Annotated in this window: 59 protein-coding genes (2 of these 59 cut by a window edge); 32 read left to right on the plus strand and 27 right to left on the minus strand. The window is 57.0% G+C overall.

Annotated features, from left to right (window positions below; translation table 11 throughout):
• The 8 genes in view from ACN0WX_RS10960 to ACN0WX_RS10995 are tightly spaced (at most 31 nt apart) and all read right to left on the minus strand, a layout consistent with a single transcriptional unit that may run on beyond the window.
• Positions 1 to 463 carry the beginning of a sulfotransferase family protein gene (locus ACN0WX_RS10960; RefSeq protein ID WP_417622347.1) on the minus strand. The gene continues 722 nt to the left of window position 1, outside the view, so 463 of the gene's 1,185 nt are visible here — the first part of the coding sequence; it begins with the start codon at positions 461 to 463; the stop codon falls past the left edge of the window.
• Positions 460 to 1,263 (minus strand): SDR family NAD(P)-dependent oxidoreductase, encoded by an 804-nt coding sequence (locus ACN0WX_RS10965; protein WP_417622348.1) that lies wholly within the window; start codon positions 1,261 to 1,263, stop codon positions 460 to 462. Before ACN0WX_RS10965 ends, ACN0WX_RS10960 begins: the two co-directional genes overlap by 4 nt.
• A gap of 5 nt (positions 1,264 to 1,268) precedes the next feature.
• Complete coding sequence (locus tag ACN0WX_RS10970; RefSeq protein ID WP_417622349.1) at positions 1,269 to 2,093, minus strand: SDR family NAD(P)-dependent oxidoreductase; 825 nt, start codon at positions 2,091 to 2,093, stop codon at positions 1,269 to 1,271.
• 2 nt (positions 2,094 to 2,095) lie between these two features.
• On the minus strand, positions 2,096 to 2,482 hold the full coding sequence (locus ACN0WX_RS10975) for a carboxymuconolactone decarboxylase family protein (RefSeq protein WP_417622350.1): 387 nt from the start codon (positions 2,480 to 2,482) through the stop codon (positions 2,096 to 2,098).
• Positions 2,483 to 2,508: 26 nt separating this feature from the next.
• Positions 2,509 to 3,366 (minus strand): NAD(P)-dependent oxidoreductase, encoded by an 858-nt coding sequence (locus tag ACN0WX_RS10980; RefSeq protein ID WP_417622351.1) that lies wholly within the window; start codon positions 3,364 to 3,366, stop codon positions 2,509 to 2,511.
• Between the two features lie 31 nt (positions 3,367 to 3,397).
• Positions 3,398 to 4,156, minus strand: a complete 759-nt coding sequence (locus ACN0WX_RS10985; RefSeq protein WP_417622352.1) for a tyrosine-protein phosphatase — start codon at positions 4,154 to 4,156, stop codon at positions 3,398 to 3,400.
• Positions 4,157 to 4,660, minus strand: a complete 504-nt coding sequence (locus ACN0WX_RS10990; RefSeq protein ID WP_417622353.1) for a VOC family protein — start codon at positions 4,658 to 4,660, stop codon at positions 4,157 to 4,159.
• Between the two features lie 11 nt (positions 4,661 to 4,671).
• Positions 4,672 to 5,451, minus strand: coding sequence for an SDR family NAD(P)-dependent oxidoreductase (locus tag ACN0WX_RS10995; RefSeq protein WP_417622354.1), 780 nt, complete (start codon positions 5,449 to 5,451; stop codon positions 4,672 to 4,674).
• A 145-nt stretch (positions 5,452 to 5,596) separates the two neighbouring features.
• Between ACN0WX_RS10995 and ACN0WX_RS11000 the strand changes: the two genes are divergently transcribed.
• Genes ACN0WX_RS11000 through ACN0WX_RS11015 form a run of 4 tightly spaced genes read left to right on the plus strand, consistent with a single transcriptional unit; the run spans position 5,597 to position 8,609 of the window.
• A complete protein-coding gene (locus tag ACN0WX_RS11000; protein WP_417622355.1) occupies positions 5,597 to 6,868 on the plus strand; it encodes a sulfotransferase family protein in 1,272 nt (423 codons plus the stop codon).
• Between the two features lie 18 nt (positions 6,869 to 6,886).
• The gene (locus tag ACN0WX_RS11005; RefSeq protein ID WP_417622356.1) at positions 6,887 to 7,204 is read left to right on the plus strand and encodes a 2Fe-2S iron-sulfur cluster-binding protein; all 318 of its coding nucleotides are present in this window, start codon (positions 6,887 to 6,889) and stop codon (positions 7,202 to 7,204) included.
• Positions 7,205 to 7,206: 2 nt separating this feature from the next.
• Positions 7,207 to 7,587, plus strand: coding sequence for a limonene-1,2-epoxide hydrolase family protein (locus tag ACN0WX_RS11010; RefSeq protein ID WP_417622357.1), 381 nt, complete (start codon positions 7,207 to 7,209; stop codon positions 7,585 to 7,587).
• Positions 7,584 to 8,609: an LLM class flavin-dependent oxidoreductase gene (locus ACN0WX_RS11015; protein WP_417622358.1), complete on the plus strand. Its 1,026-nt coding sequence runs from the start codon at positions 7,584 to 7,586 to the stop codon at positions 8,607 to 8,609. The genes ACN0WX_RS11010 and ACN0WX_RS11015 overlap by 4 nt, the downstream gene beginning before the upstream one ends.
• Positions 8,610 to 8,669: 60 nt before the next feature.
• Here the strand turns inward: ACN0WX_RS11015 and ACN0WX_RS11020 are convergent, their stop codons facing one another.
• A complete protein-coding gene (locus ACN0WX_RS11020; protein WP_417622359.1) occupies positions 8,670 to 9,374 on the minus strand; it encodes a TetR/AcrR family transcriptional regulator in 705 nt (234 codons plus the stop codon).
• Between the two features lie 77 nt (positions 9,375 to 9,451).
• Here ACN0WX_RS11020 and ACN0WX_RS11025 point away from each other — a divergent pair, with 77 nt between their 5' ends.
• The 3 genes from ACN0WX_RS11025 to ACN0WX_RS11035 are packed head-to-tail and all read left to right on the plus strand — an operon-like array spanning position 9,452 to position 12,526.
• Positions 9,452 to 10,375 (plus strand): Rieske 2Fe-2S domain-containing protein, encoded by a 924-nt coding sequence (locus tag ACN0WX_RS11025; protein WP_417622360.1) that lies wholly within the window; start codon positions 9,452 to 9,454, stop codon positions 10,373 to 10,375.
• Positions 10,376 to 10,406: 31 nt separating this feature from the next.
• Positions 10,407 to 11,471 (plus strand): oxygenase, encoded by a 1,065-nt coding sequence (locus ACN0WX_RS11030; RefSeq protein ID WP_417622361.1) that lies wholly within the window; start codon positions 10,407 to 10,409, stop codon positions 11,469 to 11,471.
• Positions 11,468 to 12,526: an LLM class flavin-dependent oxidoreductase gene (locus ACN0WX_RS11035; RefSeq protein WP_417622362.1), complete on the plus strand. Its 1,059-nt coding sequence runs from the start codon at positions 11,468 to 11,470 to the stop codon at positions 12,524 to 12,526. The genes ACN0WX_RS11030 and ACN0WX_RS11035 overlap by 4 nt, the downstream gene beginning before the upstream one ends.
• 78 nt (positions 12,527 to 12,604) lie before the next feature.
• Here the strand turns inward: ACN0WX_RS11035 and ACN0WX_RS11040 are convergent, their stop codons facing one another.
• Genes ACN0WX_RS11040 through ACN0WX_RS11055 form a run of 4 tightly spaced genes read right to left on the minus strand, consistent with a single transcriptional unit; the run spans position 12,605 to position 15,944 of the window.
• The gene (locus tag ACN0WX_RS11040) at positions 12,605 to 13,462 is read right to left on the minus strand and encodes an SDR family NAD(P)-dependent oxidoreductase (RefSeq protein WP_417622363.1); all 858 of its coding nucleotides are present in this window, start codon (positions 13,460 to 13,462) and stop codon (positions 12,605 to 12,607) included.
• Positions 13,463 to 13,473: 11 nt separating this feature from the next.
• Complete coding sequence (locus tag ACN0WX_RS11045; RefSeq protein WP_417622364.1) at positions 13,474 to 15,120, minus strand: FAD-dependent oxidoreductase; 1,647 nt, start codon at positions 15,118 to 15,120, stop codon at positions 13,474 to 13,476.
• A gap of 11 nt (positions 15,121 to 15,131) precedes the next feature.
• Entirely contained in the window at positions 15,132 to 15,554 is a 423-nt protein-coding gene (locus ACN0WX_RS11050) for a limonene-1,2-epoxide hydrolase family protein (RefSeq protein WP_417622365.1), read from the minus strand.
• 3 nt (positions 15,555 to 15,557) lie between these two features.
• Entirely contained in the window at positions 15,558 to 15,944 is a 387-nt protein-coding gene (locus ACN0WX_RS11055; protein WP_417622366.1) for a nuclear transport factor 2 family protein, read from the minus strand.
• Between the two features lie 128 nt (positions 15,945 to 16,072).
• Here ACN0WX_RS11055 and ACN0WX_RS11060 point away from each other — a divergent pair, with 128 nt between their 5' ends.
• The 3 genes from ACN0WX_RS11060 to ACN0WX_RS11070 are packed head-to-tail and all read left to right on the plus strand — an operon-like array spanning position 16,073 to position 19,312.
• On the plus strand, positions 16,073 to 17,371 hold the full coding sequence (locus ACN0WX_RS11060; RefSeq protein ID WP_417622367.1) for a spinster family MFS transporter: 1,299 nt from the start codon (positions 16,073 to 16,075) through the stop codon (positions 17,369 to 17,371).
• Positions 17,343 to 18,494 carry an oxidoreductase family protein gene (locus tag ACN0WX_RS11065; RefSeq protein ID WP_417622368.1) on the plus strand — a complete coding sequence of 384 codons (1,152 nt, stop codon included), beginning with the start codon at positions 17,343 to 17,345 and terminating at the stop codon, positions 18,492 to 18,494. Before ACN0WX_RS11060 ends, ACN0WX_RS11065 begins: the two co-directional genes overlap by 29 nt.
• Entirely contained in the window at positions 18,491 to 19,312 is an 822-nt protein-coding gene (locus ACN0WX_RS11070) for an SDR family NAD(P)-dependent oxidoreductase (protein WP_417622369.1), read from the plus strand. Before ACN0WX_RS11065 ends, ACN0WX_RS11070 begins: the two co-directional genes overlap by 4 nt.
• A gap of 37 nt (positions 19,313 to 19,349) precedes the next feature.
• On the opposite strand, the gene ACN0WX_RS11075 is transcribed toward ACN0WX_RS11070, so the two are convergent.
• The 9 genes from ACN0WX_RS11075 to ACN0WX_RS11115 form a co-directional block, all read right to left on the minus strand.
• Positions 19,350 to 20,270, minus strand: coding sequence for a TIGR03619 family F420-dependent LLM class oxidoreductase (locus ACN0WX_RS11075; RefSeq protein WP_417622370.1), 921 nt, complete (start codon positions 20,268 to 20,270; stop codon positions 19,350 to 19,352).
• Positions 20,271 to 20,352: 82 nt separating this feature from the next.
• Positions 20,353 to 20,916 carry a 2-phospho-L-lactate guanylyltransferase gene (cofC, locus tag ACN0WX_RS11080; protein ID WP_417622371.1) on the minus strand — a complete coding sequence of 188 codons (564 nt, stop codon included), beginning with the start codon at positions 20,914 to 20,916 and terminating at the stop codon, positions 20,353 to 20,355.
• The gene (cofD, locus tag ACN0WX_RS11085) at positions 20,913 to 21,839 is read right to left on the minus strand and encodes a 2-phospho-L-lactate transferase (protein WP_417622372.1); all 927 of its coding nucleotides are present in this window, start codon (positions 21,837 to 21,839) and stop codon (positions 20,913 to 20,915) included. The genes cofC and cofD overlap by 4 nt, the downstream gene beginning before the upstream one ends.
• Positions 21,836 to 22,591 carry a coenzyme F420-0:L-glutamate ligase gene (cofE, locus tag ACN0WX_RS11090; RefSeq protein ID WP_417622373.1) on the minus strand — a complete coding sequence of 252 codons (756 nt, stop codon included), beginning with the start codon at positions 22,589 to 22,591 and terminating at the stop codon, positions 21,836 to 21,838. Before cofE ends, cofD begins: the two co-directional genes overlap by 4 nt.
• A gap of 7 nt (positions 22,592 to 22,598) precedes the next feature.
• Entirely contained in the window at positions 22,599 to 23,249 is a 651-nt protein-coding gene (gene npdG / locus ACN0WX_RS11095) for an NADPH-dependent F420 reductase (RefSeq protein ID WP_417622374.1), read from the minus strand.
• A 9-nt stretch (positions 23,250 to 23,258) separates the two neighbouring features.
• Complete coding sequence (gene cofH, locus ACN0WX_RS11100; RefSeq protein ID WP_417622375.1) at positions 23,259 to 25,577, minus strand: 5-amino-6-(D-ribitylamino)uracil--L-tyrosine 4-hydroxyphenyl transferase CofH; 2,319 nt, start codon at positions 25,575 to 25,577, stop codon at positions 23,259 to 23,261.
• Positions 25,578 to 25,589: 12 nt separating this feature from the next.
• On the minus strand, positions 25,590 to 26,591 hold the full coding sequence (locus ACN0WX_RS11105) for an LLM class flavin-dependent oxidoreductase (protein ID WP_417622376.1): 1,002 nt from the start codon (positions 26,589 to 26,591) through the stop codon (positions 25,590 to 25,592).
• Positions 26,592 to 26,745: 154 nt separating this feature from the next.
• Positions 26,746 to 27,675 carry a 3-keto-5-aminohexanoate cleavage protein gene (locus ACN0WX_RS11110; RefSeq protein ID WP_417622377.1) on the minus strand — a complete coding sequence of 310 codons (930 nt, stop codon included), beginning with the start codon at positions 27,673 to 27,675 and terminating at the stop codon, positions 26,746 to 26,748.
• A gap of 92 nt (positions 27,676 to 27,767) precedes the next feature.
• A complete protein-coding gene (locus ACN0WX_RS11115; protein ID WP_417622378.1) occupies positions 27,768 to 30,458 on the minus strand; it encodes a LuxR C-terminal-related transcriptional regulator in 2,691 nt (896 codons plus the stop codon).
• Positions 30,459 to 30,644: 186 nt separating this feature from the next.
• Here ACN0WX_RS11115 and ACN0WX_RS11120 point away from each other — a divergent pair, with 186 nt between their 5' ends.
• The 15 genes from ACN0WX_RS11120 (at position 30,645) to ACN0WX_RS11190 (ending at position 43,746) form a co-directional block, all read left to right on the plus strand.
• Positions 30,645 to 31,808, plus strand: a complete 1,164-nt coding sequence (locus tag ACN0WX_RS11120) for an acyl-CoA dehydrogenase family protein (protein ID WP_417622379.1) — start codon at positions 30,645 to 30,647, stop codon at positions 31,806 to 31,808.
• Between the two features lie 20 nt (positions 31,809 to 31,828).
• On the plus strand, positions 31,829 to 32,830 hold the full coding sequence (locus ACN0WX_RS11125; RefSeq protein WP_417622380.1) for a quinone oxidoreductase family protein: 1,002 nt from the start codon (positions 31,829 to 31,831) through the stop codon (positions 32,828 to 32,830).
• Positions 32,827 to 33,609 (plus strand): SDR family oxidoreductase, encoded by a 783-nt coding sequence (locus ACN0WX_RS11130; protein WP_417622381.1) that lies wholly within the window; start codon positions 32,827 to 32,829, stop codon positions 33,607 to 33,609. Before ACN0WX_RS11125 ends, ACN0WX_RS11130 begins: the two co-directional genes overlap by 4 nt.
• 116 nt (positions 33,610 to 33,725) lie before the next feature.
• Entirely contained in the window at positions 33,726 to 35,396 is a 1,671-nt protein-coding gene (locus ACN0WX_RS11135) for a class I adenylate-forming enzyme family protein (RefSeq protein ID WP_417622382.1), read from the plus strand.
• A 10-nt stretch (positions 35,397 to 35,406) separates the two neighbouring features.
• Positions 35,407 to 36,189 carry an SDR family NAD(P)-dependent oxidoreductase gene (locus ACN0WX_RS11140; RefSeq protein ID WP_417622383.1) on the plus strand — a complete coding sequence of 261 codons (783 nt, stop codon included), beginning with the start codon at positions 35,407 to 35,409 and terminating at the stop codon, positions 36,187 to 36,189.
• Positions 36,190 to 36,209: 20 nt separating this feature from the next.
• Positions 36,210 to 37,049 (plus strand): fumarylacetoacetate hydrolase family protein, encoded by an 840-nt coding sequence (locus ACN0WX_RS11145; protein ID WP_417622384.1) that lies wholly within the window; start codon positions 36,210 to 36,212, stop codon positions 37,047 to 37,049.
• 39 nt (positions 37,050 to 37,088) lie between these two features.
• A complete protein-coding gene (locus ACN0WX_RS11150; RefSeq protein ID WP_417622385.1) occupies positions 37,089 to 38,030 on the plus strand; it encodes a VOC family protein in 942 nt (313 codons plus the stop codon).
• Positions 38,030 to 38,755, plus strand: a complete 726-nt coding sequence (locus ACN0WX_RS11155) for an alpha/beta fold hydrolase (RefSeq protein WP_417622386.1) — start codon at positions 38,030 to 38,032, stop codon at positions 38,753 to 38,755. The genes ACN0WX_RS11150 and ACN0WX_RS11155 overlap by 1 nt, the downstream gene beginning before the upstream one ends.
• A complete protein-coding gene (locus ACN0WX_RS11160; protein WP_417622387.1) occupies positions 38,755 to 39,519 on the plus strand; it encodes an SDR family oxidoreductase in 765 nt (254 codons plus the stop codon). The genes ACN0WX_RS11155 and ACN0WX_RS11160 overlap by 1 nt, the downstream gene beginning before the upstream one ends.
• Before the next feature lie 51 nt (positions 39,520 to 39,570).
• Positions 39,571 to 40,734, plus strand: a complete 1,164-nt coding sequence (locus ACN0WX_RS11165; RefSeq protein ID WP_417622388.1) for an acyl-CoA dehydrogenase family protein — start codon at positions 39,571 to 39,573, stop codon at positions 40,732 to 40,734.
• Positions 40,734 to 41,192 carry a hypothetical protein gene (locus ACN0WX_RS11170; protein ID WP_417622389.1) on the plus strand — a complete coding sequence of 153 codons (459 nt, stop codon included), beginning with the start codon at positions 40,734 to 40,736 and terminating at the stop codon, positions 41,190 to 41,192. Before ACN0WX_RS11165 ends, ACN0WX_RS11170 begins: the two co-directional genes overlap by 1 nt.
• Positions 41,189 to 41,578 (plus strand): MaoC family dehydratase, encoded by a 390-nt coding sequence (locus ACN0WX_RS11175; RefSeq protein WP_417622390.1) that lies wholly within the window; start codon positions 41,189 to 41,191, stop codon positions 41,576 to 41,578. Before ACN0WX_RS11170 ends, ACN0WX_RS11175 begins: the two co-directional genes overlap by 4 nt.
• 17 nt (positions 41,579 to 41,595) lie before the next feature.
• Positions 41,596 to 42,147 (plus strand): VOC family protein, encoded by a 552-nt coding sequence (locus ACN0WX_RS11180; protein WP_417622391.1) that lies wholly within the window; start codon positions 41,596 to 41,598, stop codon positions 42,145 to 42,147.
• A 1-nt stretch (position 42,148) separates the two neighbouring features.
• The gene (locus tag ACN0WX_RS11185; protein ID WP_417622392.1) at positions 42,149 to 42,997 is read left to right on the plus strand and encodes an alpha/beta fold hydrolase; all 849 of its coding nucleotides are present in this window, start codon (positions 42,149 to 42,151) and stop codon (positions 42,995 to 42,997) included.
• On the plus strand, positions 42,994 to 43,746 hold the full coding sequence (locus ACN0WX_RS11190; protein ID WP_417622393.1) for an SDR family NAD(P)-dependent oxidoreductase: 753 nt from the start codon (positions 42,994 to 42,996) through the stop codon (positions 43,744 to 43,746). Before ACN0WX_RS11185 ends, ACN0WX_RS11190 begins: the two co-directional genes overlap by 4 nt.
• A 56-nt stretch (positions 43,747 to 43,802) precedes the next feature.
• Here ACN0WX_RS11190 and ACN0WX_RS11195 read toward each other — a convergent pair whose 3' ends face one another.
• A complete protein-coding gene (locus tag ACN0WX_RS11195) occupies positions 43,803 to 44,333 on the minus strand; it encodes an ester cyclase (RefSeq protein WP_417622394.1) in 531 nt (176 codons plus the stop codon).
• A gap of 218 nt (positions 44,334 to 44,551) precedes the next feature.
• On the opposite strand from ACN0WX_RS11195, the gene ACN0WX_RS11200 reads away from it, so the two are divergent.
• From ACN0WX_RS11200 to ACN0WX_RS11220, 5 genes are read left to right on the plus strand one after another with little or no spacing between them, the layout of a single operon-like run.
• Positions 44,552 to 44,986: a nuclear transport factor 2 family protein gene (locus ACN0WX_RS11200; protein WP_417622395.1), complete on the plus strand. Its 435-nt coding sequence runs from the start codon at positions 44,552 to 44,554 to the stop codon at positions 44,984 to 44,986.
• Positions 44,983 to 45,759, plus strand: coding sequence for a hypothetical protein (locus ACN0WX_RS11205; protein ID WP_417622396.1), 777 nt, complete (start codon positions 44,983 to 44,985; stop codon positions 45,757 to 45,759). Before ACN0WX_RS11200 ends, ACN0WX_RS11205 begins: the two co-directional genes overlap by 4 nt.
• Before the next feature lie 27 nt (positions 45,760 to 45,786).
• Positions 45,787 to 48,135, plus strand: coding sequence for a membrane-bound PQQ-dependent dehydrogenase, glucose/quinate/shikimate family (locus ACN0WX_RS11210; protein WP_417622397.1), 2,349 nt, complete (start codon positions 45,787 to 45,789; stop codon positions 48,133 to 48,135).
• 12 nt (positions 48,136 to 48,147) lie between these two features.
• The gene (locus tag ACN0WX_RS11215) at positions 48,148 to 48,990 is read left to right on the plus strand and encodes an SDR family NAD(P)-dependent oxidoreductase (RefSeq protein WP_417622398.1); all 843 of its coding nucleotides are present in this window, start codon (positions 48,148 to 48,150) and stop codon (positions 48,988 to 48,990) included.
• Positions 48,987 to 49,766, plus strand: coding sequence for a hypothetical protein (locus tag ACN0WX_RS11220; protein WP_417622399.1), 780 nt, complete (start codon positions 48,987 to 48,989; stop codon positions 49,764 to 49,766). Before ACN0WX_RS11215 ends, ACN0WX_RS11220 begins: the two co-directional genes overlap by 4 nt.
• Before the next feature lie 18 nt (positions 49,767 to 49,784).
• Here ACN0WX_RS11220 and ACN0WX_RS11225 read toward each other — a convergent pair whose 3' ends face one another.
• Complete coding sequence (locus tag ACN0WX_RS11225) at positions 49,785 to 50,543, minus strand: SDR family NAD(P)-dependent oxidoreductase (RefSeq protein WP_417622400.1); 759 nt, start codon at positions 50,541 to 50,543, stop codon at positions 49,785 to 49,787.
• A 66-nt stretch (positions 50,544 to 50,609) separates the two neighbouring features.
• A complete protein-coding gene (locus ACN0WX_RS11230) occupies positions 50,610 to 51,824 on the minus strand; it encodes a cytochrome P450 (RefSeq protein ID WP_417622401.1) in 1,215 nt (404 codons plus the stop codon).
• Positions 51,825 to 51,966: 142 nt separating this feature from the next.
• Between ACN0WX_RS11230 and ACN0WX_RS11235 the strand changes: the two genes are divergently transcribed.
• Positions 51,967 to 52,338 (plus strand): winged helix-turn-helix transcriptional regulator, encoded by a 372-nt coding sequence (locus tag ACN0WX_RS11235; protein WP_417622402.1) that lies wholly within the window; start codon positions 51,967 to 51,969, stop codon positions 52,336 to 52,338.
• Between the two features lie 9 nt (positions 52,339 to 52,347).
• On the opposite strand, the gene ACN0WX_RS11240 is transcribed toward ACN0WX_RS11235, so the two are convergent.
• Positions 52,348 to 53,511, minus strand: coding sequence for a DUF1214 domain-containing protein (locus tag ACN0WX_RS11240; RefSeq protein ID WP_417622403.1), 1,164 nt, complete (start codon positions 53,509 to 53,511; stop codon positions 52,348 to 52,350).
• A complete protein-coding gene (locus ACN0WX_RS11245; RefSeq protein ID WP_417622404.1) occupies positions 53,508 to 54,650 on the minus strand; it encodes a sulfotransferase family protein in 1,143 nt (380 codons plus the stop codon). Before ACN0WX_RS11245 ends, ACN0WX_RS11240 begins: the two co-directional genes overlap by 4 nt.
• Positions 54,651 to 54,798: 148 nt before the next feature.
• Here ACN0WX_RS11245 and ACN0WX_RS11250 point away from each other — a divergent pair, with 148 nt between their 5' ends.
• Positions 54,799 to 56,113 carry the 5' portion of a GMC family oxidoreductase gene (locus ACN0WX_RS11250; RefSeq protein WP_417622405.1) on the plus strand. It continues 290 nt past the right edge of the window, so the window shows 1,315 of its 1,605 coding nt (coding positions 1-1,315); it begins with the start codon at positions 54,799 to 54,801; the stop codon falls past the right edge of the window.

Raw genomic sequence — 56,113 nt, forward strand, 5'->3', positions numbered from 1 at the left:
TGTCCAGCAATTGCGGGGCATGTTCCAGCCAATTGTCATACATGGCGGTGACTTGGGCAATACGCGGGTCACTGTCGAAACTTGCTGCTTCCGGCGGGGGCCATGGGATATACCATTCCCACTCACGCGGTGCGCGGGCCTCCGGATCGAGGCAGAGCAGATCATAGCAGATCGTGGTGCCGGTGCGCGGCAAGCCGATCACGATTAGCGGCTCGCCAATATCCTGCTCGGCAATTTCAGGGTGCTGCTTGTCATCGTCAACAAAGTGCAGGCGCGTTGAAAGCTGGCCAACAATATTGTGGGTAGCGAGATGCCGCAACTGGTCATTCGGCTGCATCGCCTCTACCGATGCGACAAGCCGTTCAAAACCTTCGCGCCATCCCGTGTCCGGTCCGAAATCATCTAGGCTGGTTGCCTCGCGTGCTGCCGTTTCCAATCCTGCGACGGTCAGCGGCTCGCTCATGACAGATGCTCCTCCATCAATGCCAGCAAATCGGCATAGTGCGGCTGGTGCGAAAGCCCTCCGCCGGAAATCGAGATATTCTCGCCCGTAATATAGCGGCTTTCATCCGATGCCAGAAAAGCCACCAAAGCCGCAATATCATCCGGTGTACCGAACTCGGGCGTCAATATATGGCGCTGGATGATTTCCTTCAGACCCGGCGCCGTGGCCTCCAGCGCTTCGGTCAGAACCACCCCCGGGGCAACCGAATTGCAGCGAATATTCTGCTTGCCATATTGGGTGGCAATATATTTGGACAGAGTGATGATGCCACCCTTGGAAGTGCCGTAGGCAATGCGAGCCAAATCACCCGCTGTCCCGCTATTCGATGCGGTATTGATGATCGCCCCGCCACCGCGGGCAATCATATGCGGAATGGCATATTTGCAGCCCAGCAAGTAGCCGCGCAGGTTTATGTCAATAATCTCGTCCCAGATTTCGATCGGGATGTCGACCGCCGTGCTGTCCAGCGGGTGCTTGGCAGGGTCGGTCATGGCTGCGTTATTGTGCAATATGTCCAGCCCGCCGAAATGGGCAACCGTCGCCGCTATCATTGCTTCTATCGAAGCCGGATCTCCTGCATCAAACTGCACTGCCAATGCGGCGTCACCCAGCGGTTCGGCAGCGGCGCGGGCACTGTCTTCGAACAGATCGGCAATTGCGACCTTTGCCCCTTCGGCAACAAACCGGTGCGCGACGGCGGAACCTATGCCGCCGCCGCCGCCGGTGACAATCGCGATCTTTCCGTCCAGCCTGTTCATCGCCATTATCCTCCGGTAAAACTCTTGTTGAATTCGACAAAGCCGACAAGCCGGTCCTTGCGGTCCGCCTGCACCTGCGGCTGCTTTTCCTGGCCCGGACCGTCCGGCACGATCTGAAGGGGTTCGCCCGCCAGCAAGCCGGCCAGCGCATTGTGGGTGACATCAGCCGGGTCATAGACATCGGACACATCAAAGCCTTCCGGTACGGTACGCAACAGCATCGGTGTGCGCATGATCGGTGCGGCTATCGCAATCACATCAATCCCGCGTTCATGATATTCGGCCCACAAGGATTCCGCGAAATTAATTTCGAACGCCTTGGTGGCAGAATACATGGCAAGATTGGGTTGACCGCCCAGCCCCGCGCCCGATGCCATAACGACGATCCCGCCCTTCCCTCGCGCGAGAAACGCCTTGCCGAAACCATTGGAAGCGTCGATCAGCGTGGAGATGTTCATCCGTACCAATCGGTGGGCAGGATCGGTGCTGTCTTCAAAAAAATTGGCAAAACCGTCGGCACCCGCATTGGATATATACAGTCCCACATCAAGCCCATCTGCTGCTTCGACGATACGCAAACCAGCGCCTTGCTCGGTCAGGTCTTGCGCTATGGCGCGATATTCTATGCCGTGAGTGGCCTTGAGTTTTTCCCCCAATGCCTTCAGCGCCGGGAGGCGGCGGGAGACGAGGACCAGATTGATCCCCATCGCAGCCAATTCACGGGCATAGCATTCGCCGGTGCCTTCCGAAGCGCCTGCAATCACGGCCCACGGCCCATATCTGGCTGCAAAAACCTCGCTATCGAGTGGTTGCCTGACGAGCTCGCGCACCCCTATTCTGCCTTCTTCATTTCGGCTACGCGCGCTTTCGCGGCCTCGATACCGCGAAATACCGCAGTTGTGTTGCCGGCGCCGGCATAGAAAAGCAAAAAGAGTGGAATTTGTTCCAGCTGTTCGTCGGTGAATTCCTCGTTCACCAGTGCGCCGGTCATCTGAATCTCGACCAGATCCTGCCGTCCCAGCATCGCGGTTGCACCCAGCACCATCAGCCGCTTTTCTCGAATGGAAAAGGCTTCGTTGCCCCACGTATTGGCAAACTGATTGCCGACAATTTCCTGATTAAAGGGTGTTTCCTTGTACGGCTTGACCATTTCAGAAGTGCCCGGTCCGTAAACCGCATCGAATACGTCCAGTCCTTTTTTCCACTGTTCGTCGTTCATCATTCAGTCCTTTATATATAAAATTACTAAAGCGGCTGTCCCATTGGATATTCCAGGCCCGATGTGGACAGCGCATTGTCACGGATCATTTCAACCATTGGCAAGCGAGCGCCGAATTTCGCGGCCTCCTCGATGGCCACTTCCAGGTCCTTGACCATCAAGTTCATGAAATAATTGCGGATGCCGGTTTCCTGCTCATTGCCTTCCGCATCGGGTCGCAAGGCCATTGCAAGTGCGCCTTCCAGCCCTCCTCCCGCATTGGGATCGCCAGCCAATGCCATCTGCAACTGCTCAAGATCGACACCGTAATTGCGGGCGATAACCGCGCCTTCATATCCCGCTCTGATACAACCGAAATAAGTCGTATTGCGGGCAATCTTGGCTGCCATGCCCGTGCCCGGGCCACCCATATGGATCACCGAACCGGCAAATCCGTCAAAAATTGGCTTTGCCGCCGCCAAGTCGGCTTCGCTGCCACCCGCCAGACAGATCAGTCCATTCTCGGCTGATTTCGGGCCGTTGGTGACACCGCAATCAATCAATGTCACACCGGCATCGGCGCATAATTTTTGCGCAGTGGCAAGATCTGTCATCGAAATGGTCGACAACAGGATCACCGTCTGTCCGGGCTTGTCCGCTGCCAGCACGCCCTCCGGCCCGGACAGCACTGCAATCGTCTGCTCGCCGTTCAGAACGGCTATCAACACGCAATCGGATGCCTTGGCCAATTCGCGCGGATTGGCCGATACCGCAGGCCCGCCCGGTATCTGTTCAGCCGCCTCGGGGCGTACATCATATACGGCCGCCAGTTGGCCAGAGCGCTGCAGGCATTGCGCAACACCGCCGCCAATTCCGCCCAGTCCGATCACACCACCTGTTTTCATTATAAAAATCCCTTCGTTAACTTTATCAATTTCATTCGACCAGCATGTCACCAATGGCCTCGCGCATATTTCTGTCCATACCAGCATCCGCAAAATAGTTGTCCAGACCGTTCCATCGTTTGTCGACCTCGGACCAGGCGGCTTCCAGATATTCGGCGCGTACGCCGACGAGCGCATCGATTTGGCCCGGGCTCGGCAGGAAGCCATAACTGTTGATGAAACCGGCTTCGATAGTGCCAGCCCGCACCATATTTTCGCCGAACACACTTGATTTCAGGTAATCCTGCAAAATATGCTCGCGGGACACCCCCACGGATTCCAGAAGAAAAGCAACAGCAACCCCGGTGCGGTCTTTGCCGGCCGTGCAGTTGATCAAAGCCGGCACATGATCGGCAACCAGCGCTTCCGCAATCACTGGCCAATGAGGGGCAAGCGACCCGGGAATGGATCGATAGGCATCCTTCATCGTCTCGATGGCGATCGCGGGATCGGTTCCCTGGTTTAATCGCTCTCGTCCTTCGTCGCCAAAAACGCGCAGGTCCGCGTCCACTTCCAGGCCGAGCCATCGGCAAGTTGGCTGATGCCACTGGTGAGGCACTTCTTCCCGCTCTTGCCCGGAACGAAGATCAATGATGGTCCGGATTTGAAATGACCGCAATTCCTCGATCTGCGTCGGGGTGAAATTACGCGGTCCTTCGCTGCGGAACAGTTTCCCGGCAGCTGTCACCCCTTGACTGGTCGGGAGGCCGCCCAGATCGCGAAAATTCAGATGGGTGATCGACTCAGGCATTTAACTGTCCGGATATACGGGAATGGCATCTGACATTTGCGCGTAAAATCCCGCATCAAACCAGACATGTTCGATATAGTGGCCCAGGGTGGCCCGCTCGTCGGTATAGGCAAAGCGCATAAGGTCGGCCATGCCGCCACGATAGACAACCGGATGTTTCTCCGGGTCAATCGAAGCCAGATGCGCTTCGAAATTGGCCAGCGGCCCCGATATCCGAAGACAGGCATGATGGAAACACATTGCAAAGCTGCCGTCCTTCGGCAGAGGATCGCTGTACATGGCATTCCCGTCGAGGGGTTCGATCAATTCTATCTCGGTCCCGCCGACATTGGCCAGCGCAATTTTGAGTCGATAGGGATGCGAGGCTTCAAGACCTGGCCCATCATTGGTAAAGACATGGAAAGACGGCACGTCAAACCGGTCCCGCCAGATGGCAAGCGCCTGATCGAGGTCATTGGTTACATAAGCGTTCTGGCTATGCCGGGCATTCATATGTGGAAACACCGCCTCTCCTCCTAGTTGCTGCTGATCTTGCCACCGTCGATGATCAACGTGTCGCCGGTGTGGTAGCGGGATAGATCGCTTGCGAGATAAATGGCAGCCCCCCAGAGGTCGTCCGGATTTCCTGCCCGCCCAAGCGGTGCTTTAGCGGCGACCGAGTCCACGATTAACTTGCCGACCTCCGGGTCAGCCATCGTCATTTCGGTGATGATGAAACCCGGCGCAATCACGTTGCAGCGGATGCCATGGGGACCGAGCTCGGCGGCAATCCCCTTTGCCAGAGCGGCGAGCGCTCCTTTGGCGGCGCCATAATGAGTCATGGTCGGTACGCCCTGAAAAATTGACCCGCTGCCGCAAACGATCATCGAGCCACCTGCTCCTCGTTCAACCATATGTCTGGCAACTTCACGAAGGGTGAAGACCACGCCGTGCTGGTTGACATTGATCAGATTGTGATAGGTTTCGGGGTCCATTTCAATAAACGGTTTTTGGGAAGCGATCCCGGCATTGGCCACGACCGTATCAATCTTGCCCATGACGGAAATCGCAGAAGCAACCCCTGCAACAATGGTAGCTTCATCCGTCACATCCACAGTGTCTGTATGAACCTTCACGCCCAGAGATTTCAGTTTTTCCGCTGCCTGCTCATTGGCATCGGTCCGCCGACCCCAGAGAATGAGATCGCTGCCTGCCCGCGCCAAGCCTTCGGCGAATCCGAAGCCAAGCCCCGAATTGGCTCCTGTTACCAGCGCCACCTTGCCGGACAAATCAAACAGGTTTTCAGGCCTGGTCACGTTACAATCTTCTCCATGGATATTTTTTCGATCTTCTAGCTACGCCCTTCAAAGAGCTGCCCCCCATATCTTTCGGTAGGGCAAGGTTTGAAATTCTGCTCTTCTAGACACAGTGAGAGAAACAGGCGAAAATGGAGCCAGACCAATGGTGCGTTCCGCGACCAAAGGGCAAATATTCGAAATTGACGATATGCTCGCGCCGATATTGACCGAGCAGCAGAGTGCCGCGCTCGAGGGCGCTGCGATGGCAAGCTTCGACTTTTCCTCGGACGCGATACTGGCCGCGGCAGCGGGACAAACAGGTCTGAGCGACTTCGGCGCAATGGATTTTGTCGAACGGCTCGACCTGTGGTGCGAGTGCGTTCGCGAAGACAAATTCCTGTCACCGGTCAGTCACGCCGCATTGTGGACCATGTTCGTGCGTTATGCCGCAGACCGGCTGAGGGTCGAAGATATCTGCAAGCGCCATCCGGAAATCCTCGCCATTGAAATTGATCGTCCGATTATCGTTGCCGGGCCACCGCGGTCGGGCACCACGCATCTGCTGGGGTTGCTCTCCGCTGACACGAGGCTGCGATCCCTCCCCTGGTGGGAGGCGACAGCCCCGGTTCCGACCGAAGCCGATACACCCACGGCGGACGATCCCAACCCTCGCTGGACAAGGGCGCAAGCGGGCTGGGAACAGCAGGATGCGCTGATGCCCCTGTTCAAATATATGCACGAATTTTCGCCTGATCATATCAGCGAAGATATCGAACTTCAGGCGCTCGATTTCTCATCCTATCTGCTCGAATGGATGGCGCTGGTTCCCAAATGGCGCGACTATTATCTCAGTCATGATCAATCTGGCACCTACGCCTATCTGAAAAAAGGATTGCAGGTCCTGACCTTCCTGAAAGGGCCAAACCGCTGGGTCATCAAATGCCCGCAGCACATGGAACAGCTACCAGTTTTGCGTAAGAGCTTCCCCGATGCGACCTATGTCATCACGCACCGCGATCCCGTCGGCTCAATCCGGTCAACGCTTTCCATGTGGCTATATGCCTCGCGCATCCTTCGCACCAAGAGTAACCCCGAAGAGCCGAAAGGATATTGGATCGAGCGTTACAAGACCATGTTGGAGCGCTGCGTTCGCGATCATGACTGCCTGCCGGCAGAACAGACGGTGGACGTCTATTTCCACCAATGGATCAAAGATCCTGACAGCATATTGCACGAGATTTACGCGAAAGCCGGACTGCCGCTCGATTCGGATGTTTTGGCGACCATGCACCAATATCATGCGGACAATGACCCCGGCGTGAAGGGTCGGGTGATGTTCAATCTGGAGCGCGATTTTGGATTGACCGCCGACGATATTCGCAAGGATTTCGAATTTTACTTCGACCGTTTCCCGGTCGAAAAAGAAGTCAAATGAAAGATAATGGAGTGAAAAATGCCAACAATTAATGTGATTGACCGTTCTGGAACCAGTAAAGCTGTCGAGGCCGCCGAGGGCGTATCGCTGATGGAAGTCATTCGTGATGAAGGATTTGACGAATTGCTTGCCCTCTGCGGCGGCTGCTGTTCCTGTGCGACCTGTCATGTTCATGTCGATCCTGCCTTTGCCGGCAAGCTGCCGGAAATGACCGAAGACGAGAGCGATCTGCTCGATGGTTCGGATCATCGGGACGCAAATTCGCGTTTGTCCTGCCAGATTGAAATGACGGCAGACCTCGATGGCATTACCGTGACCATTGCCGAAGAAGATTGATCGTGCGCGATCCGCTTGCCGAAGTTCTCTCCTTTTTTGACGAATGGAAGCCGACGCTGGCCGATATGCTCTCGTCCATGGAAAAGCGTTTTACCGACCAAACCGTCTGGGAAAATGTCGGCATGTCCAAAACCACCGGTTTTGCGGAGGCTAAAATGTTCATGGACGAGTTCGCAAAATTGCTCCCGATTGAAAGCGGCGAAGTGATTGTCCATCACGCCTCTGCCCGCGACAATGTCGTGCTTACCGAACGCACCGACAATTTTTACGACAGGGACGGCAAGCAGATTGTTTCGATCAAGCTCATGGGCGTGTTCGAAATGGACGGTTCAAAAATCATCGCATGGCGTGATTATTTTGATACCGCCAAAGGCTTCGGATGATCGCGGCGGACAAGCCGATCTGGGCCGAACTGCCGGTACTGCCTGCCGAGGAACTCGTACCACTGGTCCAGAGTCTTGAAGCCGCTGGCGTGGAAGGCGTCTGGGCACCGCAGATATTCGGCGCGCCCTTTACCACATTGGCTGCTGCGGCAGCGGTCACCAAAAGAATCAAGCTGGGCACCGGTATTGCGCTGGCCTTTTCACGCAGCCCGCTCGAGACGGCATGCAGCGCGATCGATCTCGATCATATCAGTGACGGGCGAACGGTGCTCGGACTCGGCTCCAGCGCCCAAAGCCAGATCGAAGGCAGTTTCGGCATGACCTATGGCAAGCCGTTAGCCCATATGAGAGAAGTTGTCGGGCAAGTGCGGGCGGTGATAGCCAATGGCCATAGTGGCGAACTGGGGCGGCTCGAAGGTGAGTATACAACGCTTGATCTATCCCACTTCCGCCTGGTCCGCCCGGCGCGGCGATCCGCTATCCCGATCTATCTGCCCGCCATATTTGAAAAAGCGTGCGAACAGGCGGGCATGATCGCCGACGGCTTGCTTGGCCATCCGCTCTGGACCACCGACTGGGTCCGCAACACAGTCCGCCCGCATCTGCAGCTCGGCCTTGACGCAGCAGGACGGCAACGGTCGGAACTGGATCTCAACCTGATGATGTTCACGGTCATCAATGACAACCGCGCGGAGGCAATAGACGATGCGCGCGCCAATATCGCTTTCTATACCCAGTCCCCCCAATATCTTCGCTATTTCGAAGCCATTGGATTTGGAAAGGAAGCCAGGGCGATACAGGCCGGTTTCGCAGTTCAGGACTATACCGCGATGGCCAAATCCTGTCCCGACGAAATGGTCACCGCGATTACAATATTGGGTTCCGCCGACGATGTCCGGGCCCAGGTTGCCGAGCGCACCGAATTCGCCGATTCATTCACCCCGGTTGTGCCGCAATTCGGTATCGAACCGGACAAGGCCGCCGGTTATCGACAGCGTATCGCCGACCTGTTCTATCGGTAATGTGGCGAAGGTCTCTTGGAATGATTGGAAGCGTATTTGCCCTGTTGTGAGCTATTGCTCCTACTGGCCAGCAAAGAGCCCCATCAACAGAAATTCGGCCATGATATCCGCCTCCCGATCAATAGATGATCCTGCGACGGGAGTTTGATCGGGCAGCAATTTTTCCTGCAACGGCCTGAGCGCAAAATAGGAGCCGACACCATGGACCAGAAGCGCCAGCAACGCCCCCGATCCTATCGGTGTCAATTGCCTCTTCGAAGCGACATCGGCAATTAATTGCTGCAGGCGTTTCTGAAACGGCAGGATAAATTGCTTGAGCAGATATTCCAGCCGCCAGCTGTCCTGTTGTCCCTCCTGGTAACTGATCGCAACGATGTCCGAGTTGATGATCGCCCATTGACAGAAACGATGGATAAGATCACGAAGCCGGTCTTCCGGCTTTTCACTTTCTGTGAAAGCCTGTTCAACGATACGCGCCGCCTCGGCCAGTCGCCAATCGACGGCAGCCTTCCATAAATCCGATTTGCGACCGAAGCGAACGTTGAGAAGATTGTGGCTGACGTCGAGTTCGCGGGCCATCGCTCGCATCGTCGAGGCTTCATATCCATGCGCCGCGAACATCGAGAAAGCGACACGCAGCAACCGGGCCTCATCAATTGAGGCTTTGGTATCGGCTCGGGGACGCCCCCGTTTTCTTTCACCGTTCCGGCGCGACTGGCCTCTTGCGGCAGGTTTCGCGACTGGAGAATTTTCGGACAAGCTCATAGAACCAACTTGACAATTAAATTGTCACCTGTCAATTTTATTGTCAGGTTGCAGGATTGGAAGGTTATGAGTCGCATATGACGGAACCAGTTTGGTGGGCGGTTGCCCGCTCTGAAGAAATAAGCAAGGACAAGCCTGTCAATGTCGATATAGGCGATCAGCCCGTTGTGCTGTGGCGCGATAATACCGGAGCTGTCCGTGCGCTGGAGGATCGTTGTCCCCATCGCCGTGCGCCGCTCTCGCTGGGTTGCGTGCTCGGCAACGGCATGATCCAGTGCGGCTATCATGGCTGGACCTATGACGGTGCCACCGGCCACCTCGAAGATATTCCCAATCTCAAAAGCCAGCAGAAATTTCCGAAACTCTATCGTGCCCAGCCCTTTGGCGTGTCTGAAAGCGGCGGGTTTGTTCACGTCTGCCTCGACCCCAAAGCCCGGCCACCGGCTCCACGGGATGAAACTCTGCCGCTGTCGGGTAGTGAGAATATTGCCCTGGGCCATGAACATTATATCAATGCACTGTTCGACGATCCGGCCCTGTTGATCAACATTCGTGGCGTACGCTTCACAACCTATCTGATGACGGAATTGTCCGAGCAGGATGGACGTCTGGTGCTGGAACGGTCGTGCCAATGGGCGTCGCCGCACTGGCCAGCACCATTTTCGTCGGATTTTCCGGTTACGTTGAAAATTTCGACCGATCCGGCATCGGGTGAAAGTGAGCTGCTGCTGCGCGACGACCAGTTCCATCCCTTGCTGCGTGCAATCCTTGCCCCCGTCCCTGCCGCAAGAGGGGTTACGCAGGTCCGCTGGCGCGCAAAGCTCGAATCAAGGCGTCCCGGACTGATGGCGAAAGCAATGGGTCTTGGGGCTCCCTTGCAAGTCTATTCGCATGTTGATGGAGCGGCATTGCGAGAGTTGAAGCCTTCGGCGTCGATCCATGCGGCAGAACTGCGGCAGGAAATCGCTGGACGAACCGTGCGGCAGGATGCTGCGGCCTGACCGCAGTTTCGTATGATCTGAGGAACTGACCATGCTAGATATTCAAGACACACCACAAGTTCATGACGATGGAGATCCCATCAGCGCGGACCCGAGGGAATTTGCCGCCAAGGTTAATTCCTGGGTACCCCATGACATTGTGCTCAAGGATGCATGGTTCCCGTTGGCACATAGTTTTGCGGTGACCAATAAGCCGATCAGACGCGCGGTCTATTCACATCCCTATTTTCTCTGGCGTGAAGGCGATCAGGTGATCGCATCGGAATTTCACCCGGCGGAGGCTGTCACCGCATCCAAAAGCGACTATTCAGATCCCTCCGGTCGCTATCCGGTTATCGAGAAATATGGCTACGTCTGGGGCTGGTTCGGAAATCCGGCCAATGCCGCGCCCGAACATATACCGAGCCTGCCCTATCTGCCCGAAGACGGGGGCTTGCCCCATCATATGCTGGGCACCGTCCGGTTCGATTGCTGTGCTCCGCTGAGCCTCGAGAATCTGATCGATCTCACCCATGCCGATTTCCTGCACGCCGATGTCGTGGGCGACGAGAAGATGGACAAGGAAACGGTCGAGGTGTTCCACGATAGCGAGACCATCACAATGGTCCGGACCTGTGTGAACAAATCCGTCGCACCGATCATGAAAATATTCGGCGGCGTGCGGGACGATGTCCAGCAAGTCCGTCAGGTCATTCGCATCTATCTGCGCAGCCATGCGGCAATTGCCTATGGCCGGTTCAGCCCGGGAGACAATGTCCAGTTGTTCCACCCCTGCGTGCCCGAAACGCGCGATCGCACCCGGCTTGACTATGCGATGAACACTTCGAACGTGAAGAAACGCAATCCGTTCCGCTACATAATGCCCAAGGCGAGTTACAAGGTTTCACGTCAGGACAGCTATATGACTTCGCCGCAAAGCCCGCGCTACATGCGGCCCGAGACGCGCAAGGACCTGCATTCGCCACTGGATGAAGCGGGCCAGAAATATCGCGTGCTGATGCTGGCGCTTGCCGAAAGACAGGCCCGGGGCGACTTTGAATATCGTGACAATGTCAGCGCCGATTGCAGTGAAATTATTGGATATCAAAAAGCATGAGCAAATTGACCAACGCCGTTGGCGGTGAACGCCGCTGGTGGGGCGTTATGCCCATCCTCCCTGCCCCGGTGATGGGCGGGATCGCGAAACAGATGGAACAGGCCGGCTTTGAAGGTTGCTTTTCCCTTCAGATTTATGGCCCGCCTTTCGTGCCCATGGCCGCAGTGGCGGCAATGACTGAATCGCTCAAAGTTTCTACCGGTATTGCGGTTGCGGGTACTCGCAGCCCCACAGAAACAGCCTTCGCCGCGATGGAGCTCGACACGATCAGCCAGGGACGCTTCGTCCTTGGACTCGGTACCTCGCTGCACAGCGCGCTGGAAGGCATTTATGGCGAACCGCACCGCAAGCTGCTTACCCACCTTCGCGAAGTTGTGAAGATTGTGCGCTACGTCAACGCCAACGCGCATAAAGGGATGGAGCCGATCAAGGGCGAATATTATGATTTGCAATGGACCGAAATGATGCTGACGGCACCGCCGGTCCGTGAAGAAATACCGATCTGGATCGCCGCACTCAAGGACAAGTTGACCAGTATGGCGCTGGAAATTGCCGATGGTCTGATGGTCCATGCACTGTGGACGGTTGACTATACCGCTCAGAAAAAGCCGTTTATCGAGGCTGAACTGGCCCGCTTTGGCCGCAAGCGCGAAGATGTGGAAGTCAATGCCTGGCCCTGGATCGCCATTAACGACGACAAGCAACAGGCGATTGATGACAGCCGCGCGACAGTTGCCGGCTATATCGGCTACAAGGAATATGAACCCTTTTTTGACGCGCTGGGATTTGGCGATCTTGCCCGTTCCTGCCAGCTTTCGGCGGAAGAGCACGGTGACCCTTCGAGCGTGATTGACAATGTCAGTGACGAAGTGGTTGAAGCTTTTGTCAAATGCGGCCCGGTCGAGGAAGTGCTCGAAAAAATCGAACCGTTCTGGGATGTTGTCGACTCTCTATGTCCCATGACACCCTATCGGAACCTGCCGATGGAGAAATTGACAGCTTATAACGAAGGCCTGTTCAAAATGGTTGCGGAGGCAAAGCGCCGGCAAGGTTGAAGGGAGCGGCATAACGGACTGTTGTCCATAGAAATCTTCTCGCCGACATGAACAATGCTTGTACGGCGAACGATCAATTCAAGCGACCTGGGGCTTGCCGTGCCCCGCTAACATATCCAGTCCGGCGAGCAGCTCCTCGCTGATCTTCCAAAGTCTCGCAGCCCCTTCCTTGCTTTGCGCGGCGGAAGTTAGGCTGGCGAGCCTGCGTTTGGCGAAATACTGTCCGGTGGATTCCGGCGCGCCTCCTTTTGCAAGCCACAATATCGTATCGGCACCCTGTTCCGGGCTCAGGGAAAACGGCTTTCCGAACAGATACATCAGCTTCACCACGATACCACCATCGCTGTCGAAATTGGTCTGCACCAGTCCGGGGTGAACGGCATTGACCCGGATGCCATCGGCCTGAAGGCGTGGTGCCAGCGCCCGGGTGAAAAGAATATTGGCCAGTTTCGATTGGGTATAGGCATCGCTGGCCTTGAAATGCTCGACTTGTTGCAAATCCTCCCATTTCATATCCTTGATGAATTTGTGAGCAACCGAGGCGGTGTTGATGATCTGTGCGCCCGGTCCGGCAGCTTTGAGCAAGGGCAACAGCTGATGGGTCAAAAGGAACGGCGCCAAATGATTGGCGGCGAAACATTGTTCCAGGCCGTCAACCGTTTCCACCCGTTGCGCAGGTGTGAATCCGGCATTGTTGATGAGCAGATCAATCATCTCGGTGCGCGCCGCGACATCATCTGCAAATTGCCGGACTTGTGCCATTTCCGACAGGTCGGACAGTATCATTTCCACTTCAGCATCCGGTGCAGCGGTGCGGATATCCTCTAATGCGACTTTGGCGCGCCCGGCATTGCGCCCATGTGCAATCACCCGCCAGCCGCTCCGCGCCAACTCGCGCGCCACGACCGATCCGATGCCCGAACTGGCTCCTGTCACAATTGCCGTTTTTATGACGATATACTCCTGCCGGCAATAAAGCCCGTGACCATCGCCGGTCCGACGTTGCAGCCATGGGCTGGCGATTTACCCTGCCAGATCGAATTGGCATCCAGTCCGGCGGCCCATAGGCCAGGAATAGGCTGCCCGTCTTCGCCCATCACTCTGCATTTGGCATCTATCTTGACCCCCACGGTCGTCGATCCATCCCCCGGAAAAATCTCGACCGCATAATAGGGGCCTTCACCCATGGGCCCGAAACAGGGGTTGGGTGCATGTTTCGGATCGCCGATTTCCTGATCAATCAATGTATCGCCTTTGCCAAATTTGCTATCCCGGCCCAAAGCTGCATCGGCATTCACCTCGGCAACCGTTGCTTCCAGTCCCGCGCCATCAACACCGATTTGTGCCGCAAGCTCGGCCAAGGTCTTGCCGGTTTTCATATATCCCGATGCAACCAGTTCCTTGATTTTTCCGCCGCCCGGCAACGCCAGACCGAGGCCATATTTCTTCACATTTTTCGCATTGGAGATGATATGGGCTGGCACTGTTCCCGTAGCATGCATGGCTTCGACAAAATGGACGCTGGCTTCGTTGCCAAAGCGCTGCCCGCTTTTGTTCACAGCGATGCAGCCCGGTTTGGACATGTCCATCAAATGGGCAAAACGCTCGACATAACCATCGCTGCGGGTGCGCTTGGAAACGACTGCCCAAACGGCATTAACGTGGTTTTCGGCGCCCATCGCTGCGCCGGATGCGGTCGCGGCGTTGATGCCGTCCCCGGTATTGTCATAGGGAAGGATCGACACATGGTTCTCGGCATAGGGAATATAGGCTTTGCGCATTTCCTCATTCGCCGAAAATCCACCCGATGCGAGGACCACGCCCTTGGTCGCGCCTATCGCCGTCGAAACGCCGTTGACCGTTGCCCGAACGCCCGTCACCCGGCCGTCGGTCTGGATCAGGCTTTCGACGGGCGCTGATTCATACAGATCAATGCCGGCATCAAGCGCCGACCGGAACAGGCGGCCAGCCAGAGCGGTGCCCATGGTCAGCCGCGAACCGCGCCCCAGCTTTTTCTTGTCGAGAGCGAAGCGGATCGCGATTTTCGCCATATGCCAGAGTGCACCGGGCGCAGGCAGGCGTTCGATATAGGGCAGATCAAACAGGTCAATCATCATGCCGCCAGGCGCGTTAAATTCTTCACGCGGTCTGGAAAGCCGGTTGAAATCCTTGCCCAATTGTTTGCCGTCAAATTCGGTGGGCGCAAGCAGGCGGCCCTCGTGTGCGGCGCCTGCCACTTCGGGATACCAATCGCTTGAGGGCGGTGAGAGAAGGAAATTGACGCTGCTGTTCGCATCGAGCCACTCGACCATTTCGGGGCCGGTTTCGATATAGGCCTCGATCAATGCCCGTTCCGCCCGATTGCCGACCACAGCGAGCGCGTAGGCCAATGCCTCCGCTTTGCTGTCATCAATGCCGGCTGCTTCCGCCTGCGGGCTGCTGGGAATCCAGATGCCGCCACCAGAAATCGCGGTTGTGCCACCGAATTGCGATGCCTTTTCCAGCACCGCGACTTTGTTTCCAGCCTTGGCCGCTACCAATGCCGCTGTCAGTCCAGCTGCGCCGGAACCCATTACCACTACGTCATATTGCATTGTCATTTCCTTTACGCGCACATTATGGCGCGCATCGCCTTGTCATCTATGCCCAACTGCCCCGCACAATCGAGCGCATCCCAATATTCCCGCCACCAGACAATCTTGCCCTGCGCATCCAGATCGAACACACCGACGACGTTGGTGGTGGTCTTTTGCCCATTGGCAAGCTGGCGCACGGTATCGACACGCTCGGTGAACACGGTGCTGCCCGTTACCGCGACATGCAATATGTCGCAGGCGCATTCGTCATAGAGCTCATATTGCCGCTCCATTTCGCCGCAAATGGCATCCGCACCTTGTCGGACGGGGGCTATCGGTACGACCGGTTGGTAGCGGGCATCATCCGCCAACATTGAACGCAGCGCGGTCACATCCAGTTTCTGCGTATGAAAGAGCGCCAGAAAATCGCGGACAATCTGTTCCTGATTCATCGATCAACCCTCCTGCGGGCCAAAAAAGGCCTCGACTTTACTGGTGTCAAAATATTCTCGACCATGGACGATCTGCCCATCGCGGAGAACGAACAGGTCGTGATATTCATTGGCATATACGCGATCGCCGAAATGCATTTCTGAACGCACTTCCGCAGCTACTTTATCGCCTTCGGCCATGATTGAGATGATTTCCACCTTACGGGGAGAAGCATTGAGCAGCATGGTTTTCACCGCTTCTGTATAGGCTTCGCGCGTTATATCGCCGCCGCCAATCACCCACCAGCTGCAGTCCGGTGCCTGCAATGCCTCTATCGTGTCCAAATCCCCGGATTCGACCGCACCGAGAAACCGGCGCACTGTCGTCTTGTTGGCTTCTGCTTGACTCATCCCGCATTCCTCCTCGTCTGCCGGACTGTCCGGTATCGCAACTGCTGCGGCCCCTTTCCTTTGGCAGGTTGAGATTTGTACTTCTCTGTAATGCTGCCGACAAATTAGATGACAGAGAGAGGGAGCAAGTGACAACCAGCGCATCGCCGAACGCCTATCGCTGGTACGTCCTGGCCGTGCTGACGGTTGCGCAAACCTGCCACGGCATCGACCGGGCCGTCATCGGTCTGGTGCTCAAGCCGCTGGGCGCCGAATTCAGCCTCTCGGGCGAGCAGCTGGGTCTCTTGGCGGGCGTCGCATATGGCATTCCCTTTGCTCTCGCTGCGATCCCGTTCGGCTATGCCGTCGACCGGGTGAATCGCAAGAATTTGATGACATTTGCCCTGACAGCCTGGAGCGCGGCGACGGCTCTGTGCGGGATGGCAGTCGGTTTCTGGTCCTTGCTGGCCGGGCGAGCGGGTGTCGGCATCGCAGAAGCCGGAGGGTCACCGACCGGCATGTCGCTGCTATCCGACTATTTTGGCACTGACAAGCGATCGACCGCCATCGGTATCTGGTATCTGAGCAGCGGTATCGGCTTTGCCATAGCCTTTTTTGTGGGCGGCTGGATCGTGCAGGAATATGGATGGCGCTGGGCCTTTATAGCGGCTGGCATTCCCGGCCTGATACTTGCGCCAATCCTGTTTGCAACGGTACGCGAACCGGTGCGCGGTCAGCAGGACGCGCCGCAGGCGCTGGGCGAAGCTGGTCTGCGGGAACGGCTCGGCCAGCTATTCGCCCGTCCGGGCATTGCCTATGCCATCGCCGCGATTACCTGCATCGCTACCGGTATTTACGGCATGAGCATCTGGCTTGCCACATTCCTCATCGACAGCCACGCATTCTCGATTTCCCGGTCGGGGCTTATCGTTGCCATTGCCTACGGTATATTGGGATCGCTTGGCGGATTGATCGCTGGCTGGGGAACGGACCGCATCAACGCCCGGCGCGGCGGTTTTGACCCCGCGCATACAGCCTTGCTGGGATCGGTAATCCCGCTGCTGACCGCAATCAGCGGATTGCTCGCAGTCGGTGTTGACAACACGAGCATGGCCGTCGCCTTTGTCATGGCCGCCGGTCTTTTCAGTGCATCCTATAACGGGCCGGTCTATGCCGTCATCGTCACCGTGGCCGGACCGCAATTGCGCGGACTGGCGGTATCTTTTGTGCAGATGAGCGCAAACCTGATCGGAGTTGGCCTCGGTGCCTGGCTGATCGGCAAGGTGAGCGATGTCGTGGGCGGCAAGGATGGTGTGGCCTGGGGCATTGGCGCCGCCATGCTGTTCTGCATTGCCGGCGGCCTGTTGCTCATGATGGCTAGCCGCCAGATAAGAATTTCAGATCAACAAGGAGTGGAACATGGACCCGCAAGCCCCAGCGCAATATAAGAATTTGAATATTGACCCCAATTGCGTGCCGCGCCCCTACCCGGCGCGAACCGATCATATCCCGACTTCGATGGATGACATTGATGCCGCCTGGTTGAGCCGTATGATGGGCTATAAATATCCTGGCGTCGTCGCGAAATCGATGGACACAGTGGAGCTGCTCAACAGCCACACGACCAAATGGCGGATCCGGGTAGACTGGAACGAGGCCGGAATCGCTGCCGGTCTGCCCGCCAATCTTTGCATGAAGGCCAATTGGTCCGGCGCCTTTGACAATGTCGACATCCATGCGCTGGAGGCCCGCTTCTATCATTTCATGGTGCAGGAAATGAAAGTGCCGACCGCCAAATGCTATTATGCGGACTGGGACGATGACGGCAGTGCGCACGGTTTCATCGTGCTCGAAGACCTGAACGATCGGGGCGGAAAATTCGGTCACAGCACCCAGGATAACGGTGTAGACATGATCATGGAAAATCTGAACGGCCTCGCCAAGCTGCATGGCAGTCTTTGGGACAGCGACAAGATCAGCCCGGAAAACGCACCCTGGCTGCAGACCCAGATGGATACGACGGTTGACAGTGAACAGGTCCGGATCATGTGGCAGTGGATCGAACTCAATCTGAAAGAGCCCGGTTTCTGTAGTGTTGCGCCGCAGCATTTTCTCGATGATCCGCGCAAAGTGGAACGCGCGTTTGACCGGCTCGGCGAAATTGAGCGCGCCTGTGATGCACCCCATTGCATCGTTCTGGGCGACTGCCATCAGGGCAATACCTATATTCTGCCGGAAGGCGAGCGGCTCTGGCTCGACTGGCAACTGGTGCGCCGCGGTCGGCCCTGGCGTGACCTCACCTATTTCGTTGTTGGTGCGCTCACTATTGAGGAGCGTCGCAAATACCACAAGGATATGGTCCGGCAGTATCGCGAATATCTGATCGCAACGGGCGCTGAGGGCGTTCCCACCTTTGAAGAAGCATGGGAGCAAACCCGCTTGTTCGTGATGTACGGGCTGCAGGCCTGGGTCGCCAATCTCGACGAATGGGGCCAGAACGGCATCCCGATGAACGAACGCTTTTTCGCTGCTGCCGAGGATTATGGCACCTGGAAACTTTTGGGAGAATGAAAATGGGTCTGGTGGATAATAAAGTTGCAATCGTCACCGGCGCGGGTGCCAATATCGGCGAGGCATGTGCCAAGATGCTAGCCGCGCAAGGCGCGAAGACCATAGTCGCGGATATTAACCTCGATGGCGCCGAAAGGGTTGCGAATGAAATTGTCGGGAGCGGCGGAACCGCCTTGGCCCATGCGGTTGACCTGGGTGACGAAACCAGCATCGCTGCACTTGTCTCGGCGGTGATGGAGAAATTTGGCCGGATTGACATACTCCACAATAATGCTGCCAATACCGGCGCAGCGCAGATGACCCGCGATGCTGCCCTGACCGACATGGAAGCGGAAGTTTGGGATGCCGCGTTTGACGTAAATACGCGCGGGACGATGCTGATGACCAAACATGTTGCACCGCATATGATCGCCGGCGGCGGCGGATCGATCATCAACACAAGTTCCGGTGTGTCGCTGCTCGGCGATATTCTCAACCCGGCCTATAGCGCATCCAAGGCGGCAGTAAATGCACTGACCCGCAATACCGCGGCGCAATTTGGTCGCGCCAATATTCGCTGCAATGCAATATTGCCGGGTCTGGTGCTCAGCCCGGTCGCGCGGGCGCAGATGAGCGAGGCACAGCTCGACATGATCCAGCGCCATGTCTTGCTGCCGCGTGAAAGCGTAGCCGACGATATCGCGGGAGCCGTGCTGTGGCTGGCATCGGATCTTTCGGGCTTTGTCACCGGACAGATAATTTCCGCAGATGGCGGCATTTGTCACCACCAACCGCATTATGCCGACATGATGGATATGATGGCGGCGGCTCCCGGTTGAGCAGCATGTCCCGTGTCTGAGCCGGCAATAAACCCGCTCAAATTGCTGGCATAATCTCTTCCGCGACCCATTGCTGGCGATCAATCCATGCCTGCGCGTCCGTCAGGCCGGGTGGCAGCGGGACGATTGTTTCGGTAATACCCAGTTGCTTCAGCCAGCCGATCTGATCGAGGATTTTTTGCTTGTCGCCGGTTCCGGGCGCGCGCGGATCATCCAGGATTTCATGGTGGGCACCCACATTGAGCATTTCCAGCGCAAAGAAGAAGTTCAGCGGACGGCCGTCATATTCGGGCTGTGACTTGATCAGATCAATGCAATCCGGGAATGTTTCCGGCGGTGTCCGGAATGGCGACCAGCCATCGCCGAATTTCGCTACACGCTTCAGCACCGGTTCGGCATCGCCGCCAAACCAGATCGGAATGCGCGGTTGCTGAATCGGTTTCGGGGCAAAGCCGCAATTTTTGAAGTTGACGAACTCGCCTTCAAATTCGGGATCGTCCTTGGTCCACAACTCGATTATCGCGGCCACATATTCATCCGCCATGCGGCCGCGCTTGTTGAACGGCACGCCTAACATGTCGAATTCTTCCTTCAGCCAACCGACGCCGAACAGGGCCTCGGCACGCCCCCCCGTCAACCAGTCGAGCGTGGACCAGCCCTTGGCCTGAACAATCGGGTTTTGCAGGGGCAGAATGGAAACGGAAGATGACAGGCGCAAATTTTTGGTCTGCCCGCCAATATAGCCCAGTGCGACAACCGTGTGGAAATACCAGTCGCCCGACAGATCAACATGTTCCTTGGGGATGATGAAATGTTCCCCCAGCATGCATTTGTTGAAACCCAGCGCATCGGCAGTCGCCATCAACTGGCCTACATCCGCACCGTTCAGCTTGTCTTCCCACGGCTGCACCATGGCCGCCACCTTCATGCTATTGGGCACGCCAATATTGAGCTTCATTTCTTGCTCTCCCGGTCTGTTTCCTTAACCCTGACAATGCGAGGGAACAATCTCTGTCAAACCTTCCCAAAGGCAGGGATGTTCAAACCACAAATCCGCGTGCGCTGACAAATTCTGCATCATCCGGCGTGTCGAGATCAGCCATCAGGCCGTCCCGTCGAACCACGGGCATCTCCGGATATTGCTGGCAATGAAGAGCGCGACTGTCCGCGCCGAAGGAGAAAGTGAAAGGCCGCCCATCGGCAATGGCCAGGGCATTCGTGCCCTGCCCGGCGCGATCTGTCGCCATTGCCGCTCCGTCCTCGGCAGCCTCGATGATGGACTGCACATCTTCAGCCGACAGCAACGGCAGATCGGCGTGAATGATCAAAATCGCTCGGTTCTCCTGTTTCCCGCGCCAAGCGGTCAGTTCCGCGTTCAAGCCGCGCGCCTCATCCTGTGTCCAGCCGCCTTCCCAGCCCTCTGGACGACGGGGTGCAAGTATGGTGATCTGCGACAGGTCAAAACATTCCTGCAAAACGCCCAGCACATGCGCCGCCATGCGCTCGGCGAGGTCGGACCGGGCCTCGCCCCCCATCATTGGCCCCAGTCGGGATTTTCCGTCCCTCCCCTGCTTGATTGGCACGAGCACCTGCCAATCTTTCACTTCCTGCACTCCTTCGCGAGTGCAAGAACAGCACGCGCCACCCGCTCGCGGTCTTCCGCTGATTTCATCAGCGTATCGGTGCGCGCAATGGCCAGCGATTGCGGTGCTTCATCCTTGCTGTGCACGACCAACCCGTCCAGCAGTTCGCCGTAATGGGCAGCAATAGTGTGATTTGTCACTTCGAGCCCCAGCTCGTTCATAAGTTTCGCGGTTGGGCCTTTTACGGCTTTGCCCTCGATCAAGGGAGACACAGCTATAACCGGTGCATTGGTCGATTCCAAAGCTTCCCGGATGGACGGGATGGCGAGCAAGGGGTCAACGCTCAGCCATGGATTGGAGGGGGCAACAAAAACCGCGTCGCTTTCCATGATCGCCGCAATAACGCCCGGCGCAGCAACAGCTGCTTCCGCGCCTTCAAAACGCACGGCCTGCACTTTGGGCGCGCATTGTCGTTTCACAAAATATTGCTGGAAGGGCAAAAGCCCTTCATCCGTTTCAACCCATGTGGCGACAGCATCGTCTGTCATCGGCAGAACGGTAAGTTGCAAATCCCATGCCTCTGCGAAGCGGGCAATGATGCCGGACAAAGGCTCGCCCGCCGTCAGTGCCATCCCCCGCATCACGTGGAGAGCCAAATCGCCGTCGCCGAGATTGAACCAGTCTTCCCCGCCCAGCGATTTCAGCGCGGCCATGAAATTCCACGTCTCACCTTCGCGTCCCCAGCCCAGCGCCTGGTTGGATTTGCCCGCAAGCGTGTAGAGCAGAGTATCGATATCTGGCGAAATTGGCAGACCGAAGTGCCGGAAATCATCGCCGGTATTGACGATTGCGGTCAGGCTATTGTGCGGCAAAATGCGGTAAAGTCCGTCGACCAGCTTTGCGCCGCCAACGCCCCCGGTCAGCACGGTGAAGCGCGCATTCATCGAAAAAGATCCTCGGCTGCGGGCCGAACGATGGCGTGACTTGTCTGTGCTTCGCCCGGCAAGACCAGTCCGCGCACGATGCAGGCCGCTATGCCCTCCGCACCTTCGCCCATTGCCAGTCCGGCGGCGCCGGCCACCGCATCGGCAACTGCGACATTGGTCACTTGCATGATCCTTCCGTCCCGATCCACCTGGCCGCGCTGGTCCAGCATTGCGGGCATACCGGCGACACCGATTGCAACATTGACCGTGCCCATACGCCACGGACGACCGAAACTGTCCGAAATCACCACTGCCGGGGAAAAACCCAATATCGTTTCGCAGGCGTCTGCAATCCGCTGCGCACTGGCATCCGGATCAACAGGCAATAGCAGCAACCTGTTGGCATTTCCCTTGCCAATATTGGATGCGTCAATGCCGGCATTGGCCATCACATGGCCGAGGCGGTGACGGGTGATGAGCACACCCGGCCCCTTGCGTATAACGGCGCTGGATTCCTGCAACACAATCTCGACCAGTGCTGCATCCTTGCCTACTTCTCCGGCAAGGGCGATCGCTTCCGGGGACGGGACGATCTGTGTGGGATCGACAAAGCGGTTCTCCGCTTTGGACACGATTTTTTGCGTTACCACCAACACATCACCGGGTACCAGGCGGACGTCCTGTTCCATGCACCGCGACGCCAGCATCTGCGGCAACGGATCGCCCGGCTGAATTTCAGGCAGGTCTGCGATGGGAAGAATCTGGATCATGAAGCGCTTAGTCTGCAGTCCCGAATTCGCCCGTAATTCTTATCCCGGCACCGTCCACCTGATAAAATTTGTTGATGAAAATAAGCAGCGAGGTCATCGCTTCCGCCGCTGCCGAATTGACCAGCGCGCCCGCATGTACGCCGCGCAAGCCAATGGCATTGGTCAGCGCCACCACTTCGGCACGGGCCGCCTTCTCGTCGCCGAATATCAATATGTCACAATCCACCTCGACATCCTGGGCAAGTTTGTGCGCGGCAACATTGTGGAAGCCGGAAACCAGTCGCACCTCCTCGCCCAATATTGCGGCTGCCTTGACGGCCGCCGATCCTTCCGGCGGCAATTGCACCCGCATCACTTTGGGTGGAACCAGTGGAACGCTCGTATCGACAACGATCTTGCCAGCAACATGCGGCTTGATATCTTGGAGCGTTGTTGCTTGCGCCCCAAAGGGCACGGTTACAATCACCAGATCAGCCGCCGCAGCTGCATCTGCATTGGCCATGCCGATCAGGCCATGGCCAAGCTCTGCGGCTTTGTCCGCCGCGCTGTCAGCGGTGCGCGACCCGATTATTACATCACGTCCCGCCCGCGCAAGCCGCCATGCCAAAGCGCTTCCAAGCTTTCCGGTTCCGCCAATGACGGCAATTTTTTTGCTCATATTTATTTCCTAATTTTCCCCTGCGAGGGTCAATTGACCTGAGCGCTGGCCATAGACGGTGCTGCGTTCACGTAAAGGGCGGCCTAGTCCGTCCGCGAGCAACTGCATTTGCGGCACATCAAAAATCTGTCCATTCACGCCACCGGCCGCGCGGGTAATCGATTCGTCCATGAGTGTACCGCCCAGATCGTTCGCGCCGGATTGCAGCATGGCTGCCGCGCCGTCCGGCCCCAGCTTTACCCAGCTTGTCTGTATATTGGATATCGCACCGTCAAGCGCAATCCGGGCCACGGCATGCATCAATACGGTTTCGCGCCAGGTCGGACCGGAACGGGTTTCCCCCCTGCGCCAATTGGGCGCTTCCATATGGACGAATGGCAAAGGCACAAATTCCGTAAAACCGCCAGTTTCCTGTTGAAGCATCCGCAACTGCAACAGATGCTCGGCCCAATGATCATAGGATTCGACATGGCCGAACATGATCGTTGCGGTCGACCGAAGGCTGACCTTATGCGCCGCGCGCATGACCGACAACCACTGCTGCGTATCTACCTTGTCCGCACAGATGATGGAGCGGATATCGTCAGACAGGATTTCGGCAGCGGTTCCCGGCAATGTCGCGAGCCCGGCCTTTTTCAAATCCGCCAGATAGCCTTCGTAAGACAGGCCCAAAGTGGTTGCGCCATGATGCACTTCCAAAGGCGAAAACGCATGGACATGCATTTGCGGTACGGCTGCCTTCACCGCCTCCACTATGCCGCGATAGGTGTGCCCGTCATAGCTTGGATGGATGCCACCCTGCAGACAGACCTCGCTGGCGCCGCGCTCCCAAGCCTCCACGGTACGGCGGGCGATTTCTTCATGGTCGATATTATAGGCAGGACCCCGTTCACTGCGGGTACTGCCCTTGGAAAAAGCACAAAAACCGCAGCGATAGAGACATATATTGGTATAATTTATGTTGCGGTTGACGACATAGGTAATTGCGTCGCCCGCGCGGTCCTCGCGCAATTCATCGGCAAAGGCTCGGATATGATCAAAATCACGACCTTCTGCGGTAAACAACCGTGCAATCTGGGCCTTGTTCAGCTCTTCACCCTGCCCGACCAATCCTAAAGAGATCGCAATCTGGGGGTCCCGCCCGGTGACGATCGACGTCATCAATTCCGGCGCTTCATCACCCGCGCCCGGATGCCAGCTATTCTCACGTACCAACCCGCGCGCATCAACTGATCGACGGATCGCGATTTGCAACGCAGGGTCGGCCCAGCGTGTCACGTCGCGGGCAAAAGCGGGGCCGATGGCGAGGCGTTGACGCAAGTGGCGTCCCGCCGCTTCGGTTTCTGTTTCCAGTTTCTCCAGATGCGGCCACGGCGCTTCCGGATTGACATGATCCGGCGTTACGGGCGAAACCCCACCCCAGTCATTTACGCCGGCGCGGACGAGTTGGGACAGCGAACCATCCCGCAAATTGGGCGGGGCCTGTATCGTCATATCCGGCCCGAGGATCAGGCGCGCGGCGGCGATGGTCCATAAATGCTCGTCCAGCGGCAGATCGGGCGCGTTCCGCATCAGCGTATCGGCCTTTGACCGGAAATTCTGGATGATCACTTCCTGGATATGGCCGTATTGATCCGCCAGATCCCGGATGGCCAGCAACGCCTCGATCCTTTCCAGCCGCGTTTCGCCAATCCCGATGAGAAGTCCGGTGGTGAACGGAACTTCTGCTTCTCCGGCATGCCGGATCGATTCCAGCCGGACAGAAGGAAGTTTGTCCGGCGATCCATAATGCGGCATGCCCTTTTCGCAAAGACGGCTGGAACTGCTTTCGAGCATCAATCCCATCGAAGCCGATAGCGGACGCAGAACAGAATAGTCACGGGCGTTCATTATGCCGGGATTAAGATGCGGCAAAAGACCGGTTTCTTTCAGCACCAGCCCGGCCACATGCGCCAGATAGTCCAGCGTGCTGGCAAAGCCGCGATCCGCAAGCCAGTTGCGCGCAGCAGAATAGCGATCCTCCGGCCGGTCACCCAGCGTAAACAGTGCTTCCCGGCACCCTTGCATTTCCCCGGCGCGGGCAATTTCCAGAACTTCCTCTGGCTCAAGAAAAGGTGCGGACAATTCCGAGGGGCGATGCGCAAAGGTGCAATAATGGCAAACATCCCGGCACAATTTGGTCAGCGGAATGAAGACCTTGCGGGAATAAGTTACCACCGTTCCATGACCCGAAATCGTCATCGTTTCGGCGCGGGATAGAAGTTCGGTCATCGAAACCGCATCCAGATGGTCAAGCCAGTCGCGGGCGTTGTCAGTGTTTCCGGTCATTGTCATTTCAGCCTATATTGCCTCCCTCGCCGCCGCGAGGCCGCGGATCGTGACCAGCGGATCGGCGTGGCCGGGCAAGGCGGCGATCAAGGTCGAAACACCCATTGCTTCAATTTTGCGCATGACCTCGGTTATATGTGCCTCTGATCCAGCAATTGTGTCAAAATCCTGAAGAAACTCGGTAAGGCCCATCTCGTCCATCAACTGCACATTCTTGCCGCCCACCACGACATGCTCGGTCGGATCATAGCGGGTCTGGAAAGCTTCGATCAGTGGTCGAACATTGGCAGGCAACATGGCCAGGGCTTCGGGCGTACGCAGCGCCATCGCATTGACCGCTATAAATGCTTTCAGATCATCGATCGCTTGCGCGCGATCCGGACGAACGGAGAGAAAGCTGGTTACCCAGATATCAATAGTGTCGGCATCCCGCCCCGCCCGGGTTGCAGCATCGCGAACAGCGGCGATTTTGCCTTCCAGGATTTCCAGATGCTGATCACCGGCGAAAAGGATGACTCCATCGGCCTGCTCGCCCGCCAACGCCAGCGCCTTGGGACCAAAGGCGGAATAATAGATCGGAATCGGACGAGCGAATCTGAGTGATTTGACCGGCCGCCCCTCCCAGACAATTTCTTCGCCCGCAAATAATGCCTTGTAAGCCGCGATTTCCGCGCGGATTTCCTTTTGTGTAGCGGGCATGCGGCCAACGGCGAGAACCGTACTCCCCCCAGTCGCCAACCCGAGCGACACCCGGCCATCGCTCATTTCATCGAGTGTGCACAGGGCGTTTGCAGAAACCAGAGGATGCCGCATGAAGGGAGAAGTGACGAGCGGAGCGATCTGTGAATTGGGGGCATCCTGCGCTGCAATGGTGAGGGAGACCACCATCTCGTGCCAGCCTGCCGGGGAATCTCCCACCGTGACAAGTTCAAAGCCGAGATCGGAAGCGGTTCGAATCTCGGCCCGAAAATCATCGAGCCGATTGCCCCACATGCTACAAATGCCAATTTTCATTCCGCTTCCCTATCGTATCCTTGGACCAACGCTACCGGCCAAAAGATAGGAATCCAGATGATCGGCAGATTCCTGGCTGCATACCGGATACTTCATGGCTTTGCCTCGCGCATGCTGGCAAAATTGCCGAATTTATTATGGCTATCAACGGTTATCAGATATTGGTCCGGTCACCACCCTTGAGATGCAAAATCTCACGCGCTTCCTCTGGTGTTGCGACAGACAGGCCCATATTCTCTATTATCTCACGTGCCATTTTCACCTGCTGGGCATTGGTTTCCGCCAGTCTTCCCCGCCCTGCCCAAAGAGAATCCTCAAGCCCGACACGGACATTTCCGCCCATCGAAGCCGCCATGGCGATCACGCCCATCTGCCTTGCCCCCGCGCCCAGCACCGACCATTCATATTGCTCGCCAAACAACCGGTCAGCGGTCCGCTTCATATGCATCACATCATCCGGGTGACTGCCAATCCCGCCCAGAATTCCAAAGCAGGTCTGGATGAATAGCGGTGCCTTGACCAGGCCGCGGTCCAGAAAATGCGCCAGATTGTACAGATGGCTGGTATCATAGCATTCAAATTCGAACCGCGTACCGAGTGGGGTTAGCAGCGCCAGCAAATCTTCAATGTCCTTGTAGGTATTTTTGAACACCAGATCGCGTGAAGCTTCGAGTGTCGCTGGCTCCCATTCATACTTCCAGTCCTTGTAGCGATCAAGCATGGGGAACAGGCCAAAGCCCATCGTCCCCATATTAAGCGATGCCACTTCCGGTTGAAAGGTCGTGGCCGGACGTAGACGCTCCTCCAAAGCCATCGAGGGATGACCACCAGTTGTCAGATTGATCACGGCATCGCACCGTTGCTTGATCACCTTCAGAAACGGTTCGAACAGATCGGGGTTCTGATCCGGGCGCCCGTCCGCCGGATTGCGAGCATGAAGGTGGATGATCGCCGCCCCCGCTTCGGCGGCGCCGATTGCCGCTTCCCCGATTTCTTCCGCCGTGATCGGCAGATGCGGCGACATCGAAGGCGTGTGGATCGCCCCGGTTACCGCACAACTTATGATGACCTTGCCCTTTGCCATGAACTACTCCTGCAATTTCCTGTGTCTGTGAACATGCTAGGAGGAACTTGCCGCTTCGCTATCTTTCCTTCGATAGGTTGCGATTTCGGATATCAGGGCAATATCCCCATCTGTCGCGCTCTTATGACGGCCTGGGGTCTGCGGCGGACACCGAGTTTGTCGTATATTTGCTGCATATACCACTTCACCGTGCCTTCGGTGAGCCCAAGGCGATCGCCAATCTCGCGGTTGCGCAGGCCGCCGCTGACCATGGTCAGAATTTCGACCTCGCGCACAGAAAGACTACTTCCCAACCCGAATTCTTCCTCGTCATCCCCGCTCATCTTCGGTGTACCCCTCAGGACGGATACCAGCTCGGCGGCGAACCGGTCCACGGGTGTATCCAGCGATGGGCCGTCCGCATAGGACTCCACCAATAAGGACGAAATTGCTTCGCCCTCGTCGATAAAGGGCCGTATCCAGCCCCCTGGTTCCGCCAGCTCGACAGCCGCGCGGACAGATCGCCGCGCTTCCGAACGATTTCCCGCCAACACGGCGATCTCGGCCAGCAACAATTCGAAACTGACAGCCGAGCGTATGGCGCCGCGCCGGCGGACGAACTCCAGCCAGCGTTTTGCGATCTTGCGTGAACGAACCAGGCGAAAACGCTGCATTTCCAGTCGTAGCCAGGCAATCGCCATCCACTCGTTGAGACGTGTCGGGTTGAGTGTCGGCACGGGCTCTCCCTCTACCGTCAGATCACTGGAATGAAAGAGCTGTTCCGCCTGGTCCAGTTTGCCGGATTTTACCAACATCCGTACCTGTTCGGAAAGTATAAGAGCGCGCAACCGGTCAAGCCCGCATTCTATTGCGACGATTTGCGCTTCTTCCAAGCCTGACAAGGCACTCGCCATATCCCCTTCGGCGGCTGCCAGACGTGAACGAACCAAATAACCGGATGCGAGTTGGTCGACAAAACCCCATTGGCGGATTGAAGGCAAATAGTCCTCAACCAGCCGAGCGGCTTCTGTTAATTCACCGCATTCATAGTGCAGTTCGGCAAGCGGAAGGCCGGGGAGCGCCGCTATCCCCGAGTTTTCTCCTTCTATCTCTATCGCCAAATTATGGGCTTCTGTAAGATATTGCCGCGCCATCTGGGTTTTTCCCTGCGCGACCAGTGTCGGTGCGACGGAAGATTTTAGGGCGATAGATGCAAAATCGGAACCCGGACGACCAAGAGCTTTTCGCAGTTCCGCTTCCAATTTCAACATGTCATGAAAATGATAAAGCTCGCGCCGAGCCGAGAGCAGTTGTGCGATGAGCGTACAGCTCAGATACGGATGGTCATCCCCCAGGTCTTCAAGCAACAATTCCGATTCGCGCTCGACGAACGGCATATTGTCGCGTGCTGCTTCCAGCATGATTTTTCGGTGACGGACCCGGAACTCCATTTGTCGGGCTTCATAATCGTCCAGAGAAGCGCATTGCGTCGCAGATTCGATAGCCGCTTCTGCCGCAACGATCAGATGTTCTGCCGACTTGAACGCCAGCCTGCGACTTCGCCGCCAGGACATGGCAAGCAACAGGGATGGACAGTCTTGCAACAAATCCCAGGGCAATTCACTTGCCATTTCATCCACACGGTAAAGCAGGCCGCTGTAGGTCATCTGTTCGGCGAGGAGATCCAGTTGCTGGGCGAGAAACGTCTGATCGCCACTCTTTTCGGCATGATATAGCGCATTCTGAAAGTCGCCGGATTCTCCGAAAAAGCGGCTAGCCCTGCGATGCAGCTCTGCCGCCCGTTCAGGCGCGCGCATCATCAGGCGACCGTAAACCATTTCCCTGAACAGAGTATAATAACGATAGCGACTGCGCTCGCGATCGATTTCGGTCAGAAACAGTCCGCGATGGAACACGTCTTCGAGAATGATACGCGCGTTTTCCGACTGTACCACCGCAGCGCAACCAGAGGGTGTGAGCTCATCGAGAATGGATGTGTTAACAATGAAATCGCGAATATTTTGCGGCAAACCATCTAGCACTTCTTCATGGAAATAGCTGGCAAATTCGTTGCGAAGTCCCGTTGTTCCCCCTTCCGGCGGATGGCCCTCGGCATGATCTAGCTGCCAGGCCCCGACGGCAAGCACCAGCCCGGTCGCCCAGCCTTGGGTGTCCGCTACCATTTTCTGGATTTCATCAACCGGGATTTGCCCTACGCTCTCTTGCGTAATGAGGCGTGTCGCTTCATCATTGTCGAAACACAAATGGCGTACGCGGATCTCCACCAGATATCCCAGAGCCCGCATACGCGCTAGGTTGATCCCGCTTTCGCCCCGCGAAGCAACAATTGTCGTCAATCCATCGCGCGCGCTCGCGATCATCTGTTCGATAAATTCATGTATTTCTGGCGATAGTAACTGTGCGTCGTCGATGCACAGAACAGGCCGCGGGCCGGAATGGGCGGACATATTGGCAAGCCAGCTACGGGGACTGCCATCGCCGAGTCCTTGATCGGGCATCAGGCCGGCTGAAACGCTTGCCGATTTCAGCGCGTCAAGAAATGTTTCGAGCGAATCTATTCCGGCGCGCGCAGCAATCCAGATTATCGGGCGACCAGTTGCACCGAGGATTTCCGCCCAGCGCAACATGGCTGTTGTCTTGCCAAAGCCGGCAGGGCTGTTCACAGTTGCGATACGCGCTGCGCCCACTGTTTCTGCCAGTTCCTCGATGATGGCACGCTTTACATAGCGATGCGCTGCACGCGGTGGAACAATGGTTGTCGGCACCACACCCATATCAAACATCCTCTTTTTTGGGCGGACGATTTGCCGTCCGCATTATTATTCGAGGCACCTTTATCTGCCAGAAACAAACGAAGCACAAGCCTCAATTCCTATCGGCAGATAGGTGGCCAAGCCCTATCGCTCGACCAAGCAACCACCAAATCGTCTTCGAATACTGAAAATCGCAAAAGAAAGCTGGTCAGATAAATGGATTTTGAACTTCCCGAAGAGCATCGCGCCTTTCGTGACATGGTTCGACGTTGGGTCGACGCGGAATGTCCCAAGGATTGGGCACGCAAGCTGGAAATGGATGAGCATAATTATCCGTACGAGCTTTGGACCAAGTTCACCGAAGCGGGGTTCCACGGCATTGGTATTCCCGAGGATATGGGAGGGCAAGGTGGCGATGTTTTAATGCAAATGTTGCTCGCGCGCGAACTGGCCCGTTCGCTCGGCGGCCTTGCATGGATATGGGGCATTACGTCTTTCGCCGGATCGAAGTCGATCGGGCTTTATGGTACGCCTGAGCAGCAAGCCAAATATCTGCCGGAAATAGCAGCAGGGCGCCTGAAGGCGGCGATCTCCTTTACCGAGCCCGGAGGTGGCACCGATCTGCTTGGCAGCCTTGCAACAACGGCGGAAAAAGTCGATGGCGGATGGGTCATCAACGGCGAAAAAATCTGGAGTTCGTCCGCCCATGTTGCGGATTATTTGCTGTGCATCGCCCGTACCGATAAAAATGTGGAGAAGAAGCATCAGGGATTGACCCTGTTCTGGGTGCCCGCCGGAGCAGACGGGGTGAAAATCACTTCACTCCCCAAGCTGGGCATGCGCTCCATGGGTAGCTGCACCGTGGTATATGACAACGTGTTCGTTGCCGATGATAACGTGCTCGCCGAACCAAATCAGGCTTGGTACACTTTGTTGCCAACGCTCAACAACGAACGCATCATGGTCGGCGCATTCTGCCTTGGCGTGATTGACGGCGTGCTGGAAGACGCCCTCGCCTATGTCATGCAGCGCAAGGCCTTTGGCAAATATATCGGACAGTTCCAGGCCTTGCAGCATTATATCGCCGAGATTGCGACGATGCAGGAAACCACCGAATTGCTTCTCCATTTCTGTGCTGACAAACAGTCGCGCGGAGAAAATGTCGGCACCCAGGCCAATATGCTCAAACTCTTTGCGTCAGAAAATGCCAACAAAGCCGCCGACATGGGTATCCAGATACTGGGCGGCATGGGCTATTCGGCAGAGACTGATATGCAGCGCTACTGGCGTGACAGCCGCCTGTGGCGGATCGGTCCGGTCACCAATGAAATGGTCAAAAACGGTATTGCCGAATCCCTCGGCCTGCCCCGCTCCTTCTAAAATTCAGGAAAGTCAGAAACATGAAAGCATTATTGCAGGAAACTTCGGAAGGGCCTGAGGCCGTCCGCGTCACGGAAGTTGAAACACCGACGCCCAAGGCAGGCGAAGTGCGAGTCGCGATCAAGGCCGCGTCGGTCAATCACCGGGAAATGTGGATATCCCGCGGCCTTTATCCGGGCATGACACTGCCCACGACGATGGGCTGCGATGGAGCCGGCGTGGTTGATATGCTGGGCGAAGGCGTGTCAGGCGTATCTGTCGGCGATGAAGTCGTTATCTATCCGGGTCTGGACTGGGGTTCAAATCGCCATGCACCAACTCCCGAATTTGGACTGCTGGGCATGCCGCATGATGGCACGATCGCCGAATTTATTTGTGTGCCCGCGGAAAACCTGGCTCTCAAGCCGGCATTCATGAGCTGGGAAGAAGCCGCCGCGACCGTCCTGACCGGTCTCACGGCATGGCGCGCGCTGATGTTCAAGGGGCAGCTTCAGCCGACCGATACTTTGCTGATCAGCGGCGTTGGCGGCGGCGTCGCCACCTTCGGGCTTGCCTTTGCCGTGGCGCTCGGAGCCAAAGTCTATGTAACCGGCGAAAGCGAAGAGGTTCTCGCCCGGGCCAAGGAAATGGGTGCACTGGGCGGCCTGCTCTATACCGATCCCGAATGGCGCAAGCAGGTTGGCAAGCTGACCGGCGGTATCGATGTTGTTCTCGATGGTGCGCCCGCGCCGAGCTACGCGAACTATGTCCGTGCGATCAACCCCGGAGCCCGGATTGTCATCTATGGCTCAACCGCCGGCGACAAATTTGAAGTTACGGCGACAGGTATCTTCCTGAAAAGCGCCAGCATTGTTGGCAGCCAGGTCGGCGACCCCCAGGATTTTCGTGACATGCTGGATTTTGTGAACAAGCATCAGATCAAGCCGGTCATCGAAAAAAGCTTTCCCCTCGCTGAAGCGAAAGAGGCCCTGCTCTATCTTGAAAAGCAACACAGCTTTGGCAAGGTCGTGGTGACGGTATGAGCAATCCGTTTGATCTATCCGGCAAAACGGCACTGGTTACCGGTGGTGCGCAGGGATTGGGCCGGATGATTGCCGAGGGATTGATTGGCGCGGGTGCGCGTGTCGTGATCACCTCTCGTTCTGCTGAAAAAGCGGTCGAAGCGGCGAAGGAAATCTCCGCGACGGGAATGTGCATTGGTCTTGGTGCCGATCTGTCTACACCTCAGGCGGCGGTCGATCTGGCGCAGGAGTTCCGTGCAGTCGTTGGCGACGAGCTACATGTTCTGGTTAATAATGCCGGCCAGTCCTGGGGTGCCAATGTTGATGATTTTCCTGATGAAGCCTGGGGCAATGTTCTGGCCGTCAACCTCCAGATGCCCTTCACACTGGTCCGCGAATTTCTTCCTGAACTGGAGAAAGCGGGCCACGTCGATGACCCGGCTCGGATATTGAACATCGGCTCGATTGCGGGAGCAACGGCATTGCGATTGAGAGCTTACAGCTATTCCAGCAGCAAGGCAGCCATCCACCAACTCACCCGTGATCTGGCTGGTGATCTGGTGAAACGGAATATTACTGCCAATGCGATTTTGCCTGGATTTTTCCCGACCGGCATGACCGCGCATTTGCGCGATGCCCAGGAAGAGGTAAATCCCAAATTACTTGCAAAAATTCCGATGAAGCGGATGGGAAAGCCCGACGAAATTGCTGCTCTGGCGGTTTTTCTGTCGTCCAAGCCCAGTGCCTATATTACCGGGACCGCAATACCGATGGATGGCGGGATTGTCGGTTGTGGGTAAATCCGGGAATGCAAGAACCACCTATCCTCCGAAAGGATATCTATCGGTAATGGACTGCATTGGATTTTAGTTGAGTATTTATGACTGTTTATAAGTCCTTTGCGGAGAATACACAGGTGTCTGAGAAGAGCGAAAACCCCGCCCTTATGCGAATTAGCGTCAGCCCGCTTAGCGATTTGCTGTTAAAGGCGTGGGATCAATCTCCGGAACAGGAAGCGATTGTCTTTCCGGACGCACGCAAAAGCTATGATGAAGTGGTACAATCGGTTGTCCGTCGCGCACGTGGACTTATCGGCCTTGGCATAAAACCCGGCGATCATGTTGGCATCCTGTTGCCGTCGGGTATTGAGTTTGTCGAAACCCTGTTTGCGGTCGCGATGGTCGGTGGCGTTTCAGTGTTGATGAACGCCCGCTATCGTGCGCCCGAAGTTGCCTATGTCGCTGAAAATGCGGATTTGGTAGCCATCGTCACAAACAGCGAAGCAGATGAATTCGTTGATTTCGTCGCACGATTGAACGAGGCTTTCCCTGAACTGAGGGAGGTGGAGAATCCAATGGATTTGTCGCTGCCAGCCGTACCGAAGCTCCGCCGACTGATTTTGCATGGAGGCAAGCAGGCTCCCGGTTTTGTTGATCAGGACGGGTTTGAAAATGCTGCGCAGTTGATCGGCGAAGATGCCGTTCATGCGACACGGCTGGGTGTCCGCGTCCGCGACACCTGCATGATTCTTTACACATCCGGTACCTCGGCCAATCCCAAAGGCTGCCTCCTCAGCCATGAAGCCATCTGCCGGGAAGCGAGTAATCTTGCGCGCAATCGCTGGGCCTTCTCGCCTGACGAGCGGGTTTGGTCCCCTATGCCTCTCTTCCATATCGCTGCCATGCTGAGCATGATTGGCGCGATTGAGGTTGGCGGTACCTTTATCGGCCAGCCGCATTTTGATGCTGGCGAGAGCCTTCGTCAGATAGAGGTGGAAAAGGCCAGTATGCTATTTCTTCCCTTTGTCACATTTCACCAAGCGATGATCGCTCATCCGGATTGGGACAAGACCGACATGAGTTCGGTTCGGCTCATGAACAGCTGTTTTAGCCAGATGCCCAAGGCGGTCGGTGATGCCTATCGCGCCAAGATGCCCGATGCCCTACAAGTGGGCACATACGGTATGACGGAGGCAAGCGGGATTGTGACCACGGGCGGCTATGATATGGATCCGGAAATGGGTTTTCAGGCGCTTGGCTATCCAATGGCCGGTGTCAGCGTGAATATTGTCGATCTCGAAAACGGTCAGATTTTGCCCGCTGGGCAGCGCGGCGAAATATGGATCAAGGGCTACAGCTTGCTGGACCGCTATTACCGCGATCCTGAAAAAACCGCCGAAGCGCTGAATGAAGACGGCTGGTATCGCAGCGGCGACATCGGTTCAATCGATCAGAACGGACATCTGCTGTTCCATGGCCGTTTCAAGGATATGCTGAAGGTCGGCGGTGAAAATGTCGCTGCTGCCGAAGTGGAAGCCGTGCTGGCTGCGCATGAAGGCGTTCAGCTTGCACAGGTTGTCGGGCTTCCCGATGCCCGGCTGGCTGAAATACCCGCTGCTTTTGTAGAGCGTAGCGGCGAGATTGAAGTGAGCGAAGAAGAATTGCTTGGTTTCGTCAAGGAACGGATCGCTTCTTTCAAGGTGCCACGCCACATCCGCTTCATCGACGAATGGCCGATGTCCGCATCAAAAATCCAGAAGTTCAAGCTTCGGCAGCAGCTGATGAATGAACTTGGTCTTGCCGATTGAGGAGCTGCCCATGCGCGTCATCATCACAGGAGCCGCGAGCGGAATTGGACGGGCCGTCGCCGAACAGCTCGCGGCTGGCACCGTTATTCCGGGGCCGCACCAGTTGCTGCTCACGGATCGCGACGCGGAGGGTTTGAACCTGGTAGCCAATGGCATTGGTCCGACGGCCGCAACCTGCGTCGCGGATCTTTCCGCCCCCGATTGCGGAGATAAAATTGTTGCTGCGGCCATTGCCCATATGGAAGGTGTCGATGCGGTGGTGAGCAACGCCGGCATCATTGCCGCCGGCGCTCTGGTGGACATGACAGCAGATGATTTTGACCGGATTTATTCGATCAACACGCGCGCGACCTGGGCGCTGGCAAAAGCCGCCCATCCGCATCTCGCCGCGAGCAAGGGCGCTTTTGTTGCCACGGCCTCCATGTCGGCAACGCAGGCGACACCGGGGCTCGGTTTTTACTCTTCTAGCAAAGCGGCATTGCTGATGCTGATCCGCCAACTGGCGCTGGAATGGGGCGGCGATGGCATAAGATGCAATAGTGTTTCCCCCGGCCCAACATATACACCAATGACCCAGGCCGGCTATGACGACGAAGAACGCCGCGCACAGCGTGAGTCGATGATTCCGCTCGGAAAGCTGGGCATGGCAGAAGATGTTGCCAATGCCATCCTGTTTCTGATGAGCCCCCTCGCCAGCCATGTGACCGGTATAGACGTGCTGGTTGATGGTGGCATGAGCAACAATCTGATGCCCGCGACTGGCGGCGGAACCGGTCAAAAAGCCAGCAAATAACAAAGCAAACGGAGAATGAAATGCGCCTCGCACGAGTAACAAAAGATGGAAAAATCGGCCTAGCGGCCAAAACGGGAGACAAGGTCACCGTGGCCTATGGCGCGGATATTGCCGATCTGGATTCTCATATCGCCGCCGGAACACTTGATGCTGCTGGCACCAGAGCGGCGGCGGGCGAAGCGGTCGATGAAGCCGCCCTGACCTTTCTGCCGCCACTGGCACGGGCGGGAAAGGTCATCTGCCTGGGATTGAACTATGCCGATCACGCCGCCGAAGCGGACATGGAAGTTCCCGAATTTCCAACTATTTTCGCCCGTTTTTCGTCCAACTTGATCGGCCATGGCGCGCCAATCCTGAAGCCGAAAACCTCCGGTCAACTGGATTATGAGGGCGAGATGGTGGCCGTTATCGGCAAACGGGCCAAAAATGTTCCGGCTTCCGAAGCCCTGTCGCATGTCATGGGCTACTCGGTCTTCAATGACGGATCGGTTCGGGACTATCAGCTGAAAACACCGCAATGGACGGCCGGCAAAAATTTCGACGATACGGGTTCGTTTGGACCCTGGCTGGTGACCGCAGACGAACTTCCTGCGGGTGGCGAAGGGTTGAAAATCGAAACCCGGCTCAATGGCAATGTCATGCAATCGGCCAGCACCGACCAGATGATCTTCAACGTCGAGCAGACGGTGAGTCTGCTATCCTCCTTTCTCACACTGGAACCGGGCGATGTTCTGGTGATGGGTACGCCTTCGGGCATCGGGCTTGCCCGCAAGCCACCGGTATTCATGAAGGATGGCGACGTGGTCGAGGTTGAGATCGAGAATATTGGCCTGTTGCGCAATCCGATTGCGGCGGAATAGGCTCCGAAAAGAGAGCCAGACATAGGTGAGGAAAGTGACATGACAGCAAAAAGAGCGGGCGCTTTGGGCGCTCATTCCATAGACCATTTTGGTCTGCAGGTGCCGGACCTGGATGAAGCTCGGTCCTTTTATGACGCATTCGGTCTCGACGTCCGGAATTCCGGTGAGGGACTGGAACTGTTCACCGTTGGCCATCCGCAATGCTGGGGACGGATCGTGCAGGGACCGGTCAAGCAGTTGCGATATTTGAGCTTCGGCATTTATGCCGAAGACGAAGCCGCCTTGCTCGCTCATCTCGAATCGGAAGGCGCTGTCAATATTGACGCCTTGCCCGGCGCACCTGCGGGAGGCATATGGATTGAAGGCTTTGACGGCCTGCCGATCAACATTCGCGTGGCAGAAAAATGTTCGCCGGATGCAAAGACCAGGTTCGAAACAATCTCGTCAGCACCTGGCACATCGGGGGCGATCCTGAATTCTGCCGCTCCCAAAACGCAACCGCGCAATCTTTCGCACTTTGCCATTTATACCACCGATGTGATTGCGGCGACGGCATGGTATGAGAATATGCTCGGGCTGCGCCTTTCCGATGGCAGCGGTCCGGTTGTCGCATTCCTGCACGGCCCCCATGGCAGCGATCATCATCTGCTGGCGCTGGTCGGCTCTACCCATCGCGGCATGCACCATAGCAGCTGGGATGTCGGATCGATTCAGGAAGTCGGCCTCGGCTCCGCACAAATGTTCCGTGCGGGATACAAAGAAGGCTGGGGCGTAGGGCGTCACGTTCTGGGCGGGAACTATTTCTATTACGCCCGCGATCCATGGGGCAGCTATGCTGAATTCTCGGCGGATATCGATTATATTCCCGCGGATTGTGAATGGCCTTCGGCCCAGCATGCGCCGGAAGACAGCTTCTACCTCTGGGGCCCGGACGTGCCGCCAGAACTCGTCTCCAACCTTGAACCGGGAGCACCCGAATAATGGCTACATATCTTTTGATGCACGGCGGCGGCATGGGCGGATGGACATGGAAATTCATGCGCGAAATCCTGGAAGCCAAAGGCCATAAAGTTTTTACCCCGACGTTCACCGGTTTTGGCGAACGGGTGCACCTGATTGGCCGCGATGTCGGCAATGAAACGCATGTGACAGATATCGTCAACGTGCTGCATTATGAAGATTTGACGGATGTCATTCTCGTGGCGCACAGCTATGCCGGCACCGTTGCTCCGGGTGTGCTGGCGCAAGCCGGGGACCGTATCCGCCGGGTCATCTATCTGGATGCGATCATCCCTCATGCAGGCGAACGGATTGCTTCCCTGCTCGGTTTTGCGAGTGAGGAAGAAATGGCCGGACTGGACGCGATGCTCGATGCGGGTGAAGGGCCTATTGGTTCCGGCGTCCATGAACAGCAGCGAGCCATGGCCAAGGAACATCCGCATATGATGGACCGGGATCGTGAACAATGGCTGCTCGATCACCTGTCCGATCAGCCGATGCGCGCGACATGCTGCCTCATTCCTGTCGGCGCGGAGAGCATCAAGCATCCGGTCGACTATATTGCTGCAAAAAATACCATCATGACAGCCATGCATGACCGCGCGCGCGCATTGGGTTGGCCGGTTCATGATCATCCGGGTGACCATGCGTTCAATGTCGGAGACCCCGAAGGTGTGTGCGATATCATTGCAAAGATTGTCGGCTGATGGATATCGCAAACCTGTTTTCCGTCAAAGGCCGCGTGGCCCTGGTTACCGGCGGTAGCGCTGGCATCGGCCGGATGATTGCAACCGGTCTCGCAGCTGCCGGTGCACGCGTCTATATCTGTGCACGGGGGGCTGAAAAAATTGCCGCAGCCGCTGCCGAGATGGACGGCGACGTCATCGGACTGGCAGCGGATGTTGCTACCACGAATGGCATTGATGCGCTGGTTGCCGAAATCGAAAAGCGAGAATCGGCGCTGCATATTCTGGTCAATAATGCGGGCACGCTAACAGATGCTCCGATTGATAGATTCAGCGAAAATGAGTGGGACGATGTGATCGATCTCAATCTCAAGACACCCTTTTTCCTGATGCAAAAGCTGCTCCCGCTCCTGCGGGCCGGGGCCAGCGCAGAGCGCCCGTCGAATGTGATCAATATCGGATCGGTCGGTGCCCTGAAAATCGGCCCGCGCGAAGTGTACAGCTATCAGGCATCCAAAGGTGCCATCCACTGGCTCACCAAGTCGATTGCGAAGAAACTGGGACCTGCTCATATCACGGTCAACGCCATTGCTCCCGGATTTTTTGAAAGCGACATGACGGTCATAACCGACGATAATATGCGCAAGATGGTAGAGGGCATGGTGCCGCGTGGTCGCACCGGCACACCCGAAGACATGGCCGGAGCTGCCATCTATCTGGCAAGCCGTGCGGGGGCCTATGTTACCGGCTCCGTCATTCCCGTGGAAGGTGGCCTGGCGATCTGAACCTTACGTTCGATAGGTTGCCGATCACCACCGAGCCCGCAAGGATCAAATATGGACTTTAATCTGACAGAAGAACAGGTCGCTTTCCGCGATACAGTACACCGCTGGGTTGATGCCGAGCTTCCCAAGGACCTGATGCGCAGGCTCGAGGCCGACGAAGAAAATTACCCCTATGAAATCTGGGACAAGCTCAAGGAACAGGGCTTTTTCGGCATTGGCATCCCGGAAGAATATGCCGGACTGGGCGGCGACGTTGTCATGCAGATGATTTTCGCGCGGGAAATGGCGCGGACCGCGGGCGGCTTGCTCTGGGTCTGGGGTCTCACTTCCTTTGGCGGTGCCAAGACGCTGGCAACGGCGGGTACCGAAGAGCAGCGCCAAAAATGGCTGCCTCAAATGGCGGCTGGGGACTTGCGTGTTTCCCTCTCGATGACCGAACCCGATGGCGGTACGGATGTGCTGGGCGCGATGAAGACCTATGCCGACAAGGTCGATGGCGGCTGGAAGATCAACGGGGCAAAAATGTGGACAACGGCGGCCCGCGCCGCTGACCGGTTGCTGGTTCTCTGTCGATCGGACCGCAATGCCGAGAAAAAGCATCATGGCCTGACAGCATTTTTTGTCGATGCCAAATCGCCCGGAATTACCGCTACGCTGCTCCCCAAACTGGGTATGCGCGCTATGGGCAGCTGTTCCGTTACCTATGATGATGTTTTCGTTCCCGATGAAGATGTTTTGGGCGAACCGCACAAGGCGTGGAGCGCAATGCTGCCGAGCCTCAACAATGAGCGCATCATGGTCGGTGCGCAGTGCCTTGGTGCGATTGATGGCGTTCTGGAAGATGCGCTCGATTATATGAAGCAGCGCAAGGCGTTCGGGAAAATCATTGGAGAATTCCAGATTCTCCAGCATTATGTTGCCGATATCGCTACGTCCCAGAAGCTTGTGGAATTATTGCTCTACAATGTCGCCTGGATGCAGGCGCAGGGCATGCCATGCGGCAATGAGGCGAACATGCTCAAGATGGTGGCAACCGAACGCGCGGTGGAAGCGGCGGATCTTGGCATTCAGATATTGGGCGGAATGGGCTATTCCGCCGAAACCGACATGCAGCGCTACTGGCGCGATCACCGCATTCTTCGCATGACTCCCATTTCCAACGAGATGGTCCGCAACAGCATTGCGGAAAATCTTGGTCTGCCGAGGTCTTTCTGATGAGCGAACCCGATTTCCCCCCTGCCCCTGATGTCGCCGGCACATCGCTTGATGGCAGGAAGATATTCACGATCAGTGCCGATGAGAATGCTGCTTTGTGCCGTTCGACCGGCGTTGAACCGGCCAGCGACGGCAGCGCACATCCGATATATTATTATATCGCAACCCAGGTTGCGATGGGCAAGACCGTCGCCGGTGTCTGTGAAACCTGCGAATTTGATGTGGATGATGGGCCGATGATGGGCTCGTCCGGCGTCAAATTCTCAGAGCCGCTGATGGTCGGGCAAAGCTACAAGGTCACCGGCGAGATACTCAGCCTGGTCCGCAAGCAGAGCCGAAAACTGGGTGTGATGGACGTCCTCACCTATCGCCTGCGCCTCCACAAGGAAGCGGATGGCAGTTGCATATTGGAGACCGACAATGTCTGGGTTCTCCCGCGCAAGGAGCTGGCCGCATGAGTCACAATGTTGGAGACGAACTGCCGGCGTTCGTTATCGAAAGCGTCAGTCCCGATGCCATGAAAAAATGGGCCGTATTTCTCGCCGACCCCAATCCGATCCATCTGGATGTGGAGGTCGTGAAGGCAAAGGGGCTTGGCGACAAGGTGATCAACCAGGGGCCGGCCAATGTGGCCTATATGATGAATATGCTGATGGCGGCCTTCCCCGGATGCCGGATCGAGACGATGGACTCCCGCTTTCTTGACAATGTCTATGGCGGAGACAAGGTCGTCGCATCGGGCAAGATTACGGCGATTGAAGACAATAAAATTTCGTGCGAATTCACACTCGACGTCGACGGACGCGGAACAGTGAATGCCGGCACGGCAACCGTGATAATATAATCTAGAGGAGTTTAATTATGCCTAGTGGTCCTTTTGCACATGTGTGCATGGTCGTGCGCGATCTTGATAAAGCCATTGAAGACTGGACAAAGATTCTGCGCGTGCTCGATCCCCAGAGTCTGGAAAAGCGGATCGTCAAATATGACGAATTTTCCAGTGGCGATGATGCCGGCATGAAATGGGCGACCTTCGTCAATGAATATTCGACTGAAATACAGTTTATTCAGCCCGCTCCGGGAACCCCCATGGGTCGTCGTCTCGACAAGGTTGGCGAACATGTCCATCACTTGTGTTTCTCCACCGATGATGTTCCAGCGGCCATGGCCAAGTTGAAAGCAGAAGGCATTGACTTGCCCGGTGATGGTGAAACTTTTAATGACCCCGACATGACCTGGCAGAAATGGAGCTGGGTCGGTGCAAAAAGCACGCATGGTTGCCTGATCGAAGTTGCTTCGCCCTATGAAAGTCACAACGATGGCAAATGGCATCATGCGCCGAACAAATTCGCTTATAAGGGGCCGGGCGAGCACCCCAGCCATGCGGAAGTAGCGCCCATCAAAGCGGCGTAATTTGTCGCCGACCAAAATCCGCTTGCAAGGGGACGGGCTTGAGCTTGCCGGAAGCGCCTATGGCGACCCGGCTGCTCCACCCGTCCTTTTCTTTCATGGCGGCGGTCAAAGTCGCAACGCCTGGTTGGGTTCGGCAAGGAAGGTGGCGGAAGCAGGTTACTACGGCATCAGCTTTGATCTGCGCGGCCATGGCGAAAGCGACTGGGCTGCCGATGGTGACTATCTTCTGGATGCTTTCGGTCGAGATGTGGAGCGGCTGCTCTATCAATTTGAACGACCGGTCACCTTGGTCGGCGCATCGCGCGGTGGGCAAGCCGCGCTGGTGGGTGGTTCACGCCATCCCGACCGGGTCCGGCTGATCATGCTCGCCGATGTCGCCCCGCTGATGCGCGACGACGGTGTCGACGGCATCCGCGCTTTTTTTGAACAAGGGGAATCCGGCTTTGCTTCGCTGGAAGATGCAGCAGAATCGCTCGCCCGGAATCTCCATCAACCACGCATGGCTGACGCCGGAAAACTGGCGCGAGCCATGCGGCAAGATGATACCGGCCGCTGGCACTGGCACTGGGATCCGGCCACTGGCAAGCGGGAATTCCTCCATCCGCCAAGCGAGGGTGAAGCCATTCTGACGGCGGCCGCACGCCTGCAGTCGCCCGCCGTTCTGGTCCGCGCGGAACTCAGCCATCTGCTGACCGACGAGGGCGTTGCAAGATTCCAGCAATTGGCGCCCCAAATTGAAGTGGTGACAGCACCCGGTGCCGGCCATATGTTCACGGCCGATCGCAATGATGAATTTGCGGCGCAGTTGCTGGATGTGCTTGAACGTACGCCGGAAAGGAACTTGTCATGACTCGCAAGGCCGCGTTTGTTGTTGGCGCTACTGGCGGGCTGGGTCATGCGGCCTGTTGCGCACTGGCGCATGATTGGGATGGCGTTGCGATTGGCTATCGTTCGAACGCTGACAAGGCAAAGGCGATAGCCGCCGAATTGCCAGATTCCTGCGAAGGCATGCCCGTCCATTGCGATCTCGCCGATGCTTCCTCTATCACGGCGTCCATCGCGCAGGCGCGGGCCCATTTCGGGGATATTGGCACACTGATATTCGCGTCAGGCGTCGCGATTGAACAGCCATTTGTGAGCAGAATCAGCGAGCAGCAATGGCGCGAGGTCATTGAAACCGAATTGATCGGCCTGACCCGTGTGATCGCCGCAACGCTTCCGGTTTTCAGGGAGCAGAAATTCGGGAATTTCGTGATCGTCGTTTCCGTCGCCAACTATACATTCCCTCCGGGCGATGCCCTGTCATCCGTGCCCAAGGCCGGGATGGAAGCGCTTGGCCGCGCCATTGCGAAAGAGGAAGGCAAGTTCGGCATTCGTGCCAACATGGTCGCGCCGGGCATTATTGACGCAGGACTGGGAAGCCATTTTCTCGAGACCCTCTATTCGCCCGATATATGGGAAAGCCAGAAAAAGAGCATCGCTCTCCGCCGCTTCGGAACCGGAGAGGAAATAGCGGAAGCCATTGCCTTTCTGGCCTCTGACCGAGCGCGATATATCACCGGACAGACGGTGATCGTCGATGGGGGGTTCAGCCTGTAAGTCAAAAAAAGGGGTGCCACTAGCCCCCCTTTCCCGATCACAATGTTTGAACAATCCTATTTATAAGGATCGACCGGCTGAGGAGTTTCCATCACTTCCAGATCGATGAGCATGGAAAGCACGTCGGATATCGAATAGATATGGACGATCTTGTCACCGTCGAATTTGATCCAGCTGAACCACAGCACGTCCAGCTGATTGCCGGTTGGCTGTACACCCATGTAAGGACCGCCGGTGTGCTTGCCATGATGGTGACACAGAACACAGATTTCGTCATCGCCTTTGCCCCAGGCTTTCAGTGTCCGGTACAGGCTGGGCGGGAAGGTGTCGTAAAGCGCGCGGGGGGACGTATTCCATTCCTCGAACGTTCCCAGGTCAGGGCGGTTCGGATTGTCATAGGTCATCTTCTCCGTATCCATGAATTCATCAAAACCCGACCAGTCGCCGACATTGAGCTTGTCGTGCAGGTCCATCCACTGATTGACCATGAACGTTTGGCGTTCGGTCAGGCCATCACAGATTTCCGCACGTTTTTCAGGCGAAAGCTTAAAATCTTCAACGGTAAAGGGTGGGATACGTCCGGCCATATATAATCTCCATTTGGATATCGCACCAGGCGATATCGGGTTTGAAAGCGACCGGATTCCATCACTTGGAACGGCCTCTGATTGGCAGTCCTTTTCCCGTCAGTATCCTCCGGTGCAACCTACCAATGGGAAGGAACTATTTGCATCGAACCAATTAGGTGTGAGTCAATAATGGGGATTGGAGAAGGGGGAAAACAATGACGCTTTCGTTGCAGGAAATGTCAGATCGATTTGAGATTCAGGATTTGCTGGCGGGTTACTGCTATGCGGTGGATGACAAGGATTTCGACGCACTCGATCAATATTTTACCAAGGATGCCGTGATCGACTATAGCGAGATGGTCGGGGTGAAAGGTTCGCTTGGCGAGATCAAGGAGTTTCTGCGGACCAGCCTTGACCCGATCCCAATGGTGCAACACGCCGTGATGACAACGCAATATATATTCGATGAAGATGCGTGCGAAACGCGCACGGTCTGTCACAATCCCATGGTTGTTCCGGGTGACAATGGCGAACCCCAGACGATCTTCTTTGGCCTCTGGTACATCCACAAATTCCGGCGGACACCCGATGGCTGGCGCATTTCCAGTCTTTACGAGAAGAAATGCTATAACCACAATCTTCCCGACTATATCAAGGCGCAAACAGCATGAGCGCCCAGGATATCGCCACCAGGACCATGGGTGAACCGGTCAATCCATGGATGATGGAAACCGGCAGCTTCTGGATATGGGGAGCGCTCCTGGCGCTAACTTTTGTGTGGACGGTGAAAGACAGGCGATTGCCCCTGTTTGGCCTTGTGCTGATTGCCGCGACCAGCGGATTCTGGCAAGAGTTTTTTGGCGATTGGGGGGCTTATGTGGCCTGGAACCCGACCTTTGCCCGCCTTCCTTTCTGGGGCGAGATGGCCTTTACCACGCCGGTCAAACCGCTGTTCATTCCGTTCAGCTGGGGCTGGTGGTTTGCCATTTCGATACCGCTGCTCACGTCGCTCGTGCTCTGGCTCAAGCGGAAATTCCCGGCACGCTCGGTCCGGGTTCTGGCGATGCTGACCGCATTTCCCCTGTTTCTCGCCTATCAACTCTATGTCGAAGGCAGCTCTGTCGCCAATGGCTGGTGGACGTATGATTCGGTCGTGGGCCCTGCCCTGGAGAGCGAAAATGGCCGCTTGCCGCTGATCTTCCCGTTGCTCATCGGGCTTTGGGCGGGCTGGTTTGTTGGCATTCTCGCGGACCGTGACCAGGATGGCTTGATGGCCCACGAACAACGCGCCGGGGTCGCTTCCAGTCCAACCGGTTGGCGGCGGGAATGGACCCGCTTGTGGAGTATGATTCTGGTTTTTCAGGTCACCTTCTTTGTCGTCAATATTGGCCCGGCAATGATCGGCCGTGCCCTGTTCGGAGGCCCCAGCCTGCTTGTTCCCTGAAAACTCCAACTACGGACATAATAGCCCATGAAAATTCTCAATCGGTTGCTTGCCCTGCTGCTTCTGCTGCTTGGACTGGGTCTCATGTGGCTTGGCTGGCAGTTGCTGTTGGCGGGCGGTTCCCCTTATTATCTGCTGGCAGGACTTGCGCTGGCAGCAACCGCATGGCTTCTCTGGAAACAATCGGCGAAAGCGCTGAAACTGTTCGGCCTGTTGTGGGCGATAACCCTCTTGTGGTCGCTGTGGGAATCGGGCCTGTCTTTTTGGCCGCTGCTCGGGCGACTCGGCCTGCTGACCGGCATAGCTGTGTGGTTGCTGACCCCGTGGGTCCGGCGCTCGCTCGGGGCAAAGCCGCACTCGGCAATCACTGTTTCGCTTCTGGGCGTGTTTTTCATTGGCCTGATCGGCGGTACCAGCTGGATATTCTGGAATGACCGCATCACAGGCGGCACGGATCTGGCCTTGACCACAGTAGCACCGACAGAAGCCCGCGAGGGCGAATGGCACCATTACGGCAATTTGCAGGCAGGACGCCGCTATTCTCCTCTGGCCCAGATAACGCCGGCCAATGTCGGCGCATTGACTGAAAGCTGGACCTATTCGCTGGGTAAAGAACCGAATGGCGAGCCAGCTCCCTTTCAGGCAACACCTCTCAAAATTGGCGAAAAGCTTTATTTTTGCACCGGCTATAATGACATTGTCGCGCTCGATGCCGAAACCGGCGCGCAGATTTGGCGCTATGTCGCGAATGCTGATACGACCGGCATTTTTGGACAGACCTGCCGCGGTGTGAGCTATTATCGCGTACCGGAAGAATCTGCCGGAGCTCGCTGCTCGGAACGAATTTATACCGCCACCATCGATAGCCGCCTGATCGCGGTCGATGCTGCCGATGGCAAGCCTTGCGCGGATTTCGGCAAGGCGGGCATTGTCGACCTGCTGAAAGGCATGAGCGACGCGCCCAAGGGCTATTATCACGTGTCTTCCCCTCCCACGATTATCGCTGGCAAGCTCATGATCGGTGGCTGGGTGACCGATGGCCAGACAGTGGGTGAACCGTCGGGCGTGATCCGCGCCTTCGATGCCATTACCGGAAATCTCGCCTGGGCATGGGACATGGGGCAACCCGACCGGTTGGGCGAACCGGGTCCCGGAGAAACCTACACGCCGGGAACCCCCAATAGCTGGAGCGTGATGAGCGCGGACGAGCAACTCGGTCTCGTCTATGTGCCCATGGGCAATGCAACCCCTGATTATACCGGCACGCACCGGACCGCCGAGATGGAAAAATATTCCAGCAGCGTGGTCGCGCTCGATGCGGAAACGGGCCGGCCGAGGTGGAGCTTCCAGACCACGCATCATGATGTCTGGGATTATGATGTTCCGGCACAACCGGTCTTGCTCGACCTGGCGGACGGCCGTCCTGCGCTGCTTCAGCCGACCAAGCGCGGCGAGCTGTTCATGCTTGACCGGCGTACCGGCAAGCCGATTGCAGAGGTTGTCGAACGCCCGGTTCCGGTCAGCAAGGTCGAAGGCGCCCTGTCCTCGCCAACCCAGCCATTTTCGGTCGGTTTGCCGAACTTTGCTGGCCCGCGTCCCAGTGAAAAGACTATGTGGGGCGTTGCCATGCTCGATCAGGCCTGGTGTCGCCTGAAGTTCAAGCAAGCGCGCTTCGACGGTACTATGACACCACTCGAAGACGGCCGCCCTTCAATCATGTGGCCGGGAACTTTGGGCGGCAACAACTGGGGTAGCATCGCGGTCGATCCCGACAGCCGGATCGCCTTTGTCAATTCAAGCCATGTCATCAACTACAACAAGTTGATTCCCAGAAAGGAAGCGGATTCAATGGGGCTGAAACCGGTGGCCAAACCGAGTTTCGAAAATGTTGCCGGGCCGGTTGCACAGGCCGGCACCCCCTATGCTGCATCGGTCGCGCCATTTCTATCGCCGCTGGTCGCGCCGTGCACCGAGCCGCCCTATGGTCTGGTAAGCGCGGTGGATCTCAACAGCGGCAAGCTGTTGTGGCAAAAACCGTTTGGAACCGCCCGGGATAGCGGCCCCCTGCTGCTCAGCACCGGGCTGCCGATCCCGATGGGTGTTCCCAATATCGGGGGCGCGGTGATTACGGGATCAGGACTGGCATTCATCGGTGCGACCCAGGAACATATGATCCGTGCCTATGACATCAGGACGGGCGAGGAATTGTGGAAGGGTCGACTGCCTGCCGGTGGCAATGCCACCCCGATGACCTATTGGTCGGAAAAGTCCGGGCGGCAATTTGTGGTGATCGCTGCGGGCGGTCATGGCGGCATCCTTTCCGGCTATAGCGACAAGCTGATCGCCTATGCACTGCCAGCATCAAATGGAAAATGAGGACATGACATCATGAGCTACGTGGCTGTTGTAACAGGTGCGACCCGGGGACTTGGCAGGGGTATCGCGCGCGGATTGGCATCAAAAGGAGCAACCGTCGGCGTGACGGGACGAGATCCCGAAGCGCTGGATGGCGCCTGTGCAGAAATTGAGGCGCAGGGTGGCAAAGCGCTGGCAATCGTCTGCGACCACAGGGATGACGCGCAAGTGGAAGCTGCCTTTGCACAAGTGAAACGGGATCTCGGCGGGATAGACATTCTCGTCAACAATGCCGCTGCGGTATATGGCGAAGACCTCGTGGCGCCGGGCCCCTTCTGGGAAAAGCCGCTTCGGCTCGCCGAAATGATCGATGTGGGTCTCCGTTCCAACTATGTCGCTGCCTGGCATGCTGCGCCCATGATGGTGGCAGCGGGCAAGGGGCTGATTGCCAGCATATCCTTTTATGGCGCCATATCCTATTTCCACGGCCCGGCCTATGGCGCGGCCAAGGCCGGAACCGACAAGATGATGGCAGACATGGCGGTCGATCTTGCCCCTCACGGTGTCGCCGCGATTTCCTATTGGCCGGGTTTCATCCTGACCGATGCGGTAAAGGCACTGCCGCCGGAGATGATCCCGGACGACCTGCGCGCGATGTTGCCGCAATGGGAAACACCCGAATTTACCGGCCTGGTACTGGATGCCCTGTACCGGGACGACAAGTTGATGGAGATGAGCGGACAGGCGCTGATCGGCGCCGAACTGGGCGAGCGCTACGGGATTGTCGATCTGGATGGCAAACAGCCGGTTTCTTACCGCGATACAATGGGCTCTCCCCATATCCCCTTCACGCCCGCAACTGGACAAAAATCATGATCGAAGCGGTTCTGGTCGTTCTCACCAAGGCGCATCCCGGCCGTGAACAGGATCTCGACGACTGGTACACCAACATCCACATCCGGGATGCCTTGCGTTTTCGCGGATCGATCGCCGCACAGCGTTTCAGCCGCAGCGCCGGTCAGCCGATGGCGCTGCCCGAAGCATTTGATTGGCAATGTCTGGCGCTATATGATGTTTTCGATGCCGAGCGCTTTTCCCGCGAGCATTGGGACAATGCGCTGACCAGCCGGATGATGGTTACCGATGCCATTGATGACAGCGTGCTGGAGGATTATCATTATTATCCTCTGGCCTTTCGCGACAATGATCCGTCCAGCCCTCATAGTGGCGGGGTCCTGTTGGAGCAGATAAACGCCGCACCGGGGCAGGAACAGGCTTTTCGCGAATGGTATGCCGACAGTTACTTGCCCCGGGCAGCAAAACGCCCCGGCGTGCAATCGGCGGGATTTGCGATGTTTCGAACTTATGGTCAGATGATCCCGACAACCCCGTCCCATGAATATGTCGGCATATACAAGGTCAATGACGCCGATGCGTGGCAGGCATGGCAGGACTTGCCCCTGCTGGCCGATGCACCCTGTGTCGATCGGCACTCTCTCCGCGTGACCCATTGGGAGCATCTGACCGACAGGCTCACAAAGGATGCCGTCCAGAACCCGACGTCCGGTGGCCTGGCCGCCGAAGAACAGGCGCGGCTGCGCATGGGGGACAAGGTGCTGACCGGCGGAACGGACAAGCTCGGCGCGGCCTGAGACCAGCACCCGGTTGCGTCAGCCGGCGGTAATTCCGTTGTCGGCATTATAGCAGGCCCCGTGCACCGAACGGGCGCGATCGGAGGACAGGAACAACAGCGGTTCGACGATATCTTCCGGCTGCGACGGCGGACGAATACCGATGTAGCGGGCGATCAGACTTTGATCGGCCTCCGCGGGAAACTCCAGATTCTGCACCATTTCCGTCATCATCCCGCCGGGCGCGAGCGCATTGATGCGCACCGGTTCATGCATGAACTCCATGGCCAGAGATTTTGTCAGGCTGAGCAGTGCCGCCTTGGTTGCTGCATAAGGCGCGGTATAGGCCTGCCCCGAAAATGCCGCCGTCGACACGACATTGACGACATTGCCCTTGCTCTTGATCAGATGCGGCATCGCCGCCTGGGTCATGAAAAAGGCGGCAGTGACATTTGCCGAAAATAGTCTGTTCCAGTCCTCCGGTGTCACATCAGCCAGCGCATGGAACCGCAGGATACCTGCGATATTGCACAATATGTGCAGTTGTCCGAAAGCCGTGACGGCACGGGCGACCACTTTCGCGCAACCGGCCGGATCTCCGAGATCTTCCGAATAGGCGACTGCCTCTCCGCCCATTTCTGTGATGCGAGCCGCAGTTTCGGACACGCCTTCGCTGTTCAGGTCAACCAGACACAGTTTCGCGCCTTCGGAGGCAAAGCGCATGCTTGCTGCCCGACCGAGACCGGAGGCTGCGCCGGTCACCAGAACAACCTTGCCGGAAAATTCACCCTCATTCATGTCCATTTCTCCAACTGCGCCGCAACATCCGGTGCAACCCGTCAACAGGCACCGCGTGTCTATATGCTACCAGACCAGCGGCAGCGTGACCGGCTGGATCATTCCCAGATGATATTCGATCTGGTGATCCGGCTTCACGCCAAATTGCGGAATTCGGCTGGTGAATTCCTCAATGGCAATCCGCATTTCGCGTTTTGCGAGGTGCATGCCGACACACATATGCGGGCCGAAACCAAAAGAAACATGCCGGGGCTTGCGATCGAACCGGATTTGCTGAGGCTCCGGAAATTCCGCAGGATCACGGCCTGCCAATGTGGTGGACATCGCCACCTTGTCGCCGGGCATCATCCGTACTCCGCCAAATTCGGTTTCTTTCGTGCAGGTGCGAAAGGTTGTGACCGCGGCATAGGCCCGCATCATTTCGTCGATGGCGTGCGGAATTTGTTTCGGATCGTCTTTTAGCAGCTGCTGGTCCTGCGGATTGCGGGCCAGATGAAGGAACTGATGCCCCATGTTGGTGGACACAGTATCCAGTCCCCCGATGAACAGGTTGAAGGTGAAGCCGACCAGTTCGTCTTCATTCAGCTTGCGTCCCTCGACTTCAACATTCAGCGCATAGCTGATAATGTCATCGCGCGGATTTTTGCGCCTGTCCTCGATCTGCTCGCGCAGGAAACCGACAACATTGCGGGTCGCGTCCGCAATTTTCCACATGTCCATTTCGTGCAGCAGACCATATTCCCACTCCAGGAACTGCTTGGTGTTGCTCAACGGAAAATCCATCAGTTCGAGGAATACCTTGATCGGAAATTCGAAGGCAAAGTCAGCCATGAATTCGCAGGAGCCGCGTTCGCGAAAGTTTTCGATATATTCCACCGCGTAGCCGCGTATCTTGTCTTCCAGCTTTGCCATCGCCTTGGGTGTGAACAGCGGATTGATGAAGGCGCGATATTTTGCATGGTCCGGCGGATCGATCTCGACGGGAAGGTTGGTCCAGCTCTCGCCGACCAGCTTGGCAAACGGGGAGAAATCCTTGCTGGAAAAAGTGTCGGTATCCATATAGATTTTCCGCAGGTCCTCCATCCGTCTCACAATCCAGGACGGTGTGCCACCCGGATAGGCATGGGGAGCATAGAAAATATCCGGCCCTTCATGGACGGCGGAGGCCCAATCGCCAAACGGGTCTTCCGGCGTCGTCGTCCCGAACACATAGGGAAAAGGCCGAACCAGTGACGGGGGAACATGGTCCGGAATGGTCGGTTCAGGAAATTCCATCTGCATCGCGTTTCTCCGTCTGAAATCCAGTGATCTCCGGAGTCCATGAACGATCAAACAGATCAATCGCACTCTCCGGGTCTATCGAGGCCATTGACTATCCCTTTGGATGATTTCTAACAAGTAGTATGAATTTCAAAGGGTAAGTATGGAAAAGATGACTATTGAGAAAAACCGCGATGTTCCGCCCGAGGAATATGCAGACTTGCGCAAGGCTCTGACGCTGATTTCCGGAAAGTGGAAACTGGAGATTCTGTGGCTCCTGTATCACCGAACCCATCGATTCGGCGAATTGCTGCGGACGATCGACGGGGTAACGCAGCACATGCTAACCAAGCAGCTGCGCGAACTCGAGGCTGACGGCTTGGTAACACGCACTGTTTATGCCGAAGTCCCTCCCCGCGTGGAATATAGCATGACGGACGCTACCAAGGCGCTTGAACCGACGATTCAGGAACTGATGGCCTGGTGGCAGGAATTCGGCCGAAGCGCACAAAAGGAAAGCCGCCCCGGATGCTGAACCACCGATCTACCAGCGACGCCGATATTGCACAGCGCGCCGCCTTGCCCGAAGTTGTTCGTCGCGCAATTCAGGACTGACCTTCGGCATATCCCCGGGCAAATGCGCATGCAATTCGGCCTGATCAATCAGCCGCAGGACGGGTACCGGTCCGCTGCTCGCTTCGTTCCAGCGCAGCATGATTGCACCTTCGCTATTGCCGCCGGTGTCGAGCCAGTTCGGCACCCCCGGGTCCTCCCGCGCAATGACCGCACGAAATTTGCCATCGGCATCAATATGGGCCTGGCCACCGTTCAGGCTCGATTGGCGATTCATCCAGTCGATGCTGTTCCACAGCATATCCGATAGCTGGACATTCCAGTAGCGCACCGTGTCGGGCAGCCCGGTTTCCAGCAGCAGCACCTGCCCCGGTTCCAGCCGGAAAAGGCCCTGATAATAATGCTGTCCCTGGACCCCACCCTTACCGGCCCAGTCATCATGTTCCAGCGCGTTCCACAGGCCCTTGTCCCGCTGCGCCTTGATAAACCCCATTGCCATGGCTGAAAGCCGCGCTGGATAGGCGGCGAGCGCCGTCAGTCTTTCGGCAATTTGCTCTTCGGACCAATAGCGCGGCCTGTGCGCCTTGTCGGTCCGTTCGATTGCTATGCGGGCCTCCCTGCCCTTGCCCCAATCGTAACTGGCCTGCCGCAGCGAAAGCGAGCGAGTGGCGGGATCAAGCCGGCGCCAATCTCCCGTCCAGTCTGCAGGTTTTTCGGCGCTGAGCAGCAGCGAGAACCGCCCTTCGTCATCCAGCGACAGCGTGTCAAAATCCAGCGTGCCGAGCGACGGCCCCAGTTCGTCCGTTACGCCCAGCCCGCCAGCCGTCACGTCCATCAGAAGAAACAGCCCGTCACCCCGTTCTCCGGTCAACAGATAGGAACCGCTGCCGTCGATCGAGGCTGTGCCGTAAATGAAATCGGGATTGGTCCCGATACAATTGAGATGGGTGTTCACCGCGGGTACGAAGTCGGGCAGATCCGGATCGGCAAAAGCGGTGAACCAACCCGAGGCGAGCGTCATCCAGAACAGGCGCTCCGCCTCAGCCGCCGCTTGCGGATCATCGGGGTTGGCGAGCAGCGCCAGCAATTTGGACGTATCACCAAAGCGGGCGATACGGTCTGCCCAGCTATTCACAGATATTTCCGGTAACTGGCTATATAGTCGGCGTAGACGCTTTCCACCTGTTCCCGGGTCAGACCATAATCGGCCAGCTCATATTTATGCTGGCCATGCTTGTCGGCCGGATTTGCATCCCACCAGCCCTGCACCGCACGCTCGGTTTCCGGCGTAAACTCCATATCGGCATGAGCATAGATGCTGCGCACCGCTGCCACCGGATCGGTGACGATATCCTTGAACCGCAGATCATGCACCTGCATCTGCGGATTTGCCTTTCGCCATGCCATCGATGCCACCTGACCGTCGTGCCACAAGTGAAGCAGTTCCTGTCCCAGGGCGGCGCGATCAATCTGCGAGAAACTAACGCAGCGGATAACCTCGATCAGCCTGGAGATCGAGGCCATCACCGTCACCGGATCACGATGCGGCTGCACCAGAATGGCGTCTGGATAGACCGAAAGAAGCTCCGGCAGGTGAAAGGCATGTTCCTGCACTTTCAACACCCAGCGCTTGCGCGGGTTCTTCCATGCCAGATGCTGTAGCCACATCTTGTGGACCTGATAGCCGAAGCTCGTGTCGGCACCGCGATACCAATTATAATAGGCCGGCAGGCGGAATAGCATGGTCGGATTAATGCCCTGAAACGCGGTCTCCAAAATCATGCCGCATTCCTGCGGGATGCGCGCGCCAATAGGATGTGCTTTCAGCACGTCCGCCCACGCACCGGTAAAATTCTCTGCAACATAGGCATCAAATCCATCCGCCCGCGGGTCGCTGTCAAAACTGTCGGCCTCGGGCGGTGGCGACGGCGCGGCAACCTCCCATTGCAATGGCGTGCGAACCTGCGGATCCGCTCCGATGAGCGCATGGAGAATGGAGGTGCCACAGCGGGGCAGGCCCAGAATGAAGACCGGACGGTCAATGACCACCTCCGCAATTTCGGGATGCGCCTTCCTGTCGGCTGCTATTGCTGCCAGCCGCGCCAGATTATCCTCAAATTGGGCAAGCGCCCGCACCCGACCATCTTCAGAGAGTGCGCTCTCGTGTTCCAGCGCGGACAGAGCAGCGGTCAAACCGGGCAAGGTGCCGGCCGCCAGATCATCGGGCAAACCGGCAGCTGCCAGCATGGCTTGGGCGGTTGGAATTGCAGTCACAAATAACTTTCCCTCTTTCGCTCAGTGCTGCCGGACAACATGCGGAGGAACTGGAGAGCGCCCACCTGTCACTGGATAGGCCCTGTCGGCGCCGGGACCGGTCAGATATTGTTACCGAACCGTGGTAGGCTGGCTTGCCGAAAGGCCAATGATGACTGAAATCTACGACTATATTATCATCGGCGCCGGATCATCCGGCTGCGTATTGGCGAACCGGCTGTCGGCCGATCCGGAAACGCGCGTCTTGCTGATCGAAAGCGGGCCCGATGACAAAAGCCCGTTTATCAAAATGCCGCGCGGCATCGGCAAGCTGCTCGCGCCGGGCAACGAGCATGTCTACGCCTATCCCGTCACGCCGGCGGGCAACCAGCCGGAAGAGGTCTGGCTGAAAGGCCGCGCGATCGGGGGGTCGAGTTCGATCAACGGCATGGTCTATATGCGGGGCAGCCCGCAGGACTATGACGATTGGGAGAAAAATGGCTGCGCCGGCTGGGGCTGGGACAGAATCGGCCAGCATTATGTCGATCTGGAAGACCATGTGCTGGGCGAAGATGAATGGCGGGGAACAGGTGGTCCGTTGCGCATCTCCCGCCATCCTTCCGGCAATCCTCTGTGCGCCGCCGTGCTCGGCGCTGCGAAAGAACTCGGAGTGCCAAGCGTTGAGGATGTAAATCATGTCGATGTCCTGGCTGATCAGGGCATGGGTTATCAGACGCTGACGACCCACAAGGGCAAGCGTTTCTCCGCTGCCCGCGCTTTTCTCGACCCGGTACGCGCACGCCCCAATCTGGATATTCTGACCGGCCATCGTGTCGAGAAGCTCTTGTTCGCGGGGACGCGCGCCAACGGGGTCCAGCTGGCCGACCGGGCGGTCCGCTGCCGTGGCGAAATCGTCCTGAGCGCGGGCGCGGTGGAATCGCCCAAGCTGCTCGAATTATCCGGTATCGGCGATGGCGAACGGTTGCAGGCGCTCGGCATAGAAACGCTCGTGCACAGTCCCCTCGTGGGCGAGAATTTACGCGAACATCGCTATGTTGCGATCGACTGGAGGGTGAAGGGCGGTAGCTCCAATCACAAATTGCAGGGGCCTTCGCTGATCGCATCCCTGTTGCGCTATTTATTGTTCAAATCCGGACCGATGACGGATGCAGCGCATGAAGTGGGCGGCTTTATCAAAACGCGACCGGAACTTTCGCGGCCGGATGCCCAGATCGGCTCCATGCTCGTCACCATGTCCCTTGGCAAGAACGGCGAACCCGTTCTCGACAGCTTCCCCGGGATGCGCATTCTCGGTTATTTCACCCGGCCCGAAAGCCGTGGCTGGACCCATATCACCTCTCGGGATGCAGATACCCCACCGGACATCAACGCCAATCATTTTGCGGAGGACATTGATCGCGATACCGGTGTCGATCTGTTCAAATGGATCAGGCGTCTGGGCCAGCAGAATGCGCTTGCGCCGT

The sequence above is a fragment of the Parasphingorhabdus sp. genome (assembly GCF_048269915.1).
In the GTDB taxonomy this organism is placed as follows: domain Bacteria; phylum Pseudomonadota; class Alphaproteobacteria; order Sphingomonadales; family Sphingomonadaceae; genus Parasphingorhabdus.

Coding starts and splice junctions, on each gene's coding strand:
- ACN0WX_RS11140 (WP_417622383.1), top strand. CDS start 35,407: ATGCGCGTCATCATCACAGGAGCCGCGAGCGGAATTGGACGGGCCGTC.
- ACN0WX_RS11160 (WP_417622387.1), top strand. CDS start 38,755: ATGGATATCGCAAACCTGTTTTCCGTCAAAGGCCGCGTGGCCCTGGTT.
- ACN0WX_RS10980 (WP_417622351.1), bottom strand. CDS start 3,366: ATGAAAACAGGTGGTGTGATCGGACTGGGCGGAATTGGCGGCGGTGTT.
- ACN0WX_RS11225 (WP_417622400.1), bottom strand. CDS start 50,543: ATGAATGAGGGTGAATTTTCCGGCAAGGTTGTTCTGGTGACCGGCGCA.
- ACN0WX_RS11075 (WP_417622370.1), bottom strand. CDS start 20,270: ATGAAGCTCAATATTGGCGTGCCCAATAGCATGAAGGTGGCGGCCATG.
- ACN0WX_RS11220 (WP_417622399.1), top strand. CDS start 48,987: ATGATCGAAGCGGTTCTGGTCGTTCTCACCAAGGCGCATCCCGGCCGT.
- ACN0WX_RS11230 (WP_417622401.1), bottom strand. CDS start 51,824: ATGCAGATGGAATTTCCTGAACCGACCATTCCGGACCATGTTCCCCCG.
- ACN0WX_RS11155 (WP_417622386.1), top strand. CDS start 38,030: ATGGCTACATATCTTTTGATGCACGGCGGCGGCATGGGCGGATGGACA.
- cofE (WP_417622373.1), bottom strand. CDS start 22,591: ATGATCCAGATTCTTCCCATCGCAGACCTGCCTGAAATTCAGCCGGGC.
- ACN0WX_RS11165 (WP_417622388.1), top strand. CDS start 39,571: ATGGACTTTAATCTGACAGAAGAACAGGTCGCTTTCCGCGATACAGTA.
- ACN0WX_RS11055 (WP_417622366.1), bottom strand. CDS start 15,944: ATGAGTCAAGCAGAAGCCAACAAGACGACAGTGCGCCGGTTTCTCGGT.
- ACN0WX_RS11180 (WP_417622391.1), top strand. CDS start 41,596: ATGCCTAGTGGTCCTTTTGCACATGTGTGCATGGTCGTGCGCGATCTT.
- npdG (WP_417622374.1), bottom strand. CDS start 23,249: ATGAGCAAAAAAATTGCCGTCATTGGCGGAACCGGAAAGCTTGGAAGC.
- ACN0WX_RS10985 (WP_417622352.1), bottom strand. CDS start 4,156: ATGCCTGAGTCGATCACCCATCTGAATTTTCGCGATCTGGGCGGCCTC.
- ACN0WX_RS11125 (WP_417622380.1), top strand. CDS start 31,829: ATGAAAGCATTATTGCAGGAAACTTCGGAAGGGCCTGAGGCCGTCCGC.
- ACN0WX_RS11210 (WP_417622397.1), top strand. CDS start 45,787: ATGAAAATTCTCAATCGGTTGCTTGCCCTGCTGCTTCTGCTGCTTGGA.
- ACN0WX_RS11150 (WP_417622385.1), top strand. CDS start 37,089: ATGACAGCAAAAAGAGCGGGCGCTTTGGGCGCTCATTCCATAGACCAT.
- ACN0WX_RS11070 (WP_417622369.1), top strand. CDS start 18,491: ATGAAAATGGGTCTGGTGGATAATAAAGTTGCAATCGTCACCGGCGCG.
- ACN0WX_RS11215 (WP_417622398.1), top strand. CDS start 48,148: ATGAGCTACGTGGCTGTTGTAACAGGTGCGACCCGGGGACTTGGCAGG.
- ACN0WX_RS11025 (WP_417622360.1), top strand. CDS start 9,452: ATGACGGAACCAGTTTGGTGGGCGGTTGCCCGCTCTGAAGAAATAAGC.
- ACN0WX_RS11045 (WP_417622364.1), bottom strand. CDS start 15,120: ATGCAATATGACGTAGTGGTAATGGGTTCCGGCGCAGCTGGACTGACA.
- ACN0WX_RS11195 (WP_417622394.1), bottom strand. CDS start 44,333: ATGGCCGGACGTATCCCACCCTTTACCGTTGAAGATTTTAAGCTTTCG.
- ACN0WX_RS11115 (WP_417622378.1), bottom strand. CDS start 30,458: ATGTTTGATATGGGTGTGGTGCCGACAACCATTGTTCCACCGCGTGCA.
- ACN0WX_RS11105 (WP_417622376.1), bottom strand. CDS start 26,591: ATGAAAATTGGCATTTGTAGCATGTGGGGCAATCGGCTCGATGATTTT.
- ACN0WX_RS11170 (WP_417622389.1), top strand. CDS start 40,734: ATGAGCGAACCCGATTTCCCCCCTGCCCCTGATGTCGCCGGCACATCG.
- cofD (WP_417622372.1), bottom strand. CDS start 21,839: ATGAATGCGCGCTTCACCGTGCTGACCGGGGGCGTTGGCGGCGCAAAG.
- cofH (WP_417622375.1), bottom strand. CDS start 25,577: ATGACCGGAAACACTGACAACGCCCGCGACTGGCTTGACCATCTGGAT.
- ACN0WX_RS10975 (WP_417622350.1), bottom strand. CDS start 2,482: ATGAACGACGAACAGTGGAAAAAAGGACTGGACGTATTCGATGCGGTT.
- ACN0WX_RS11050 (WP_417622365.1), bottom strand. CDS start 15,554: ATGAATCAGGAACAGATTGTCCGCGATTTTCTGGCGCTCTTTCATACG.
- ACN0WX_RS11065 (WP_417622368.1), top strand. CDS start 17,343: ATGGACCCGCAAGCCCCAGCGCAATATAAGAATTTGAATATTGACCCC.
- ACN0WX_RS11175 (WP_417622390.1), top strand. CDS start 41,189: ATGAGTCACAATGTTGGAGACGAACTGCCGGCGTTCGTTATCGAAAGC.
- ACN0WX_RS11120 (WP_417622379.1), top strand. CDS start 30,645: ATGGATTTTGAACTTCCCGAAGAGCATCGCGCCTTTCGTGACATGGTT.
- ACN0WX_RS11200 (WP_417622395.1), top strand. CDS start 44,552: ATGTCAGATCGATTTGAGATTCAGGATTTGCTGGCGGGTTACTGCTAT.
- ACN0WX_RS11235 (WP_417622402.1), top strand. CDS start 51,967: ATGGAAAAGATGACTATTGAGAAAAACCGCGATGTTCCGCCCGAGGAA.
- ACN0WX_RS11015 (WP_417622358.1), top strand. CDS start 7,584: ATGATCGCGGCGGACAAGCCGATCTGGGCCGAACTGCCGGTACTGCCT.
- ACN0WX_RS11145 (WP_417622384.1), top strand. CDS start 36,210: ATGCGCCTCGCACGAGTAACAAAAGATGGAAAAATCGGCCTAGCGGCC.
- ACN0WX_RS11190 (WP_417622393.1), top strand. CDS start 42,994: ATGACTCGCAAGGCCGCGTTTGTTGTTGGCGCTACTGGCGGGCTGGGT.
- ACN0WX_RS11035 (WP_417622362.1), top strand. CDS start 11,468: ATGAGCAAATTGACCAACGCCGTTGGCGGTGAACGCCGCTGGTGGGGC.
- ACN0WX_RS11205 (WP_417622396.1), top strand. CDS start 44,983: ATGAGCGCCCAGGATATCGCCACCAGGACCATGGGTGAACCGGTCAAT.
- ACN0WX_RS11020 (WP_417622359.1), bottom strand. CDS start 9,374: ATGAGCTTGTCCGAAAATTCTCCAGTCGCGAAACCTGCCGCAAGAGGC.
- ACN0WX_RS11000 (WP_417622355.1), top strand. CDS start 5,597: ATGGTGCGTTCCGCGACCAAAGGGCAAATATTCGAAATTGACGATATG.
- ACN0WX_RS11030 (WP_417622361.1), top strand. CDS start 10,407: ATGCTAGATATTCAAGACACACCACAAGTTCATGACGATGGAGATCCC.
- ACN0WX_RS11110 (WP_417622377.1), bottom strand. CDS start 27,675: ATGGCAAAGGGCAAGGTCATCATAAGTTGTGCGGTAACCGGGGCGATC.
- ACN0WX_RS11130 (WP_417622381.1), top strand. CDS start 32,827: ATGAGCAATCCGTTTGATCTATCCGGCAAAACGGCACTGGTTACCGGT.
- ACN0WX_RS11005 (WP_417622356.1), top strand. CDS start 6,887: ATGCCAACAATTAATGTGATTGACCGTTCTGGAACCAGTAAAGCTGTC.
- ACN0WX_RS10965 (WP_417622348.1), bottom strand. CDS start 1,263: ATGAACAGGCTGGACGGAAAGATCGCGATTGTCACCGGCGGCGGCGGC.